Genomic DNA, 57671 nt, shown 5'->3' on the forward strand with positions numbered 1-57671 from the left:
AGCTCCCGCACCGCGTGCCCCACCGGGTCCCAGCGGACCAGTGCCTGCACGGGGCGCAGCGTCGGTTCGGCGACGACCACGACGGTGCCGCCGGCCTCCTGGGGCCTCACGAGGGCGGACGCGGCGATCCAGCGCCGCAGCGCCTCCTCACCCGCCCGCAGATCGGCCCGCCCGAGCATGGCCCACCCGTCGAGCAACAGGGCGGCGGCATAGCCCCCTTCGGCGACGGGCTCGGCGCCCGGCGTGCTGACGACCAGCGCCGGCGCCGCCGACACCGTGTCAAGGACCTGCTCCCGTCCGGACGTCCGCACCGGCACGGCCGCGAACGCCCGGCCCAGCTCCTCGGCGGTGCGCCGCGCCCCGACGACCTGGGCCCGCAGCCGGGTCCCTCCGCACTCGGCGCACTGCCAGGCGGCGTCCTCCCGGCCGCACCACCCGCAGGCCAGCGCGCCATTGCCCTCGCGCGCCTCCAACGGCCCGGCGCACTGCCGACACCGGGCGGGCTCCCGGCACCGCTGGCAGGCGAGCCTGGGCACGTACCCGCGCCGCGGCACCTGCACGAGGACCGGCCCCTCGCGCAGCGCGCCCCGGGCCACCTCCCAAGCGATGCTCGGCAACCGCGCGGCGCGTGCCGCCTCGTCCCGGGCCAGATCCAGGTCCCCCACGGTCCGTACGAGGGGTGCGGCGCGCCGCACCTCTTCCCGCGGAGCGGCGACAGCGGCGGCCCAACCGCTGCGCACCAGCTGCGCGGCCTCGACGGTGCAGCTCCAACTCCCCGCCAGAAAGGCGCACTTGTCCCGGGCGGCCCGCAGCTCCAGCACTTCCCGCACATGCGGGAACGGCGCGTGCTCGTCGCTGTGGTGCGCGTCCCCGTCGTCCCACACGACGACAAGCCCCAGGTCCCGCACGGGCGCGAACATGGCGGCCCGGGTCCCCACCACGGCGCGCACGGCCCCGCGCCGCACGGCGAGCCACTCCGAGTACCGCCGCTGCTGCCCGGCCTCGGCGGTCAGCAGCGCGTGCTGCCCCGCGCCGAGCACCGCCGTCATCGCCTGGTCGACCCGCGCGGCGAGCCGCACCGTCGGTACGACGACCAGGGCCCCGCGCCCCGACGCCAGAGTCGCCTGCACGGCCCGCGCGATCTCCCCGGCCCACTCCGGCCCGGGCAGCGCGGTCCACACGGCGCGGGGCGCACCTCCCGCGGCAAGCGACGCGACGAAATCCGCCCCGCGCTCGTAGCGCTGCCACGACCCGGGCTCGGGGGCCACCGGCGGCGCGGGCGGCGGCGGGAACTCGCGCGCCTCCGCCTTGGCGTGCCGCGGCGGAACCGCCAGCTGCAGCACATCGGCCAGGCTCCCGGCGTACCGGTCGGCGACGGCCCGCGTCAGCCCGAGCAACTCCGCGCCGAGCACCGGCTCCGGCGACACCACTTGCGCGAGCGCGGCCAACGGGCCCTGGTACTCGGCCTCGGCCACCCGCTCGACGAGGAACCCGTCGATCAGCCCGCCGCCCTCGCGCCGCCCGTCCCGCACGTTCTTCGACCCGGCCCCGAACCGCACCCTGACCCGGACCCCGGGCTGCGCCTGGGCATCCAGCTCCTCGGGCACCGCGTACTCGAAGTACCGGTCGAGATGCAGCACCCCTTTGTCCACGAGCACCCGCGCCACCGGCAACTCCTTGGCGAGCGCCGCCCCGCGCCAGGTCCGTGGCTTGGCCTTCGGCGCCTTGGCCCTGCGCACGCTCTCCCGAATCAACGCAAGCTGCTCCGGCTCACCACCGGCGTCCGGCCCAGGGCTGTCGTTCTCGCTGCTCACAGGTGCATTCCTACCAGAGGGGACTGACAAAGGACCGGGCCGCGAACGGCACCGCCCCTAAGCTCGCGGCCATGTCCCGCCGCCAACCCCCGCCATCCGCCCGCGCCTTCCTGCACAGCCTCGCCCCCGGTGCGCTCGTGTCCACGACGGTGATCGGCTTCGACGGCCACGACGTCGTCGTGGACCTCGACGGCGACGCCGGTCACCACGCCCTCGGCCGCATCCCTCGCCACGAACTCTCCTGGCACCACGTCCCCGACCCGGCGGCCTTCGCTCCGGCGGGCCACCGACTCACCGCGGAGATCCGGGGCATCGATCACGACAAGGGCCTGGTGCGCCTGTCGTCGAAGATCTGTGAGGACCCCGAACTGCGCAGCTACCTGGGGCAGGTACGGCCCGGTCGGCGCGTGTCGGGCACCATCACGTCGATCCATCCCTTCGGCGTCTTCGTCCGCCTCGACGGCGAACCCCCGCACCCCGTCCACCCGGCCGTGGGATTCATCCGCATCCCCTACCTGTCCTGGACGCACTTCGACCGGCCCGAGGACGTGGTGCGACCGGGACAGCGGGTCAGGGTCGAGATCGTCGTGGCGGACGATCACAACGGGGAGGTCGTCGTCTCGCTCCGGGACACGCAGGAGGACCCGATGCTCCGGTTCGCCGACCGCGTCGGCGAGACCGTGACGGGGCGCATCACCAACGTCGTGCCCTTCGGGGTGTTCGTTCAGGTGACGAACGACGGAATCATCGGCCTGCTGCACAAAGACGACCTCACCGCCGATGCCGCCGAGGCCCCTGACGTCACCGTGGGCGACATGATGACGGTCCGCGTCGACGAAGTGGACCTGCCACGACGCCGCGTGGCCCTCTCCCTCGTACGCCACCACGCCTGAGAACGCCGATGGGCCCGGCCCTCCCGAAGGAGGACCGGGCCCACGACGAACGACCGGGCGGAGCCTTACACCCCGGCAGCCTTGCGGAGCGCGTCGACGCGGTCCGTCTTCTCCCACGTGAAGTCGGGCAGCGCGCGCCCGAAGTGGCCGTAGGCGGCCGTCTGGGAGTAGATCGGGCGGAGCAGGTCGAGGTCGCGGATGATCGCGGCCGGACGCAGGTCGAAGACCTCGGAGATCGCGGACTCGATCTTGTCCGTGTCCACCGTCGCCGTACCGAAGGTCTCGACGAAGAGACCCACCGGCTCGGCCTTGCCGATCGCGTACGCGACCTGGACCTCGCAGCGCGCGGCGAGACCCGCGGCCACGACGTTCTTCGCGACCCAGCGCATGGCGTACGCGGCGGAGCGGTCGACCTTGGACGGGTCCTTGCCCGAGAAGGCACCGCCGCCGTGGCGGGCGTAGCCGCCGTACGTGTCGATGATGATCTTGCGGCCGGTGAGGCCGGCGTCGCCCATCGGGCCGCCGATCTCGAAGCGGCCGGTCGGGTTGACCAGGAGGCGGTAGCCCTCGGTCTCCAGCTTGATGCCGTCGTCGAGGAGCGCCTTCAGCTCCGGCTCGACGACGAACTCACGGATGTCGGGGGCGAGCAGCGAGTCCAGGTCGATGTCCGACGCGTGCTGCGAGGAGACGACGACCGTGTCGAGGCGGACGGCCTTGTCGCCGTCGTACTCGATGGTGACCTGGGTCTTGCCGTCGGGGCGCAGGTAGGGGATCGTCCCGTTCTTGCGGACCTCGGAGAGGCGGCGCGACAGACGGTGCGCGAGGTGGATCGGGAGCGGCATCAGCTCCGGGGTCTCGTCGCACGCGTAGCCGAACATCAGGCCCTGGTCGCCCGCGCCCTGCTTGTCGAGCTCGTCCTCGTCGCCCTCGACTCGGCTCTCGTACGCCGTGTCGACGCCCTGCGCGATGTCCGGGGACTGCGAGCCGATGGAGACCGAGACGCCGCAGGACGCGCCGTCGAAGCCCTTCTTCGACGAGTCGTAGCCGATCTCGAGGATCTTCTCGCGCACGAGCTGCGCGATCGGCGCGTACGCCTTGGTGGTGACCTCGCCGGCCACGTGCACGAGGCCCGTGGTGATCAGCGTCTCGACGGCGACGCGGGACGTGGGGTCCTCGCGGAGCAGCGCGTCGAGAATGGTGTCGCTGATCTGGTCAGCGATCTTGTCGGGGTGACCCTCGGTCACGGACTCCGAGGTGAACAGGCGACGGGACACAACGCTCCCTGTGGTTGCAGCGGCTGCTGGCTGATCATTGACGGACGGTACGGGGGCTGCGCCCGACACGTCCGGGAACAGTTTATCGGTCGTGCTCGGCCGCCGGACCACGCGTCTCGCCCACTGGGAGCGCTGTGACCTGCGACACCGCATTCTCCGATACGACGATCGGTCTTCGGAAGGGTACCGGGTGCCCGAATTTCCCTTGTTTCCTGGGGTTCGGGAGGGCCAAAGGGGCGAATGTGGAATTTCACTCCCTGTGAGGCGATGCCCACACGGACCCGGATCTCACGGCGCGTTCGACGGCGCCAGACGCGGGACGACCTCGTCCCAGATCCGGTCGGCGAGGGCTTCCTTCGGGCCGTGCGGGACGGGGGTCTCGCCGCCGTCGGCGCCGAGGATGACGGCCTCGTTCTCCTCCGCGCCGAACGTCTTGCGCTCCCCCACCTCGTTGACGACGAGCAGGTCGCAGCCCTTGCGGGCGAGCTTGGCGCGGCCGTTGGCGAGGACGTCGTCGGTCTCGGCGGCGAAGCCGACGACCACCTGGCCGGGGCGCGGCCGGTCGGCGGAGATCTCGGCGAGGATGTCCGGATTGCGGACGAGGGCGACGGGCGCGGGCTCCTCGCCGTCCTTCTTCTTGATCTTGCCGGTGGCGTACGTCTCCGGCCGGAAGTCGGCGACGGCGGCCGCCATGACGACCGCGTCGGCGTCGGCGGCCGCCTTCAGGACCGCCTCGCGCAGCTGCACGGCGGTCCCCACGTGGACGACGTCGACGCCCGCCGGGTCCGGCAGGGCCGCGTTCGCGGACAGCAGCGTGACGCGGGCGCCGCGGGCCGCCGCGGTGCGGGCCAGTGCGTAGCCCTGCTTGCCGGAGGAGCGGTTGCCGAGGAAGCGGACCGGGTCGAGGGGTTCGCGGGTGCCGCCGGCGCTGACGACGACGTGACGTCCGGAGAGATCCGGGGCCTCGGCGCCGCGCGCCAGGACCCGACGTACGTACTCGAAGATCTCCACCGGGTCGGGGAAGCGGCCCTTGCCCGTGTCCACGCCGGTCAGGCGGCCGACCGCGGGCTCGATGACGAGGGCGCCGCGGCGGCGCAGCGTGGCGACGTTCTCCTGGGTCGCGGGGTGCTCCCACATCTCGGTGTGCATGGCGGGCGCGAAGATCACCGGACAGCGGGCGGTGAGCAGGGTGTTCGTGAGGAGGTCGTCGGCGAGGCCGTGGGCGGCCTTCGCCAGCATGTCGGCGGTGGCCGGGGCGACGACCACGACATCGGCGTGCTGGCCGATGCGCACGTGCGGCACCTCGTGGACGGAGTCCCAGACCTCGGTGGAGACCGGGTTGCCGGAGAGTGCCGACCAGGTCGCGGCGCCGACGAAGTGCAGCGCCGAGTCGGTGGGGACGACGCGCACGTCGTGACCGGACTCCGTCAGGCGCCGCAGCAGTTCACACGCCTTGTAGGCGGCGATCCCACCGCTGACCCCCAGCACGACCTTGGGCTTCGACGACACCGGCTCTCCCCTGACTTCGAAAAACGTACGACTCCATGACACACCACAGGCCCGGCAGTCGCGCTGCCGGGCCTGGAGTGACGTGAAAACTGTCGATACAACGCGTGTTACTGCGCCGGGCCCTCGATGGCCTCGGACGTCAGCAGACCCGCGTTGATCTCACGCAGGGCGATCGAGAGCGGCTTCTCGTGGACGTGGGTGTCCACCAGCGGGCCGACGTACTCGAGCAGGCCCTCACCGAGCTGCGAGTAGTACGCGTTGATCTGACGCGCGCGCTTGGCGGCGTAGATGACCAGGCTGTACTTCGAGTCGGTTGCTTCGAGCAGCTCATCAATCGGCGGGTTGATGATGCCCTCGGGCGCGGTGATGGAAGAGGACACTCTCTGCCTTCCGATGGGGGCCGGGACCGAACGTCCCGACAAGGTAAAGATCAAAGAACTTTCATCAAGGCTAGCAGCTCGCGTGCTACGTCCTCGACGGAGGTATTGACAAGGGTCGTGTCGAACTCGGCCTCGGCGGCCAGCTCCACCTTCGCGGCGTCGAGCCGGCGCTCGATGACCTCCGGCGCCTCGGTGCCGCGCCCGGTGAGCCGGCGGACCAGCTCGTCCCAGCTCGGCGGAGCGAGGAAGACGAGCTGCGCCTCGGGCATCGACTCCCTGACCAGGCGAGCACCCTGAAGGTCGATCTCGAGCAGCACCGGCTCGCCCGCCTCCAGGCGGTCGAGGACGGCGCGCCGCGGGGTGCCGTAGCGGTTCCCCGCGAACTCGGCCCACTCGAGGAGCTCGCCGTTGGCGATCAGCTTGTCCATCTCCTCGTCGGTGACGAAGAAGTACTGGACACCGTGCTTCTCGCCGGGGCGCGGCTTGCGGGTCGTCGCCGACACCGAGAGCCAGACCTCGGGGTGTTCCTTGCGCATATGAGCGACGACCGTGCTCTTGCCGACTCCAGAGGGGCCGGAGAGCACGGTCAGCCGCGGACGTTCACTCATGCAGCGATTATTCCAGTTGTTCCGGAGTGCCCGGGACCAGCCTGGCGGGCCGGTCTCGAGACTCAGGCGCCGGTGCTGCCGAACTCGCGCTCCAGGGAGGCGATCTGGTTGGAACCGAGACCGCGCACCCGGCGGGATTCGGAGATCCCGAGACGCTCCATGATCTGCTTGGCGCGGACCTTGCCCACGCCCGGCAGGGACTCGAGCAGGGCGGAGACCTTCATCTTTCCGATGACGTCGTTCTCCTGGCCCTGCTTGATGACCTCGTGAAGGGAGGCGCCGGAGTGCTTGAGTCGATTCTTGACCTCGGCCCGCTCCCGGCGAGCCGCGGCGGCCTTTTCGAGCGCGGCTGCGCGCTGTTCAGGGGTAAGGGGCGGAAGAGCCACGCCTACGTCACCTCGGATGTCGAACTGTCGGATACGGACCGGTGAGGAACCTAGTCGCCCCACACCAGGGGAGCAACGAGCAACGCGCTTGCCTGCGTTCGCCCATTCGCTCTCGACGGAGACTAGCGGCCAAGGCCGTCCGAGTCAGCGAGAACTGAGGAAAAGTCCTGGTCAGCCTTGCCCGAGCCGCGCATTTCCGGCAAAACGACCGCCAAATCGGTCAGGATTCGGACGCGCGGCCCAAGGTCGGCACGGAGTGCCACCCCCGGGCGCACGTCACTTCGCCCCCTCGACCGCCTCGCGCACCTCGTCGGCGAACCGCACGGCGGTGTCGCGCAGCGCCGTGACGGAGGGCCCCGCTTTCAGGACACCCCGGCTCACGTTCGGTACGACGTTGCGCACGGCCGGGCCGAAGACGGCCGGCAGATCGGCCGCCGTGGCACCCTGCGCACCGATGCCGGGCGCGAGGAGCGGGCCGTTGATGTCCAGTGCGTACGAGGACAGGTCGCCCAGGGTCGCCCCGACGACCGCGCCGAAGGAGCCCATGGGTGTCTCCCCCGCGTTCTCGGCGGCGAGGTGCGCCAGCATCGTGGCACCCACGTTCTTCCCGTCGGCGCGGACCGCGTGCTGCACCTCGCCGCCCTCGGGGTTGGAGGTGAGCGCGAGGACGAAGAGACCCGCGCCGGACTCGCGCGCCAGGTCGACGGCCGGCTTCAGCGATCCGTAGCCCAGGTACGGGGAGACCGTCAGGGCGTCCACGAACAGCGGGGAGTCCTTGCGCAGGAAGGTCTCCGCGTACGCGGCCATGGTGGAGCCGATGTCGCCGCGCTTGGCGTCCATGACGACGAGCGTGCCCGCGGCGCGCAGGTCGGCCACGGCCTGCTCCAGGACGGCGATGCCGCGCGAGCCGAACCGCTCGAAGAAGGCGATCTGCGGCTTCACCACGGCGACGCTGTCGGCCAGCGCCTCGACGGTCGTGCGCGTGAAGGACTCCAGGCCCGCGATGTCGTCGCTCAGGCCCCAGGAGGCCAGCAGGGCGGCGTGCGGGTCGATGCCGACGCAGAGCGGGCCGCGCTCGTCCATGACGCGGCGCAGGCGGGCGCCGAAGGGTTCCAGCGGGCTCATGCGGAGGTGTTCTCCTTCACATCGGCGCCGATCGCGTCGGCGAGGGTGGCGTACGGGCTCGTACGGAGGCGGGCGGCGAGGCCCTTGTGGACGGCGCGGGCGTAGAACGGGCCCTCGTAGATGAAGGCGCTGTAGCCCTGCACGAGCGTGGCGCCCGCGAGGATGCGCTGCCAGGCGTCCTCGGCGTTCTCCACGCCGCCGACGCCCACGAGGGTGATCTTGTCGCCCACGCGCGCGTAGAGGCGCCTGAGGACCTCCAGGGAGCGTTCCTTGAGGGGCGCGCCGGACAGGCCGCCGGTCTCGTTCACGACCTCGCCCTCGGTGGCGAGGCCCTCGCGCTTGATGGTGGTGTTCGTGGCGATGATGCCGTCGAGACCGAGTTCGACGGCCAGGTCGGCGACGGCGTCGATGTCCTCGTCGGCGAGGTCGGGCGCGATCTTCACGAGGAGCGGGACGCGGCGCGAGCGCACGGTGCGGTCGGCGGCCTCGCGCACGGCGGTCAGCAGCGGGCGCAGCGCCTGCGTGGCCTGGAGGTTGCGCAGACCCGGCGTGTTCGGCGAGGAGACGTTGACCACGAGGTAGTCGGCGAAGGCGGCGAGGCGCTCGGTCGACTTCACGTAGTCGCCGACGGCTTCGGCCTCGGGGACGACCTTGGTCTTGCCGATGTTCACGCCGACGGTGGTCTTGAACACCGGGTTGCGGGACGCCAGGCGCGCGGCGACGGCCAGCGAGCCCTCGTTGTTGAAGCCCATGCGGTTGATGAGCGCGCGGTCGGCGACGAGCCGGAACAGGCGCTTCTTGGGGTTGCCGGGCTGCGGCTCGCCGGTGACGGTGCCGATCTCGACGTGGTCGAAGCCGAGCATCGCCATGCCGTCGATCGCGACGGCGTTCTTGTCGAAGCCCGCGGCGAGGCCGAAGGGGCCGTGCATCCGAAGGCCGAGGGCTTCGGTGCGCAGCTCTTTGTAGCGCGGCGCCAGGGCGGCCGCCACGAAGGTGCGCAGGACGGGGGTGCGGGCCGCGCCGCGGATCCACCGGAAGGCCAGGTAGTGGGCCTTCTCGGGGTCCATGTGCTTGAAGACGAGGTTGAAGAACAGCTTGTACATGGCTCAGGTCCTAGAAGTGCGCAGGAGGTGGGGGCTCATGAAGAGGGGGACACCGTTTCTCCGGTGTCCCCCTCTTGGGCTGCTAGTCGCGGGCCGCGGTCAGGTGTTCCGCGTGTTCCTGCAGTGAACGGACGCCCACGTCACCGTGGTTGAGGGCGTCGATGCCCTGGACGGCGGCCGCGAGGGCCTGGACCGTCGTCAGGCACGGCACGGAGCGGGCCACGGCCGCCGTGCGGATCTCGTAGCCGTCGAGGCGGCCGCCGGTGCCGTACGGGGTGTTGACGATCAGGTCGACGTCGCCGTCGTGGATGAGCTGGACGATCGTCTTCTCGCCGTTCGGGCCCTCGCCCTCGGACTGCTTGCGCACGACGGTGGCGTTGATGCCGTTGCGCTTGAGGACCTCGGCCGTGCCGGAGGTGGCCATCAGCTCGAAGCCGTGGGCGACCAGCTCGCGCGCCGGGAAGATCATCGAGCGCTTGTCGCGGTTGGCGACCGAGATGAACGCGCGGCCCTTCGTCGGCAGCGGGCCGTAGGCGCCGGCCTGCGACTTGGCGTACGCCGTGCCGAAGACGGAGTCGATGCCCATGACCTCGCCGGTGGAGCGCATCTCCGGGCCGAGGACCGTGTCGACGCCGCGGCCGTGGATGTCGCGGAAGCGCGACCACGGCATGACGGCCTCCTTGACGGAGATCGGCGCGTCGAGCGGCAGGGTGCCGCCGTCGCCGGTCTTCGGGAGCAGGCCCTCGGCGCGCAGCTCGGCAACGGTGGCGCCCAGCGAGATGCGGGCGGCGGCCTTCGCGAGCGGCACCGCGGTCGCCTTCGAGGTGAAGGGGACGGTGCGCGAGGCGCGCGGGTTGGCCTCCAGGACGTAGAGGATGTCCCCGGCCATGGCGAACTGGATGTTGATCAGGCCGCGCACACCGACGCCCTTGGCGATGGCCTCGGTCGAGACGCGCAGGCGCTTGATGTCGTAGCCGCCGAGCGTGATCGGGGGCAGGGCGCACGCCGAGTCGCCGGAGTGGATGCCGGCCTCCTCGATGTGCTCCATGACGCCGCCGAGGTAGAGCTCCTCGCCGTCGTACAGGGCGTCCACGTCGATCTCGATCGCGTCGTCCAGGAAGCGGTCCACCAGGACCGGCCGGGACGGGCTGATCTCGGTCGACTCCTCGATGTACGAGGACAGGCGGGTCTCGTCGTAGACGATCTCCATGCCGCGGCCGCCGAGCACGTAGGACGGGCGGACGAGGACCGGGTAGCCGATCTCGTCGGCGATCGCCTTCGCCTCCGCGAACGTGGTGGCGGTGCCGTGCTTCGGGGCCGGGAGACCGGCCTCGGCGAGCACACGGCCGAAGGCGCCGCGGTCCTCGGCGGCGTGGATCGCCTCCGGGGAGGTGCCGACGACGGGCACGCCGTTGTCCTTGAGCGCCTGGGCGAGGCCCAGCGGGGTCTGGCCGCCGAGCTGGACGACGACGCCCGCGATCGGGCCGGCCAGCGACTCGGCGTGCACGATCTCCAGCACGTCTTCCAGCGTCAGCGGCTCGAAGTACAGGCGGTCGGACGTGTCGTAGTCCGTGGAGACGGTCTCCGGGTTGCAGTTGACCATCACGGTCTCGTAGCCCGCGTCGCTGAGCGCGAAGGAGGCATGGACGCAGGAGTAGTCGAACTCGATGCCCTGGCCGATGCGGTTCGGGCCCGAGCCCAGGATGATCACGGCGGGCTTGGTGCGCTGCGCGACCTCGGACTCCTCGTCGTACGAGGAGTAGAAGTACGGCGTCTTGGCGGCGAACTCGGCGGCGCAGGTGTCGACCGTCTTGTAGACCGGGCGGACGCCGAGCGCGTGCCGGACCTCGCGGACGACGTCCTCGCGCAGGCCGCGGATCTCCGCGATCTGGTGGTCGGAGAAGCCGTGCCGCTTGGCCTCGGCGAGCAGGTCGGCGTCGAGGCGCTCGGCGGCGGCCAGCTCGTCCGCGACCTCCTTGATCAGGAACAGCTGGTCCACGAACCACGGGTCGATCTTCGTGTAGTCGAAGATCTCCTGCGGGGTGGCGCCGGCGCGGATCGCCTCCATGACGGTGTTGATCCGGCCGTCGGTCGGGCGCACGGCCTCTTCGAGGAGGGCGGTCTTGTCACCGGTCTCGCCGACGAAGGTGAACTGCGAGCCCTTCTTCTCCAGGGAGCGCAGCGCCTTCTGGAAGGCCTCCGTGAAGTTGCGGCCGATGGCCATGGCCTCGCCGACCGACTTCATGGTCGTGGTGAGGGTGGAGTCGGCCTGCGGGAACTTCTCGAAGGCGAAGCGCGGGGCCTTCACGACCACGTAGTCGAGCGTCGGCTCGAAGGAGGCCGGCGTCTTCTCGGTGATGTCGTTCGGGATCTCGTCGAGCGTGTAGCCGACGGCCAGCTTGGCGGCGATCTTCGCGATCGGGAAGCCCGTGGCCTTGGAGGCGAGGGCCGAGGAGCGGGAGACGCGCGGGTTCATCTCGATGACGATGATGCGGCCGTCGTCGGGGTTCACCGCGAACTGGATGTTGCAGCCGCCGGTGTCGACGCCGACCTCGCGGATGATCGCGATGCCGATGTCGCGAAGGCGCTGGTACTCGCGGTCGGTGAGCGTCATCGACGGGGCGACGGTGATCGAGTCACCGGTGTGCACGCCCATCGGGTCGAAGTTCTCGATGGAGCAGACGACCACGACGTTGTCGTTCTTGTCGCGCATCAGCTCCAGCTCGTACTCCTTCCAGCCGAGGATGGACTCCTCCAGGAGCACCTCGGTGGTCGGGGAGAGCGTGAGGCCCTGGCCTGCGATGCGGCGCAGCTCCTCCTCGTCGTGGGCGAAGCCGGAACCGGCGCCGCCCATGGTGAAGGAGGGGCGGACGACGACGGGGTAGCCGCCGAGGGTGTCGACGCCCTTGAGGACGTCGTCCATGGAGTGGCAGATGACGGAGCGGGCGGACTCGCCGTGCCCGATCTTCTTGCGGACCTCTTCCACGACGCCCTTGAAGAGGTCGCGGTCCTCGCCCTTGTTGATCGCCTCGACGTTGGCGCCGATGAGCTCGACGCCGTACTTCTCCAGCACACCCTGCTCGTGCATGGAGATCGCGGTGTTGAGCGCGGTCTGGCCACCGAGGGTCGGCAGGAGCGCGTCGGGGCGCTCCTTCGCGATGATCTTCTCGACGAACTCGGGGGTGATCGGCTCGACGTACGTGGCGTCGGCGATCTCCGGGTCGGTCATGATCGTCGCCGGGTTGGAGTTGACGAGGATGACCCGCAGGCCCTCGGCGCGCAGGATGCGGCACGCCTGGGTGCCGGAGTAGTCGAACTCGGCGGCCTGGCCGATGACGATCGGGCCGGAGCCGATGACCAGGACGGACTGGATATCGGAGCGCTTAGGCACGCTGGCCCTCCATGAGAGAAACGAAGCGGTCGAACAGGTAGGCGGCGTCGTGGGGACCGGCCGCCGCCTCCGGGTGGTACTGGACGGAGAAGCCCGGCTGGTCGAGCAGCTGGAGCCCCTCCACGACGTTGTCGTTGAGGCAGACGTGCGAGACCTCGGCGCGGCCGAACTTGGTGTCGCTCACCTTGTCGAGCGGGGCGTCGACGGCGAAGCCGTGGTTGTGCGCGGTGACCTCGACCTTGCCGGTGGTGCGGTCCTGCACCGGCTGGTTGATGCCGCGGTGGCCGTACTTCAGCTTGTACGTGCCGAAGCCGAGGGCGCGGCCGAGGATCTGGTTGCCGAAGCAGATGCCGAACAGCGGCGTCCTGCGCTCCAGGACGGCGGTCATCAGCGCGACCGGGCCCTCGGCGGTGGCCGGGTCGCCCGGGCCGTTGGAGAAGAACACGCCGTCGGGGTTGACGGCGTAGACGTCGTCCGCGGTGGCGGTCGCCGGCAGGACGTGCACCTCGATGCCGCGCTCCGCCATGCGGTGCGGCGTCATGCCCTTGATGCCCAGGTCGATGGCGGCGACGGTGAACTTCTTCGTGCCGATGGCCTCGACGACGTAGGCCTCCTTGGTGGCGACCTCCTCGTACAGGCTGAGGCCCTTCATGGCGGGCTGCGCCTGGACCTTCGCGACGAGCTCGGCGTCGCCCGCGAGCGTCTCGCCGGAGAAGATGCCGGAGCGCATGGAGCCGCGCTCGCGCAGGTGGCGGGTGAGGGCGCGGGTGTCGATGCCGGAGATGCCGACGATGTTCTGCGCGACCAGCTCGTCGTCGAGCGAACGCTTGGCGCGCCAGTTCGACGGGATGCGGGCGGGGTCGCGGACCACGTAGCCGGAGACCCAGATGCGGCTCGACTCGTCGTCCTCGTCGTTCCAGCCCGTGTTGCCGATCTGCGGGGCGGTGGCGACCACGATCTGGCGGTCGTACGACGGGTCGGTGAGGGTCTCCTGGTAGCCGGTCATGCCGGTGGAGAACACTGCCTCGCCGAAGGTCTCCCCCACGGCCCCGTAGGCGCGGCCGCGGAACACGCGGCCGTCCTCCAGGACGAGAACGGCAGGAACCTTGGTTCCCCTGGTGGAGGTGGTCATCGTGCGGCGCCTTCCGTCGTGTTCTTCATGTCGATCATGTGGTTGAGGGTGGTGACCCACTCGGCCTGCTCGGCGGCGTGGTCGGAGCGGAACCCGGAGTCGATCAGCTTGTCGCCGAGGCTCCAGGTGACGATCAGCAGACCGCCCTCCGTGAGGACCTTTCCGGCGATGCCCTTGTCGAGCCGGGCCTCGCGCAGCGCCTCCGTGGGCACGAAGAAGTCGTTCGCTCCGGGGCGGACGACGTCCAGTCCCTCGTCGGTCAGGGTCAGCTCGACGCGGCTGCGGGTGCCCAGGCCGTGCGCCACGATGCGGTCGAGCCACTGCCCTGCCGTGGTGGAGCCGTGGTACCGGCCGCTCAGCTCCAGTTTCGCCGGGCCCCGCTCGCTCGGCGCGCTGGGCAGCTCCGGCACGTCGCCCTGCAGCGTGCCGCGCCACTTCCAGCCCTGGCGCATGAGCCAGTAGACGAGCGTGATGAAGAGCAGCAGTCCGACGATCCAGCCGATCCGGTCGGGCCAGTCGGTCACGTCCGCCGACTTCTGTTCGGCGGCCAGTTGCAGCAGAGGTGTCACGCGAGCTTCCCGTCGGCGAGGGTGGCCTTGCCCCGCAGCCAGGTGTGGGTGACGCGCCCCGGCAGCTCACGACCCTCGTACGGGGTGTTGCGGCTGCGGGAGGCGAAGCCCGCGGGGTCAACGTCTCCACGGTAGTCGGCGTCGACCAGGACGAGGTTCGCGGGCTCACCAGCCGAGACGGGGCGTCCATGACCGGCGGCCCGGCCGATCTCGGCGGGCTTGTGGGACATCCGGTCGGCGACGCCGGCCCAGTCGAGCAGGCCCGTCTCGACCATCGTCTGCTGGACGACGCTCAGCGCGGTCTCCAGGCCCACCATGCCCATGGCGGCCGCGGCCCACTCGCAGTCCTTGTCCTCGTGCGGGTGCGGGGCGTGGTCCGTGGCGACGATGTCGATGGTGCCGTCGGCGAGCGCCTCGCGCAGCGCCATGACGTCCTTCTCGGTGCGCAGCGGCGGGTTCACCTTGTAGACCGGGTTGTACGAGCGCACCAGTTCGTCGGTGAGGAGCAGGTGGTGCGGGGTGACCTCGGCGGTGACGTCGATGCCGCGGGACTTGGCCCAGCGCACGATCTCGACGGAACCTGCGGTCGACAGGTGGCAGATGTGGACGCGGGAGCCGACGTGCTCGGCCAGCAGCACGTCGCGGGCGATGATCGACTCCTCGGCGACGGCGGGCCAGCCGCCGAGGCCGAGCTCGGCGGAGACGGTGCCCTCGTTCATCTGGGCGCCCTCGGTGAGGCGGGGCTCCTGCGCGTGCTGGGCGACGACGCCGCCGAAGGCCTTCACGTACTCCAGGGCGCGGCGCATGATCACGGCGTCGTGGACGCACTTGCCGTCGTCGGAGAAGACGGTGACACCGGCGGCGGACTCGTGCATGGCGCCGAGCTCGGCGAGCTTGCTGCCCTCCAGGCCGACGGTGACGGCGCCGATGGGCTGCACGTCGCAGTAGCCGTGCTCCTGGCCGAGCCGGTAGACCTGCTCGACGACCCCGGCGGTGTCGGCGACGGGGAAGGTGTTGGCCATGGCGAACACGGCCGTGAAGCCACCGGAGGCGGCGGCCCGCGTGCCGGTGAGGACGGTCTCGGAGTCCTCGCGGCCCGGCTCGCGCAGGTGGGTGTGGAGGTCCACGAGGCCCGGCAGGAGGACCTTGCCGTCGGCCTCGACGACCTCGGCGCCCTCGGCGCTGAGACCGGTGCCGACCTCGGCGATGGTCTCGCCGTCGATCAGGACGTCCTGCGGCTCGCCGCCGAGCACCTTCGCACCACGGATCAGGATCTTGCTCATGTTCTTAGTTCCCCTCGGTACGGGTGTGGGTGACGGCGGGCTCGTTGCCGCCCAGAAGCAGATAGAGGACGGCCATGCGGGTGTGGACACCGTTGGCGACCTGCTCGACGACCGTGCAGCGGTCGGAGTCGGCGACCTCGGCGGTGATCTCCATGCCGCGGACCATCGGTCCGGGGTGCATCACGATGGCGTGCTCGGGCATCTTCGCCATGCGCTCGCCGTCGAGGCCGTAGCGGCGCGAGTACTCGCGCTCGGTCGGGAAGAAGGCCGCGTTCATGCGCTCCCGCTGCACCCGCAGCATCATCACGGCGTCGGACTTGGGCAGCGTCGAGTCGAGGTCGTACGAGACCTCGCAGGGCCAGGTCTCGACGCCGACCGGCAGCAGGGTGGGCGGCGCGACGAGGGTGACCTCGGCGCCGAGGGTGTGCAGCAGGTCGACGTTCGAGCGGGCGACGCGGCTGTGCAGGACGTCGCCGACGAGCGTGACGCGCTTGCCGTCGAGGCCCTTGCCGAGCCCGGCGTCGGGGCCGACCAGGCGGCGGCGCATGGTGAAGGCGTCGAGCAGCGCCTGCGTGGGGTGCTGGTGGGTGCCGTCGCCTGCGTTGATGACGGGCGCGTCGATCCAACCGGAGGTCGCGAGGCGGTACGGGGCGCCGGACGCGCTGTGCCGGATGACGACGGCGTCGACGCCCATCGCCTCCAGCGTCTGCGCGGTGTCCTTCAGGGACTCGCCCTTGGAGACGCTGGAGCCCTTGGCGGCGAAGTTGATGACGTCGGCGGACAGGCGCTTCTCGGCGGCCTCGAAGGAGATCCGGGTCCGGGTCGAGTCCTCGAAGAAGAGGTTGCAGATGGTCCGGCCGCGCAGCGCGGGCAGCTTCTTGATGGGCCGGTCGGCGACGCGGGCCATCTCCTCGGCGGTGTCGAGGACGAGAACGGCGTCGTCGCGGGAGAGGTCGGCGGCCGAGATGAGGTGTCGCATCATCGGGGGTGCTCCGTAAGGAAGTTCAGGACGTTTCGGGGCATACGGGCGCGCGCGGGCGCACCTGTCTCGCCGTACGTGGCACACGTACGGCAGGAGAGGTGGCTACTGCTCGGCCGCCTTGGTGTCCGGCTTGGCACCGAGCAGCACGGCGTCGCGGCCGTCCTCCTCGGCGAGCTGGACCTTGACCGTCTCCCGCAGCGACGTGGGGAGGTTCTTGCCGACGTAGTCGGCGCGGATCGGGAGTTCGCGGTGGCCGCGGTCGACGAGGACCGCGAGCTGCACGGCGCGCGGGCGCCCGATGTCGTTCAGGGCGTCGAGGGCGGCGCGGATGGTGCGGCCGGAGAAGAGGACGTCGTCGACGAGGACGACGAGACGGCCGTCGATGCCTTCGCCCGGGATGTCGGTGCGGGCCAACGCGCGCGGCGGGTGCATGCGCAGGTCGTCGCGGTACATCGTGATGTCGAGCGAGCCGACGGGGACGGTGCGGCCGGTGACCTCGGCGAGCTTGTCGGCCAGTCGGCGGGCGAGGAAGACGCCCCGCGTGGGAATGCCCAGGAGAACCACGTCCTCGGCGCCCTTCGCGCGCTCGACGATCTCGTGGGCGATACGGGTCAGTACCCGCGCGATGTCAGGGCCTTCGAGAACGGACCGGGCATCGGAATTCTGCGTGTCCATAAGAAACGGACCCCCTTCTCCGCCTCACGGGACGGACCTTAAAGGACGTCGGATTTGCGCCACCCAGCCTACCAGCCCCTCAACATCGCTGATCACCCGCCTTGAGGTGCGAGGACGGCGGTTCTGGGAGAAGGTCGGTACGGACCATTCGGCTTGACGCGGCCAAGTAACGCTGCGTAACCTCACAGTGAGTTACCAGCCACGCGGCGCAGCCGCTAAGTGATGCAGTGTCCGGGGAGCTATATGTCCAGCGAATACGCCAAGCAGCTCGGGGCGAAGCTCCGCGCGATCCGTACCCAGCAGGGCCTTTCCCTCCACGGTGTCGAGGAGAAGTCCCAGGGCCGCTGGAAGGCGGTCGTGGTCGGGTCGTACGAGCGCGGCGACCGTGCCGTGACCGTGCAGCGCCTCGCCGAGCTGGCGGACTTCTACGGCGTGCCGGTGCAGGAGCTGCTGCCGGGGACCACCCCGGGCGGCGCCGCCGAGCCGCCGCCGAAGCTGGTGCTGGACCTGGAGCGCCTGGCCCACGTGCCGCCGGAGAAGGCAGGCCCCCTGCAGCGCTACGCGGCGACGATCCAGTCGCAGCGCGGTGACTACAACGGCAAGGTGCTCTCGATCCGCCAGGACGACCTGCGTACCCTCGCGGTCATCTACGATCAGTCGCCCTCGGTCCTGACCGAGCAGCTGATCAGCTGGGGCGTCCTCGACGCGGACGCGCGGCGTGCGGTGGCGCACGACGAGGCCTGATCCGGAGCACGACAGCAGGCCGGAACAGCAGAAACGTCACATCCCGAGGGGCGGAGCCGCGAGGCTCCGCCCCTCGGGCGTTCTCAGCCGACCCCGATGCCGTCGGTGTCGCCGATGTCGCCGATGTCGCCGATGTCGTAGAGCCGCCCGATGACCTCGGGCAGCAGCCGCTCGCTCAGCTTCGGCGGCAGCGCCTGCAGGACCGCGAGCACGGGCGCCATCCGCTCCGGCAGCTTGCCGCCCTCCCCGACGCCCGCGAGGGCGAGCGCGATCTGGACCTCCTCCGGGCTCAGGGCGTCCGGATCGAGGGTCCCGGCCGCCTCGACGATCGCGGGGTCGATCCGCACGGGCCCGACCGCGCGCGCCCGGTCCACCGCCTTGGCCAGCTCGTCGAGCAGCAGCCGCACGGTCTCCTCCCCCGCGACCGCCGCGGTCACCGTCAGATGCAGATTGGACGGCGACGCCCCGAAGGCCGGCTGCGGCTGCAGATACCAGCCGCTCCCCCGCATCTCGTCGGCCACGACGAACACGTCGACGTCCGGGTCGTCGGAGGCGACCGCGATCAGGGACGCCTCGGGCCGGGCGAGCAGTCGCACTCCGTCGATCCCGTCGATCCCTTCGGTGAGTGCGCGGGTCGCCCGGTGTACGCGCGTCGACAGCGCGGTGTAACCATCGGTCCCCACGCGCTGGGTCACCGCCCAGGCCGCCGCGAGGGGTCCGGCCGACTTGGTGCCCTGGAGCGTGGAGTTGACGACGGGGTAGCCGGGCCAGGAGGCGTGCGCGAACCATCCGTGGCGGCGCAGTTCGGCGTCCTCGAAGAGCAGCAGTGAGGCGCCCTTCGCCGCGTACCCGTACTTGTGCAGGTCGACGGAGAGGGAGGTCACGCCGGGGACCGTGAGCCCGAAGTCGGGGATGTGCGGGGCGTCCTCGGCACGCTTGAGGTGCCCGAGGTACCAGCCGCCGATGCAGGCGTCGACATGGCAGAGCACGCCGCGCCGCGCCGCCTGCGCCGCCACTTCGGCGACCGGGTCGATGACACCGTGCGCGTACGAGGGCGCGGAGACGACGACCAGCGCGGTGCGGTCGGTGATCGCGGCGGCGACGTCGGCCGGGCGCACCTTGAAGGTGTCGGGGTCGACGGGCACGGTGACCACGGTGAGCCCGAACATCTCGGCGGCCTTGTGGAACGCGGCGTGCGCCGTGTCGGGCAGGACGATCTCGGGGTCCGTCACGCCGCGCACCCGGCGGGCGTGCTGACGTGCCGTCAGGACGGCCAGGAGGCAGCTCTCGGTGCCGCCGCTGGTGAAGGTGCCCGCTCCCCCGCCGAGCAGCTCGGTGGCCCTGCGCACCAGGTCGTTCTCCAGCTCGACGACGCTCGGGAAGGCCGTCATGTCGAGCCCGTTGACCCCGGCGAAGGCGGCCTGCGCGGCGTTCGCCAGCTCTTCGAGCCCGTCGAGCCCGGAGTCGTAGACGTACGCCATCGTGCGTCCGCCGCGGACGGGCAGATCGCCTGCGCGCAGCTCGGCGAGACGCTCCAGGATCGCGTCGTGGTCGGTGGTCATACGGACACTCCTCGTCGTACGGGATGGTTCATGCGTGGGAACGGGCGTCGGCCGCGTCCCGCAGGCGGGTCAGTTCGGTCTCGGTGAGCCGGTAGCGGGTCAGCAGCGGCAGGCTCAGCAGCAACAGGACGGCGGGCAGCACGCCGAAGCCGACGACGATCGCGGTGAGCGCCGAGTCGGGCTGGGCGACGCGGTGGTCGGCGTCGGAGGAGACGAAGCCGCCGAGGGAGAGCACGAGCCCGAACAGGCCGGGCCCCAGGGCGAGCCCGAGCGTCTCGCCCGCGGTCCACAGCCCGGTGAAGACACCCGCCCGGCGTCGCCCGCTCAGATACGCGTCGGCGGCGATCGCGTCCCCGAGCATGGCGAGCGGCAGCATCTGCATGCCCGCGTACCCGACACCGGCCAGGGCCACGGCGACATAGATCAGGACGGACGGCAGCTCGCGGCCCGCCGCCGCGCCCACCGCGCCGACCAGGAAGCAGAGCGAGGCGCCGATGGCCGCGTCGCGCTTGCCCGCGCGCCGCCCGACGGTCAGCCACAGCGGCATGGCGAGCAGTGACGGCACGATGAGACAGGCGAACAGGACCGTCGTGGCACTCGGCCTGTCGAGGATGTACGTGGCGAAGTACTGGGTGCCGGCGAGCATCAGGCCGGTGGCGGCCGCCTGGACCACGAAGGCGGCGAGCAGCCAGGCGAAGGGGGCGTTGCCGCGGGCGGCGCGCAACTGGGCGCGGAGGCTGGGCTCGCTCGTCGTACGCATGACGGTCCTGGTCCCGGCCGTCGCGGCCACCGCCGCGAGCATGCCGAGCGCGAGCACCGCGCCGATCACGATCCCCATCAGCCGGTAGCCGCCCGCGCTGCCCCGGTCGTCGGCCGTGGACCCGGCGAGCATCGGCGCGACGGCGCCCGACAGCAGGATCGCGACGGCCAGGAAGGCGACGCGCCAGGACATGACGCGGGCCCGCTCGTCGGGGTCCTCGGTGAGCTCCGCGGGCAGCGCGACGTAGGGCACCTGGAAGCAGGCGTACGCGGAGGCGGTGAGCAGGAAGAGCACGGCCACGTAGGCCGCCGCCGGTCCGCCTTCGAGGCCGCCGGGCGCCGCGAACATGGCGGCGAAGCAGACCGGCATGGTGACGGCGCCGAGCAGCATCCAAGAGCGGCGGGGGCCGAACCGGGAGCGGGTGCTGCGGTCGGAGAGGCTGCCGATCCACGGGTTGAGCAGCACGTCCCACGCCTTGGGCAGGAACACCAGGAGTCCGGCCAGGCCCGCGCCGACGCCGAGGACGTCGGTCAGGTAGTAGAGGAGGAGCAGCCCGGGGACGGTGCCGAAGGTGCCGGTGGCGAAGGAGCCGAGGCCGTAGCCGACGCGGACCTTCGCGGGGAGGCCTGAGGGGGACATGGCCCGAACCTAATGAAGATCCCCCGGAACGCACCAGGCCCGAAGCAGAACAATGTTCAAGTTCTGCTTCGGGCCTGCGTGGTTGCTGAGCGAGTGCGGCTTTTATGCCTCGTCGCGGCGCAGCGACGGCTTCAGGTCCTTGAAGCGGGCCAGAAGACCGTTGATGAACGCCGGGGAGTCGTCCGTGGAGAACTCCTTGGCCAGCGAGACGGCTTCGTCGAGGACGACGGCGTCCGGAGTCCCGTCGACCCAGATCAGCTCGTAGGCGCCGAGCCGCAGGATGTTGCGGTCGACGACGGGCATCCGGTCGAGGGTCCAGTCGACGGCGTACTGCGAGATCAGCTCGTCGATGCGGCGGGCCTTGGGGGCGTACCCCTCGACCAGCTCCATCGTGTACTCGCTGACGGGCGGCTGCTGCGGGTCGCTGTGCGAGTTCCTGACCCAGTCCGCGAGAACCGTCACGACGTCGGCGCCGCGCTGGTCGGCCTCGAAGAGGATCTGGAAGGCGCGCTTGCGGGCCGTGTTACGGGCAGCCACGGTTAGCTGTTCACCCGGCCGAGGTAGCTGCTGTCACGGGTGTCGACCTTGATCTTCTCACCGGTGGTGATGAAGAGCGGGACCTGGATCTGGTGGTCGGTCTCCAGCGTGGCGGGCTTGGTGCCACCGGTGGAGCGGTCGCCCTGGACACCGGGCTCCGTCTCCTTGACGACGAGCTCGACGGCGGCCGGCAGCTCGACGAAGAGCACCTCGCCCTCGTGCTGCGCCACGGTGGCGGTGAAGCCCTCGATCAGGAAGTTGGCGGCGTCGCCGACGGCCTTGCGGTCGACGTGCAGCTGGTCGTAGGTCTCCATGTCCATGAAGACGAAGTAGTCGCCGTCCATGTACGAGAACTGCATGTCGCGCTTGTCGATCGTGGCCGTCTCGACCTTGACGCCGGCGTTGAACGTCTTGTCGACGACCTTGCCGGAGAGCACGTTCTTCAGCTTGGTGCGCACGAAGGCCGGGCCCTTGCCGGGCTTGACGTGCTGGAACTCGACGACGGACCAGAGCTGGCCCCCGTCGAGCTTGAGCACCAGGCCGTTCTTGAGGTCGTTCGTGGAAGCCACGGTTGCGGAATCTCCTGGACTGACGTGGACGACCCCGGGGCACAGCGCGTAGCCGGTGGCTACAGCGCGAGCAGCTCCTTGGTCGTGATGGTGAGTAGCTCGGGTCCGCCGTCCGCCTCGGGGCGGACGACGAGCGTGTCATCGATCCGGACGCCGCCCCGGCCCGGGAGGTGGACCCCCGGTTCGACGGTGACCGGCACACAAGCGTCCAGTTTACCCATGGCGGCGGGGGCCAACTGCGGGTCCTCGTCGATTTCGAGTCCTACCCCGTGTCCGGTCAGTTGCGCAAGCCCGTCACCATACCCTCCGGCGTCCAGTACGTGCCGGGCGGCCCGGTCCACCTCACGGCACTCGACCCCGGGCGCGAGGCTCTCGCGTCCGGCCCGCTGCGCGGCGAAGACCAGGTCGTACAGCTCGATCTGCCAGTCGGCGGGTGCGGTCCCGATGACGAAGGTGCGGCCCAGCTCGCAGCGGTAGCCGCGGTAGGTGGCGCCCAGGCACACGGAGAGGAAGTCGCCCTCCTCGACGCGGCGGTCGCTGGGCCGGTGGCCGCCGCGTCCCGAGTTCGGGCCCGTTCCGACGGAGGTGGGGAAGGCGGGCCCGTCGGCGCCGTGGTCGACAAGTCGACGTTCCAGTTCCAGGGCGAGGTGCCGCTCGGTGCGCCCGACGAGGATGGACTCCAGGAGCTCACCGAGCGCCTGGTCGGCGATCTCGGCGGCGATCCGCAGGCAGGAGATCTCCTCCTCGTCCTTGACGAGGCGGAGCTGTTCGACGCCTTTGTGGAGGTCGGCGAGGCGCAGCCGGGGCGCGACGGAGGCGAGCGCCCGGTGCCGGGCCACCGTCAGGTGGTGCTCCTCGACGGCGAGCGAGTCGATGCCCTGGGCCGTGGCGACGCCGGCCGCCGCGACGACCGGGTCACCGGCGGGCGCGGGCAGCACCTGCACCCGCAGCGCCTCGTCGGCCCGGCCCTCGGCGGGCTGCCCGCTGGGCGGCCGCGCGCACAGCAGTACGTCGCCGCCACCGCCGGTGTCCCGGCCGAGCAGGAGCACCGCGCCGTGCGGCGCCGCTCCGGCGAGATAACGCACATTGGCGGGTCGCGAGACGAGGGCGGCCGCACTGCCGCCCGCCGTCGCACGCTCTCTGAGCCGGTCCCGTCGGGCCGCGTACACCTCTGACATGAGGCCGAGCGTACGAGCGCGCGGGCGACCCGGCCGGTTCAGCGCGTCCGGACGGGCGGCGGCACGTGCGTTCTCAGGGGTGTCACCGTGGCTCAGGGGTGACGATTCACCACTGGGGCGGGCTCGCGATGGCCCGGGCGAGCACCTCGTCCAGGACCTGGGCCGTGCCGGGCACGTCCAGCTGCGAGTTGTCGATGATGGGCAGGCCCGAGCCGTACCAGCCGGCCATGCGGCCGTGGATGCGGGCGACTTCCTCGTCGGTGAGCCGGCGGTTTCCGCTGCGCTGGGAGTTCCGCTCCAGGACGATCTCCAGGCCGGGCAGCAGGACGACGGGCAGCAGCCCGGGTCCCACGTGCCGCTTCCAGCCACCTAGGCCGACGACGGGCCGGTCGGGGAAGACGGCGTCGTCGAGGATGCAGGAGATCCCGTTCGCCAGAAAGTTCCGCGCGGCGAAGCCGCAGGTGCGGCGGGCGAGGCGGTACTGCGCCTCACTGTGGTCGTTCCACCCCGACTGCGGGTCGGCGAATCCGGAGCGCACCCATTCCCGTACGTCGTCCAGGCTGATGTGGGCCGTGGGGACGCGGCGGCACTCCGCCCAGTACTTGGCGACGCTGGTCTTGCCCGCACCGGCGGGGCCGATGAGCAGCACCGCGAGCGTGGTGGCGGTCGGGTCGGCGGGCGCCTGCGCGGGCGGCGGGCTCGGCACGGCGACGGGACCGCCGGGCGGAAGCTGCACATGGCCCGTGGTCTCGCGGTGCGGCGGGACCGGCGGCTGCTGCGCCTGGGGGTGCGGCGGCGCCGGCGGGTGCTGCGGAGCGCCGGTGAAGCCGGGCGGCTGCTGCGCCTGGTTCCAGGCAGGCGAGGGTGCCGGTCCGTGCCCGGGCCGATGGGGCGGTGGCAGCGGAGACCCCACTGCGTGCTGCATCCGGTGCCACTCCGTCTCGTACAACCGTCATTGGGGCGCCGGCGAACGGGCGCTACCGAAAGGTACCGTCCCCGGCCGCCGTTGTGTGAACGGCCGGGGACGTCACAAAGTGCCCGTACCTCAACGAGCAGCGCTATTCGGCCACTTCGCCGTAGGCGGCGAGGAGGACGGCCGGGTCGGGGCCCTCCAGAACGGTGGGCTTGCCGAGGCCGTCGAGGACGATGAAGCGCAGCAGGTCGCCCCGCGACTTCTTGTCGACCTTCATGGTCTCCAGGAGCTTGGGCCACTGGTCGTAGCGGTACGACAGCGGCAGGCCCACGGACTCCAGGACGGCGCGGTGCCGGTCGGCGGTCGCGTCGTCCAACCGCCCGGCGAGACGGCCCAGTTCGGCGGCGAAGTGCATGCCCACCGAGACGGCGGCGCCGTGCCGCCACTCATAACGCTCGTTCTTCTCGATGGCGTGCGCGAGGGTGTGCCCGTAGTTGAGGATCTCGCGCAGGCCGGCCTCCTTGAGGTCGGAGGAGACGACCTCGGCCTTGACCTTGATCGCGCGCTCGATCAGCTCCGAGGTGTGCGGGCCCGTGGGCGTACGCGCCGCCTGCGGGTCCTCCTCCACGAGTTCCAGGATCCGCTCGTCGGCGATGAAACCGGCCTTGATGACCTCGGCGAGCCCGGACACGTAGTCGTTCACCGGCAGCGAGTCCAGGGCGGCCAGGTCGCACAGCACGCCGGCCGGCGGGTGGAAGGCGCCCACCAGGTTCTTGCCCTCGGCGGTGTTGATGCCGGTCTTGCCGCCGACCGCCGCGTCCACCATGGCGAGGACCGTCGTCGGGATCGCGATCCAGCGCACGCCGCGCAACCAGGTCGCCGCCACGAACCCGGCCAGGTCCGTGGTCGCGCCGCCGCCGACGCCCACGATCACGTCGGAACGGGTGAAGTTCGACTGGCCGAGCGCCTTCCAGCAGTAGGCGGCGACCTCGGCGGTCTTGGCCTCCTCCGCGTTCGGCACCTGGATGGCGATCGCCTCGAAGCCCTGCTCGGCGAGGTCCGTGCGCAGCGCCTCACCGGTCTCGGCCAGCGCCTCGGGGTGCACGATCGCGACCCGCTTCACCCGCTCGCCGATCAACTGACCCAGCTCGCCCAGGAGTTGGCGCCCGACCAGCACCTCGTACGGGTCGGTGCCGGCCGTGCCGCCGACCTGGATCCGGGTGATCTGCTCGCTCATGCCTGCTTCAACTCCAGTGCGTCGAGGACGCCTTGGGCGACTTCCTCGGGTGTACGGCCGTCGGTGGCCACGACCACCGAGGCGACCTCGGTGTACAGATGACGCCGCGCCTCCATCAACTCCCGCCACTGCTTGCGCGGGTTGACCGCGAGCAGCGGGCGGGCCGCGTTCAGCCCGGTGCGCTTCACGGCCTCCTCGACGTCCATCGAGAGATAGACGACGGGGTGCCCGGCGAGCAGCTCACGGGTGTCGGCGTCGAGGATCGCGCCGCCGCCGAGCGCGAGGACACCCTCGTGCTCGGCCAGCGCCGCGGCGACGGCCGCCTTCTCGAGAGCCCGGAAGTCCGCCTCGCCCTCGTCGACGAAGATGTCCGCGATGGTGCGGCCCTGCGCGGCCACGATGTCGGCGTCGGTGTCTCGGTAGGCACAGCCGAGATGCTCGGCGACCATGACCCCGACGGTCGACTTGCCCACGCCCATCGGACCGACGAGGACGACCCTCGGCCCGCTCACCGGATCTGCAGGTTGTCGAGGTACGAGGTCACGTTGCGCCGGGTCTCCGGCACGCTGTCGCCGCCGAACTTCTCCGCCACCGCGTCCGCGAGGACGAGCGCGACCATGGCCTCGGCCACGATCCCGGCCGCCGGCACCGCGGAGACGTCGGAGCGCTGGTGGTGCGCCTGCGCCGCCTCGCCGGTGGTGACGTCCACGGTCTTCAGGGCGCGCGGCACGGTCGCGATCGGCTTCATCGCGGCCCGCACGCGCAGCAGCTCACCGGTGGTCAGGCCGCCCTCGGTGCCGCCCGCGCGCCCGGAGACCCGGCGGATGCCCTCGGCGGTGTTCACGATCTCGTCGTGCGCCTGCGAACCCGGCACCCGCGCCAGCTCGAAGCCGTCACCGATCTCGACGCCCTTGATGGCCTGGATGCCCATGAGCGCACCGGCCAGGCGCGCGTCCAGCTTGCGGTCCCAGTGCACGTGCGAGCCGAGCCCGACCGGCACTCCGTAGGCCAGCACCTCGACCACACCGCCCAGGGTGTCGCCGTCCTTGTGCGCCTGGTCCACCTCGGCCACCATCTGCTTCGACGCGACGGCGTCCAGGCAGCGCAGCGGGTCGGCGTCCAGCTTCTCCACGTCGGCCGGCGTCGGGTACACGTTCTGCGGCGCCTTGACGGAGCACAGTTCGACGACGTGCGAGACGATCTCGATCCCGGCGGTCTCCTTCAGGTACGACCGCGCGATCGCACCGAGGGCCACCCGGGCCGCGGTCTCCCGGGCGGAGGCACGCTCCAGGACCGGGCGGGCCTCGTCGAAGCCGTACTTCTGCATGCCCGCCAGGTCGGCGTGGCCCGGCCGCGGCCGGGTCAGCGGTGCGTTGCGGGCGAGGCCGTCCAGGATCTCGGGGTCGACGGGGTCGGCCGACATGACCTGCTCCCACTTCGGCCACTCGGTGTTGCCCACCATCACCGCGACCGGGGAACCCATGGTCAGGCCGTGCCGGACACCGCCCAGGAAGGTGACCTGGTCCTGCTCGAACTTCATCCGCGCCCCGCGGCCATAACCGAGGCGCCGCCGTGCCAGGTGGTCCGCCACCATCTCCGTGGTGATCGGAACGCCGGCGGGAAGTCCCTCCAGCGTCGCGACAAGTGCGGGTCCGTGCGACTCCCCCGCGGTCAGCCAGCGCAACCTGCTCAACGGTGCTCCTCATGCTCGCGCTCTGCGTAACGGCTCAGCGGGCGGCACCGGGCGGCGCGGCCCGGCCCACCATGTATCCCCTGATCCTCCCACGCCCGGCCCGGCGCGCGTCCCGCTGTCCGCCTTGCGGACGGAGGGTGAGACGGGGAACACGAAGAGCGGGGCCGCACGGACCCGGTCCGTACGGCCCCGCCGCGCATCGTGAGGATCAGCCGAGCGACTTCAGGGCCGCCTCGCGCATCGCCGCGAGGACCGGCCGGGTGTCCCCGGTGAACTGCTCGAACTGGAAGACGGCCTGGTGCACCAGCAGGTCGAGGCCGCTGAGCACGGGTCCGCCGCGCTGCTGCCAGGCCGCGGCGAGAGGGGTCGGCCACGGGTCGTAGACGACGTCGAAGAGCGTGCCCACGCGCTCGGGCACCTCGCGGACCAGGTGGTCCGTGCCGCCCTTGGGGGTCGTCGATATCACCAGCGGCGCCTCGAAGGCCCGGGCCGCGTCGGTCCAGGCGGCCGTGCGCACGGTGACGCCGAGCCGCTCGCCCCAGCCGCGCATCTCGTCGGCGCGCTGCTGACTGCGTACGTAGACGACGACCTCGCCCGCGCAGATCCGGGCGAGCGCGGCGAGCGCCGAGGACGCGGTGGCGCCCGCGCCGAGGATCGCGGCGGACTCGACCTTCTCCACGCCCTGCTCGTGCAGCGCGGCGACCAGCCCGGGGATGTCGGTGTTGTCGCCGGTCCTGCGCCCGTCGGCGTGGAAGACCACGGTGTTCACGGCCTCGACCGACGCGGCGGTGTCGGTGATCCCGTCGAGCAGCGGTATGACGGCCCGCTTGAGCGGCATCGTCAGCGACAGACCGGCCCACTCGCCGGCGCCGAGCGACGAGAAGAAGCCGGGCAGCGCCTGCTCGTCGACGTCGAACCGGTCGTACGTCCACTCGCTCAGGCCGAGGGCCCGGTACGCCGCGTTGTGCAGCTGCGGCGAGAGCGAGTGGGCGATGGGAGAACCGAGAACTGCCGCCCGGTGCGCGTCAGTTGCCCTGCTGGCTGGCATTGAACTTGTCCTTCAACTTCTCGAACTCGGCGTTGGTCTTGGCGAACTCGGTCTTGTGCATGCCGTCCGTCGCCACGAAGTACAGCCAGCCGTCGCTCGTCGGGTTGAACGTCGCGGCCAGCGCCTCGTCACCGGGGTTGCCGATCGGGCCGGGCGGGAGGCCCTTGTGGTAGTAGGTGTTGTACGGGTCCGGGTCGCTGTTGATCTCGGACTCGCCGATGTTGATGTTGCTCTGCTTCTTGGCGTAGTTGTACGTCGAGTCGAACTGGAGCTTGCCGACCGTCTCCATGTTTCCGGGCTTGAGCCGGTTGTAGACGACCTCGGCCATCTTGCGGAAGTCCTCGTGGGTCTTGCCCTCGGCCTGCACGAGGCTGGCGACGGTGAGCACCTGCCACGGGCCGTCGAGACCGCGCTTCTTGGCCTCGGCGTCCAGATGGAGGCTGTCGTACTTCTCGCTCGCCCGCTCGACCATCTGCTTGAGGACGTCCTCGGGCTTCATGCCCTTGGCGACCGCGTAGCTCGACGGGTAGAGGAACCCTTCCAGCGGGTCCTTCACGTTCTTGTGGTTCAGCGCCCAGTCGGGCAGACCGAGGTCCTTGTAGTCCGACTTGGCGACCTTGGCCGTCGTCCCCTCGGCGACCTTCAGCTTCTCGTCGATGAGCTTGTAGATCTTGGCGTTGCGCCAGCCCTCGGGGATGGCCATGTTGGCGTGGCTCTTCGGGCTGAGCATCAGATCGACCGCGCTGGCCCCCGACATCTCCTTCTCCAGCACGTACGCGCCCGCCTGGATCGTCTTGCCCTGCGGGTTCGCGGACTGCGCGGCCACGAACGCGTCGACGCTCTGGACGACGCCCGCCGCCTTCAGCCGCTGGCCGATGGTGTAGCCGTCGGAGCCCTTGTCGATGACGACGCTGACCGTCTCGCCGTTGCCGTCGCCGGAGTAGTCCGGGGACGACCCGAACCGGTCCTGGTAGAACTGGTAGCCGAAATAGCCGACACCGCCGACACCTGCCGCGAAGATCGCGGTGAGGACCAGACAGGCACAGCCGCTGCGGCGCTTCTTCGGTTTCCGGCCACGACGCGGCTCGCCGTCGTCGTCCCCTTCGTCGTCACCGCCGCCGTTGAAGAACGCGTTCTCGCCCTGGTCGGGGCCCGCGTCCCACTCCGTCTGCGGCTCGGGCGCGCGGCGCCGACCCGGCGGCTCGGGCGGCGGGTAGGCCTCGGGGGTGCTGTAGTAGTCCGGCTGATCGCCGCCGTTGTACGCGGCGTTGTGGCCGGTGTTGTACGGGTCCGAGGGGTCGACGCCGTACGGGACCTGGCCCTGACCGCCGGTCTCCCAACCACCCTGGTCCTGGCCCTGACCTTGGCCGTGACCTTGGCCGTGACCTTGCTGCCCGCCGTAGGCCTGCTGGCCGTAGCCGGCGTCCTGACCGTAACCGGCGTCCTGGGGGTAGCCGCCGTTCTGGCCGTAACCGGGGTCCTGGGGGTAGCCGTAACCGTTCTGCTGCCCCTGGCCCCAGTCACCGCCGTACGCCTGCTGCGGCTGGTGCGGGTCGTACTGACCCTGGCCGCCGTAGGCAGCCTGACCGTGCCCGGCCTGCTGCTCCCATCCCTGCTCCCCGTACAGCGGGTCCGCGGGATGCCACGGTTCGGAGCCTTGGCCCCGGCCATACTCAGTCATCGGTCCCCTACAAGCCGCGAGGCGGGAAGAAGCCCGATTCCGGTCAGGAGGGCAACCGTTCCGCCTCTTGATGCTGTGCGGCAGCTGTTCGAACGCCGCCGGTCGCGCGGAACGTTACCGTATCGCGATCAGACAACCACTTCGACGCCCTCGCCCGGCGCACTTCCTGACGCCCGTTCGGACTCCAATGCCTGCTGAAGGATGACGACGGCGGCCGCCTGGTCGATGACAGACCTGCCCTTTTTGGACTTTACGCCGCTGGCGCGCAGGCCCTGACTGGCCGTCACTGTGGTCATCCTCTCGTCGAGGAGCCTCACCGGAACGGGTGCGATGCCACGCGCCAGCTCCTGGGCGAAGCCGCGGACCTTGACGGCCGCCGGGCCCTCGCCCCCCTTGAGGGAGCGAGGGAGACCGACGACGACCTCGATCGGCTCGTACTCCTCGACCAACTGCTTCAACCGCCGGTGGGCGGCCGGGACGTCGCGCCCCGGCACGGTCTCCACCGGGGTCGCGAGGATCCCGTCGGGGTCGCAGGACGCGACCCCGATCCGGGCGTCCCCCACGTCGATCGCCAGCCGGCGGCCTCTGCGCATCAGTTCGCGGTCTCCCCGACGAGGCGCTCGACGGCGTCGATGGCGTCGCCGATGGCGGCCGGGTTCTGGCCGCCGCCCTGCGCGACGTCCGGCTTGCCGCCGCCACCGCCGCCGAGGGTCTTCGCGGCGGTGCGGACCAGGTCACCGGCCTTGAGGCCGCGGTCGCGGGCCGCGTCGTTGGTGGCGATGACCGTGAGCGGCTTGCCGTTGGCCGTCGTGAAGAGCGCGACGACCGCGGGGCGGCCGCCCTGGATACGGCCGCGGACGTCGAGGACCAGCTTGCGCAGGTCGTCGGCGCTCGTGCCGTCCGGCACCTGACCGGTGACGACGGCGACGCCGCGGACGTCCTTGGCGGAGTCGGCGAGACCGGCGGCGGCCTGGAGGACCTTCTCCGCGCGGAACTTCTCGATCTCCTTCTCGGCGTCCTTGAGCTTGCCGAGCATCGCCGAGATCTTCTCGGGCAGCTCTTCGCTGCGGCCCTTGACCAGCTCCTGGAGCTGGGCGACGACCGTGTGCTCCTTGGCGAGGAAGTTGTACGCGTCGACGCCGACCAGGGCCTCGATGCGGCGCACGCCGGAGCCGATGGAGGACTCGCCGAGCAGCTTCACCAGGCCGAGCTGGGCGGTGTTGTGCACGTGCGTGCCGCCGCACAGCTCCTTGGAGAAGTCGCCGATGGTGACGACGCGGACGCGCTCGCCGTACTTCTCGCCGAACTCGGCGATGGCGCCCTGCTTCTTGGCCTCGTCGATCGACATGACCTCGGCCTGGACGTCCAGCTCGCGCGAGAGGACCTCGTTGATCTTCTGCTCGACGTCCGTCATCACGGCCGTGGGCACGGCGGACGGCGAACCGAAGTCGAAGCGGAAGCGGCCCGGCTGGTTCTCGGAGCCGGCCTGGGCGGCCGTCGGGCCGAGCGCGTCACGCAGCGCCTGGTGGGTCAGGTGCGTGGCGGAGTGGGCGCGGGCGATGGCCCGGCGGCGGGTCACGTCGATGATCGCCTGGGCCGGGGCACCGACGGTCACCTCGCCGACCTGCACGACGCCCTTGTGGACGTAGACGCCCGGGACCGGCTTCTGGCAGTCGCGGACCTCGACGACCGCGCCGTTGTCCAGCTTGATGCGGCCGGTGTCACCGATCTGGCCGCCGCCCTCCGCGTAGAAGGGGGTGCGGTCGAGGACGACCTCGACCTCGTCGCCCTCGGTGGCGGCCGGCGAGGAGACGCCGTTGACCAGCAGACCGACGACGGTGGACTCGCCCGAGGTCGCCGCGTAGCCGATGAAGTCCGTGGCACCGGCGGCGTCCGCGATCTCGCGGTAGGCGCCGACGTTGGCGTGACCGGTCTTCTTGGCCTGGGCGTCCGCCTTGGCGCGCTCCCGCTGCTCCTTCATGAGGCGGCGGAAGCCGTCCTCGTCCACGGAGAGGCCCTGCTCGGCGGCCATCTCCAGGGTGAGGTCGATCGGGAAGCCCCACGTGTCGTGGAGCAGGAACGCCTTGTCGCCGGCCAGGACCGTGGAGCCCGCGGCCTTCGTCTCGGTGACGGCGGTGTCGAGGATGTTCGTGCCGCCCTTGAGGGCCTTGAGGAACGCGGCCTCCTCGGCGAGCGCGACCTGCTCGATGCGCTTGCGGTCGGTGATCAGCTCCGGGTACTGCTCGCCCATCGTGTCGATCACGACGTCGAGCAGTTCCTGCACGACCGGACCGGTGGCGCCGAGGATGCGCATGTTGCGGATGGCGCGGCGCATGATGCGGCGCAGCACGTAGCCACGGCCCTCGTTGCCCGGCGTGACGCCGTCGCCGATGAGCATCGTCGACGTACGCATGTGGTCGGCGACCACGCGCAGCGAGACGTCCGACTCGTGCTGGGCGCCGTAGGCGACACCGGTCAGCTCGGTGGCCTTGTCGATGACGACACGCAGGGTGTCCGTCTCGTACATGTTCTGTACGCCCTGCAGGATCATGGCGAGGCGCTCGAGGCCGAGACCCGTGTCGATGTTCTGCGACGGCAGGTCACCGAGGATCTCGAAGTCCTCCTTGCCGATGCCCTGGCCGCGCTCGTACTGCATGAAGACCAGGTTCCAGATCTCCACGTACCGCTCGTCGTTGACGATCGGGCCGCCCTCTTCGCCGAACTCCGGGCCGCGGTCGTAGTTGATCTCGGAGCACGGGCCGCAGGGGCCCGGGACGCCCATGGACCAGAAGTTGTCCTTCTTGCCCAGGCGCTGGATGCGCTCCTTGGGGACGCCGACGACCTCGTGCCAGATGCGCTCGGCCTCGTCGTCGTCGAGGTAGACGGTGATCCAGAGCTTCTCCGGCTCCAGGCCGTAACCACCCTTGTCCTGGGGGCTGGTGAGCAGCTCCCAGGCGTACTTGATGGCGCCTTCCTTGAAGTAGTCGCCGAAGGAGAAGTTGCCGCACATCTGGAAGAACGTGCCGTGGCGGGTCGTCTTGCCGACCTCTTCGATGTCCGGCGTGCGCACGCACTTCTGCACCGAAGTGGCGCGCGGCGCGGGCGGCTTGACCTCGCCGAGGAAGTACGGCTTGAACGGGACCATGCCCGCGGGGACGAGCAGCAGAGTCGGGTCGTCCGCGATGAGCGACGCCGAGGGCACGACCTTGTGGCCACGCTCCTCGAAGAAGCTCAGCCAGCGGCGACGGATTTCAGCCGACTCCATCAGTGGTCCTCATTCCGGTTGTTGTACGCGTTGTACGCGTTGTGCTCGATGGTCTTGGGTTGCTTGGTGCTGAAGGTGTTCTCGACGATCGCGAGGCGGCGCTGCGCGGGCAGTGCCTCGTGCTCTGCGTCCGGCGAGGCGTTCAGGCCCAGCGCGTCGCCGAGTTCGGCCTCGCGCTCGGCCATGTTGTGGCGGACGTCGAGAGCGAAGTCCTTGAGCTTGTGGCCCGCTTCGACCGCCTTGTTGGCGGCCTGCGCGGCGAGGCTCTCCGGAGTCAGCTGCTTGATCTTGCGATTGACCTTGGTGGTGGCCCACACGCCGGCGGCTGCGCCCGCGGTGAACCAGAAGGTGCGGCGGAACATCGGTGGGTCAGTCCCTCTTCTTCCGGTCGGCCCGCTTGGCACGGCGCGCCTCGGGGACCGGACGGCCCACGATCACGGTACGACGGGTCTGCTTGGCGGGCACGTCCTTGCCGCGGCCGATCGCCCGGCGCACCCCGTAGCCGAACGCGGCCACCTTGACCAGCGGGCCGCCGAAGGTGGAGGCCACGGTGGAGGAGAGCGCCGACGCGTTCGACGTGACTTCCTGGACGTCCGAGGCGATCGCGTCGACCCGGTCGATCTGGGTCTGCGCGGAGCGCACCGCCTCGGAGGCGTCGGCCAGGAGCGGAACGGCCTGCTCGGTCACGTCCGCGACCAGCTTGGTGGTCGCCCTGAGCGTCTGGGCCAGCCTCGCGAGCGCCACCGCGAGGAAGGAGACCAGGATCGCCCAGAAGACAGCCACCAGGATCCCGGCCACCTCACCACCGGACACTTGGCACCGCTCCCTAGCCGAATCGCCACTGCTGAACATCGAAAAGTCGTCACCCGAGCCTATCGCGCCCGGCTCCGCGCTCCGTACCGCATTCCCCCGCGGCACCGGCCCACTTCGATCGAACCGATTGTACGGAGCGCGTACGGATGAGTACGCTCCGTACCCCATGCGACGCACTCCGCGCCCCGAAGACCCCTGTGCCGGTCCCCCGCACCCCGGCAACCTCCCCCACGAACTGAACCGATTCCTCGGCCGCGACGCCGAACTCGCCGCCCTGCGGGGCATCGTGGAGTCGGCGCGCCTGGTCACGGTCACCGGGATCGGCGGGGTGGGCAAGTCCCGGTTCGCCGCGCACGCCGCCGCCGGCACGCCGCGGGAGCTGTGCCGGGACGGGGTGTGGCGGGTGGAGCTCGCGGCGGTCCGGCAGCCGGAGCTCGTCGAGTACACCCTCGCGGAGACGCTCGGGCTCACCGACCACACCGCACGCCCGTCGCGTCAGGTGCTGCTCGACCACCTCGCCGAGCGCCGGCTCGTGCTCGTGCTGGACGGGTTCGAGCACCTGATCGACGCGTGTGCCTCGCTCGTACGGGATCTGCTGCGCACGGCGCCGGGCCTGCGGGTGATCGCGGTGGGGCGCAGGCCGCTCGCGCTCGACGGCGAGCGGCTCTTCCCGCTGACCCCGCTGGCGGCGGCGGACGCGGCGGAGCTGCTCGCCGACCGGACCGCGGCGCTGCTGCCCGACTTCGCCCTGCACGACGGCAACCGTGCCGACGTCCTGGAGGTGTGCCGGCGCCTGGACTGCCTGCCGCTCGCGGTGGAGCTGGCGGCGGGACGGCTTCGGGCACTGTCGCCGGCGCAGTTGCTGGAGCGGCTCGACGACCGGTTCCGGCTGCTGACCGGCGGCGGCCGCGACGTGCTGCCGCGCCACCAGACGCTGCGGACGACGATCGGCTGGAGCCACGAGCTGTGCACGGCGCAGGAGCGGCTGCTGTGGGCGCGGCTCTCGGTGTTCTCCGGCTCGTTCGACCTGGAGGCCGCCGAGTACATCTGCAGCGGCGACGGCCTGCACGCGGACGCGGTCCTCGACGTGCTGCACGAACTGCTGGCCCAGTCCGTCGTGTTCCGCGAGGACTCGTCCACCGGGGTGCGCTACCGGATGCTGGACACGGTCCGCGCGTACGGCGCCGAGTGGCTGGACGGCATCGCCGACACCGCCCGGATGCGGCGCAGGCACCGCGACTGGTACATGGGCCTGGCGACCTGGTGCGAGCTGGACTGGTTCTCGCCGCGGCAGGGCGAGGTGGCCGCCCGCATCGATGCGGAGCTGCCGAATCTTCGGGCGGCGCTGGAGTTCTGCCTGACCGAGCCGGGCGAGACGCATCTGGGCCAGCATCTGGCAGGCACCCTGTGGTTCTACTGGGCCGGCTGCGGGCGGCTCGCCGAGGGCCGGCACTGGCTGCGGCGCAGCGTGGAGCTCGACGCCGAGAACCCCGAGGGCGACGAGCAGTACGGGGCCTCGCGGCTCAAGGTGCTGTGGGTGCTCGGCTACGTGGCGATCCTGCAGGGCGACACGGTGCCCGCCCTCGCGGCGCTGCAGGAGTGCCGCGACGAGGCGGAGCGCACCGGCAACGAGACGGCGCTGGCCTACGCCGTGCACCGCACCGGCTGCCTGGCCCTGGTCACGGACGACATGCCGCGCGCCGAGCAGTTGCTGCGCGACGCGCTGGCCCGCTACCGCGAGATCGGCGAGCTCAACAGCAATGTGCTGATGGGCCAGGTCGAGCTGGCGATGGCGGCGGCGTTCCAGGGCGAGATGGCGCAGGCCGTGGCGCTGTGCGAGGACGTGCGGCAGGTCTGCGAGGACCACGGGGAGCGGTGGACCAGGGCGTACGCGCTCTATGTGCTGGCGTACGCACACTGGAGCGGGGGCGAACTGGCCCGGGCCCGGCAGCTCCTCGGGGAGTGCCTCGCCATCGACCACGAGTTCAACGATCTGCTCGGCACGGTGCTGGCGGTGGAGCTGCTCGCGCTGGTCACGGCCGCGGAGGGGGACGCGTCGGAGGCGGCGGTGCTGCAGGGCGCGGCGGCCCGGATCTGGCTGTCGGTGGGCCTGCCGCTGTTCGGTTCGGCGTACTACAACGTGCCGCACGAGCTGTGCGAGCGGCGGGCCCGCGAGGCGCTGGGCGACGCCCGTTTCGCGGAACTGGCGCGCGTGGGCGAGCAGTTGGGGCACGACGAGGTGGTGGCGCGGGCGCTCGGCAGCGATGCGCGTGCCCGCTCGGCCACGGTGCCGCGGCCCGCTCGCGCGCCCGCCCCGGAAACGCGGAAACCCGCCGCCTCCCCCACCGCGAACGGCGGGGAGACGACGGGCTGAAACGCAGGTGAGACTACGTCCGCTGGTCGGTCAGCGGGCGTAGTACTCGACGACGAGCTGCTCGTCGCAGATCACGGGGATCTCCTTGCGGTTCGGGTCACGGTCCAGGCGGAAGGCCAGGGCCTTCAGGTTGACCTGGAGGTAACGCGGGGTCTCGCCCTCGGGGGCGAAGCCACCCTCACGCGCGACCTGGAACAGCGGCTTCTCGCGGCTGCGCTCGCGGACCATCACGACGTCGTCGGGACGGACGCGGAACGAGGGCTTGTCGACCTTCTGGCCGTTGACCTCGATGTGGCCGTGGACGACCATCTGGCGCGACTGGTAGATCGTGCGGGCGATGCCCGAACGCAGCAGCAGCGCGTCGAGACGACGCTCCAGCTCGATGACCAGGGCCTCGCCGGTCTTGCCTTCGGCCTTCTTGGCGCGGTCGTAGGCGCGGGCCATCTGCTTCTCGCTGATGTCGTACTGCGCGCGCAGACGCTGCTTCTCGAGCAGACGGACCTTGTAGTCCGAGTTCTGCTTGCGGCCGCGGCCGTGCTCACCCGGCGGGTAGGGGCGGGCCTCGAAGTACTTGACGGCCTTCGGGGTCAGCGCGATGCCGAGGGCACGCGACTTCTTGACCTTGGGGCGGGACTGGTTCGCCATGAACCAAACACCTCATGTTTCTGATGCGAATACGGCTTCACCAGGGTTTGGGGAGGTCGCATCCGCAGCCCGGGAAATAACCCGCCCCTCGCTCTGTCGAGCCAGGGATGGGCAGCCGCTCCCGGATCTGGGCACATACGTGCAGCACGCGAGTGGCCCACCGACCGCCATCTCTGGGGTGGTGGGCTGCCCGCGACACCTTCGAAGGTGCGCGACGCTCCTGGATCCTCTGTGCCTCACGGTTCTGAGGATCCGGCTGGATGTCCCGCTCTGGTGATGCCGGTCTCCCTTTCGGGACACCTGGCGCGGGACGCAGCACTTCGGGGAAGTCTACCGGATCAGTCAGGGGCAGGTCGCCAGCAGGTCCTGGAGGGCCAGCTTCTCCGGCGCGGTGACCGTGAGCCGGTACTTGTGCTTGATCCCGGTCCAGCGGCGCCCGTACTCGCACCAGAAGCTCTTGTTCTGCGGCTTCCACTTGTCGGGGGTCTTGCTGCTCTTCTCGTAGTTGGCCGTCTTGTCGGCGGCGAGCAGCACGTCGAGGTCGTTGGCGTAGGTGAGCCGCTTCTGCGCGGTCCAGGCCCAGGCCCCGGCCCGCCAGGCGGCGCCGAGCGCGACGACGTGGTCGGTCTGGATCTGGGAGGCGCGGCGGTAGTAGTAGGGCAGCTTCTTGCCCGTGTACGGGTCGTGCAGTGTGCCCGAGATCACCACGCAGGGGTTCCGGTCGCCCTCCCGCATGTCCGTGAGGTCGCGGCGCAGGACGTCGTCCCGGGTGTCACAGCCGTTGCGCCCGCCGGGGGCGTCGACGTCGTCGCTCCATCCGTCGCCGAACTCGGTCCTCCTGTACGTCTGCCAGTTCTCGCCCCAGGCGACCTTCAGCCCCGCCAGCTGGGTCTTGGCGGTGGCCGCGGTGGGCGGGAAGCCGGTGCTCGCGAGGTACTGCGGTGACGGAAGGGTGGCAGGCTCGTCGGCCGCCTGCGCACAGCCCGCGACGCCGGCGAGGAGGAGGGTGGCGGCGACGGTGCGGTGGCGTGCCTTGCGCATGGGGTGAGCCTAGGTGGGGCGGGACGGGGGTGCCTGTCGGGCGGGCCCGTCTGCCGGGTCGCTGTGCGTTGCCGGGTGCGGGGTGCGTCGTGGCTGGTCGCGCCGTTCCCGCGCCCCTGAAGGCATGCGCTGCGCGCAGCTTCCCTGGGGCGAGCGAAGCTCGCTTCCAGGGGCGCGGGGAACCGCGCGAAGCAGGACCACCGGGTCGCAGTCGCCCACGAAACGGCAACCCGGCAGACGCGAAGGCTGCAAGGGGCGCGGGGAACGGCGCGACCAGCCACGACGAGCGCCGCACCCGGCGACGAAACATGAACGCCGCAGACGCTCAGCCGCCCGAATCCCCCTGCAGCCGCTCCCTGACTCGCTCGACCACATCGGCGTACCGCGCCTCGGCCCCATAGCGAGTCGGCTGGTAATAGCGCCGCCCGGCGATCGCGTCCGGCGCGTACTGCTGCGCCGCGATCCCTCCGGGCACGTCATGCGGATACACGTACCCCTGCGCATGCCCCAGCTTGGCCGCGCCCTTGTAGTGGCCGTCCCGGAGGTGCGGCGGCACCGGTCCGGCCAGGCCGCCCCGCACGTCCTCCATGGCGGCGCCGATCGCCGTCGTCGCCGCGTTCGACTTCGGGGCGAGGGCGAGAGCGATCGTGGCGTGGCTCAGGGTCAGCGCGGCCTCCGGGAAGCCGATCATGGCGACGGCCTGGGCCGCGGCGACCGCCGTGGGCAGGGCCGTCGGGTCGGCGAGGCCGATGTCCTCGCTGGCGGAGATCATCAGGCGGCGGGCGATGAAGCGCGGGTCCTCGCCGGCCTCGATCATGCGGGCCAGATAGTGCAGCGCCGCGTCCACGTCCGAGCCGCGGATGGACTTGATCAGGGCGCTGGCCACGTCGTAGTGCTGGTCCCCGTCACGGTCGTACTTCACCGCCACGCGGTTGACCGTCTCCTCGACGCTTTCGAGGGTGATGGACGCCTCGCCCTTGGCCATGGCCGCGCCGGCCGCCGCCTCCAGGGCCGTGAGCGCCCGGCGCGCGTCACCGCCCGCGACCCGCAGCAGATGTTCCTCGGCGTCCGCGTCGAGCACGACGGCGTCGTCCAGGCCCCGCTCCTCGGTCAGCGCCCTGGCCATCAGGCCGCGCAGATCGTCGTCGGTCAGCGGCTCCAGGGTGAGGAGCAGTGAGCGGGACAGGAGCGGGGAGATCACCGAGAAGTACGGGTTCTCGGTGGTGGCCGCGATCAGCGTCACCCAGCGGTTCTCCACCGCGGGCAGCAGCGAGTCCTGCTGGGCCTTGCTGAAGCGGTGGATCTCGTCGAGGAAGAGGACGGTCTCCTTGCCGTGCCCGCCCATCGCGCGCCGCGCGCCCTCGATGACGGCCCGCACTTCCTTCACGCCCGCGGTGATCGCGGACAGCTCCACGAACCGCTTGTCGGTCGCCTTCGAGACCACGTACGCCAAGGTCGTCTTGCCGATGCCGGGCGGGCCCCAGAGGATCACCGACGAGGCGCCGGCCGACCCTCCCCCGCCCTCCCCGACCAGGCGGCGCAGCGGCGAGCCCTGCTTCAGCAGGTGTCGCTGGCCGACTACTTCGTCGAGGGTGCGCGGGCGCATCCGGACGGCCAGCGGACTCGCGGACGGGTCCTTCTCCTGGCGTTCCTCGGCTGCGGCGGTGAAGAGGTCGGGTTCCACGACCAAAACCCTAAGTCACACCACTGACAACCCCACCGGCGCCGGTCAGGCCCAGAGCTTGTCGCCCCAGCGCGTGAAGATCAGGACGGCGATGATGCCGATGTGCAGGACGGGCAGCGCCCACGTGAAGTCCTCGAAGAAGGACTTCAGCCAGCGGGGCGTCGGCAGGAAGTCGTTGCGGACGTTGAACGACGTGACGTACCAGAACATCAGGATCGTGGCGACCCACGCCAGGCAGCACCACAGGCACAGCGCGTTGATCCGGTACAGGGACTGGAACTGCAGCCAGGTCACGAACCCGACGCCGAACAGGCAGCCCGCGTTGAACGTCAGCCAGTACCAGCGCGGGTAGGTCGCCCGGGCCAGCAGGCTCATGCCGACGCAGATCACGACCGCGTAGGCGGCGAGGCCCAGCATCGGGTTCGGGAAGCCGAAGGCCGACGCCTGGTCGCTCTCCATGATCGAGCCGCAGGACAGGATCGGGTTGATGGAGCAGCCCGGCGTGAAGGTGGTCCCCGCGACCTTCGCCTCGAGGATCTTGAACTTGTCGATCGTGATGACCCACGCCGCGAGCAGGCCCGCCGCTCCGGTGATCACCAGGAGCAGGCCGAAGGCACGGCTCCCGCCGACCGAACGCGGACCGCCTCCGCTGTCGATGTCGCGGGAGACGCTGTCGCTGTCGCTTGCTGTGGTCGTCTTGCTCATCACGCCGATCCGTAAGTGAGATGTGTGGCCTGCGGGCACGCTCATTCTGCCGTACCGGCCCGGGTGTCCACCGTTCGATGGACATAAGGATGTACGCCCGGAGGTCCCGGAGCGTTCGCTCCGGCGCGACGCTCCTGCCATGACCACAGACACGGCAGAACTCGCGGTGGACGTACGGGGGCTGCGCAAGCGGTACGGCGACGTGACCGCCGTCGACGGCCTCGACCTGAGGATCCGTACGGGGGAGGTCTTCGGACTGCTCGGGCCCAACGGCGCGGGCAAGTCCACGACGGTGGAGATCCTCCAGGGCAACCGGGCCAGGGACGGCGGCGACGTGACCGTGCTCGGCGCGGACCCGGGCAGCGCGGGGCGCGGCCGGCGCTCCCGTGTCGGCATCGTGTGGCAGGACGAGTCGGCGCCCGCGGAGCTGACGGTGCGCGAGACCGTGCGGCACTTCGCCGGCTACTACCCGACACCGCGCGACCCCGACCGGGTCATCGAACTGGTCGGCCTGGAGAAGAAGGCGAACGCCCGGATCAAGAGTCTGTCGGGCGGCCAGCGGCGCCGTCTGGACGTCGCGCTCGGCGTCATCGGCGACCCGGAGCTGCTGCTCCTGGACGAGCCGACGACCGGGTTCGACCCGGCGGCCCGGCGCCGGTTCTGGGAGCTGATCCGGATGCTCGCCGACGAGGGCACGACGATCCTGCTCACCACCCACTACCTGGAGGAGGCGGAGGCGCTCGCGCGGCGGCTCGCGGTGATCGCGTCGGGCCGGGTCGTCGCCGAGGGCACCCCCGCGGAGCTGCGCGCCCGCTACGGCACCCGGGCCACCGTCGAGTGGACCGAGGCCGACGGCACCCCGCGCAGCGAGCGCACCGACACCCCCACCCGCGCGGTCGCCGAGCTGACGTACCGCTTCGACGGCGAGATCCCCGGGCTGAGGATCAGCCGCCCGACCCTCGAGGACGTGTACCTGCGCCTCACCGGACAGGACCGCCAGGACCGACACTCGCAGGAGACGCAGCGATGACGACCGCGACGCGCGCCAAGAAGGACGCACGAACCGCTCAACGCCTGCCCGGTGCCTGGCAGTTGGGGCTGCGGCGCGGCGCCCTCGAGATCAAGCAGTTCTTCCGGATGCGGGAACAGGTGGTCTTCACCTTCGCCTTCCCGGTCGTCTTCCTCTTCCTCTTCGCGTCGATCTTCAGCGACGACGTGCAGGGCGCGGGCATCAACGCCTCGCAGCTGTACGTGCCCGCGATGACGGCGGCGGGCATCATGTCGACAAGTTTCCAGTCGCTCGGCATCTCGATCGCCATCGAGCGGGACGAGAAGGTGCTGCGCCGGCTGAGCGGTACGCCGATGCCTCCGGCCTCGTACTTCCTCGGGAAGGTGTGGCTCGTGCTCGTCACGGGTCTCATGGAGACGGCGATCCTGCTCGCCGTGGGCACCACCCTCTACGACGTCGACCTGCCGTCGAGCGCGGGCAAGTGGTTCACGTTCGCCTGGCTGTTCCTGCTCGGCATCACGGCATGCGCGCTGCTCGGCATCGCGATCAGCTCCGTGCCGAAGTCAGGCAAGAGCGCGACCTCCGTCGTCGTTCTTCCCTTCCTGGTCCTGCAGTTCATCTCCGGTGTCTACATCGCGATCGACACCATCCCGGACTGGATGCTGAACATCGGGGCCGTCTTCCCTCTGAAGTGGCTGTGCCAGGGCCTGCGCGGGGTCTTCCTGCCGGACTCGGCGCATGTCCTGGAGCAGGCGGGCGGCTGGGAGTTCGGGAAGGCTGCTCTGGTGCTGGGGGCCTGGTGCGTCGGAGGATTGGTGCTGTGCCTGCTGACTTTCCGGTGGAAGAACCGGCGCGACGGGTGACCCCCGTGAACCCACGGACCGCTCCGCGCGGGGTGGACGTCTGGGCCCGCACCTTCCGGCTCTGGGACACCTACTTCGCGATCGTGTGGCTGGCCACGCTGATGTTCGTGCTCGGCACGGCACAACCGGCGTGGCCGGTCCGCGTGGCGGCCGGATGCCCCCTCGCGCTGCTCGTCCCCTGGTACGTGGTGTACGGGCGGCCGGTGCTGATGACCGAGGGCACGGCCGAGCGGCGCGCGGTGACGTACATCGCGGGGGCCGTGGCCGTGTATCTGATGCCGGGCGTGCTGGTCGGCGAGACGCGGCTGATGGCCTTCGCGCTCGTACCGCAGTGCTTCATCGCGCTGCGCTACCGGCGGGCGATGGTCGCGGTCACCGTCATCAACCTCGCGCCGGTGGCGGGCTGGGCGCTGCTCTGGGACGTCGGCGGCCAGGACCTCTTCTTCAACTCGGTGTTCGCCGTGGTGACCCTCGTGTTCTCGGCGGCGTTCGGCGGCTGGACGATTCGGATCATGGACCAGAGCCAGGAACGGGCCGAGCTGATCGCGGAGCTGGACGCCAGCCGCGAGGAGGTGGCCCAGCTCTCCGCGGACCGCGGCGCCCTCGCCGAGCGCGAGCGGATGTCCCGGGAGATCCACGACACGCTCGCCCAGGGCTTCACCAGCGTCCTGATGCTCGTCCAGGCCGTCGACGCCGAGCTGACGGACGATGTCCCGCAGGCCCGGCGCCACTTGCGGCTGATGGCGGACACCGCGCGGCAGAACCTCGCGGAGGCGCGGGCGCTCGTCGCGGGCGGCGCCCCGGCCGACCTGGACGGCGCGTCCCTGCCCGACGCGCTGCGCCGGCTCGCGTCCCGGCACGACGCGAAGGTTCACGTCAGCGGCGCGGCGGGGCCGTTGGCGCCCGGCCTGGAAGTGGTGGCCCTGCGCGGCTGCCAGGAAGCCCTCGCCAACGTACGCAAGCACGCGGCGCCCGACACCGCGGTGCACATCGAACTCACCTACACAGCAGGTGAGTTGAGTATCTCCATTCGTGACTCGGGGCCCGGTTTCGACCCGGGTGCCACCACCGACGGGTTCGGGCTGCGCGGCCTTCGGGCGCGTGCCGCGGAGGTCGGCGGCACCGCCACCGTCGACAGTTCCCCCGGCGCGGGCACCACCGTCACCGTCCGGCTCCCGGTACCCGAGAGGACCCTTTCGTGATCCGCATCCTGCTCGCCGACGACCACCCCGTCGTCCGCGAGGGCCTGCGCGCCATGCTCGACGCCGAACCGGACCTGGAGGTCGTCGCGGAGGCGTCGAACGGCCCGCGGGCCGAGGCGCTCGCCGCCGAACTCGCCCCGGACATCGTCCTGATGGACCTGCGGATGCCGGGCGGCGACGGCGTCGAGTCGATCGTGCGGATGTCCGCGGCCGGGCTGCCGTGCCGGATGATCGTCCTGACGACGTACGAGACGGACCGCGACATCCTGCGGGCCGTGGAGGCGGGCGCGGCCGGCTATCTGCTCAAGGACATGGCCCGGGCCGAACTCGCGGGCGCGGTGCGCGCCGCCGCGCGGGGCGAGACGGTGCTGGCCCCCTCGGTCGCGGCGCGGCTCGTGGACCAGCTCAGGACGAACCCGGAGCGTCCGCGGCTCTCCGAGCGGGAGACGGCGGTGCTGCGGCTGGTCGCCGACGGGTGCACGAACGCGGAGATCGGGCGGCGCCTGCATGTCGCCGAGTCGACGGTGAAGACGCATTTGCTGCGCGTGTTCGGCAAGTTGGGGGTGGACGACCGCACGGCCGCTGTCACCAGTGCGATGCGCTTCGGGTTGCTGGAGTAGGCATCAGTCGCGGCTGCGGGCCGGTGGGCGGCTGGTCGCGCAGTTCCCCGCGCCCCTGAAGCGAGCTTCGCTCGCCCAGGGGGAACTGCGTGACCAGCCGAACGTCAGCCCAGCTTGGCCCGGAGTACCTCGACGACCTGGTCCACCGCGACCGCGGACTGCTCGCCGGACTCCATGTTCTTGAGCTGCACGACTCCCTCGGCGAGATCCCGCTCCCCGGCGACGAGCGTGAACCGCGCACCGCTGCGGTTGGCGTTCTTCATCGCGCCCTTGAGGCCCTTGCCGCCGAACGAGAAGTCCGCCGAGATCCCGGCCTTGCGCAGCTCCGTCACCTTGGCGAACAGCACGCGCCGCGCCTCGTCGCCGAGCGGAACGGCGAACACGCTGGTCGTGGGCGGGAGTTCCAGCTCCACGCCCTCGGCCTCCAGCGCGAGCACCGTACGGTCGACGCCGAGCGCCCAGCCCACCGACGGCAGCGACGGGCCGCCGATCATCTCGGACAGACCGTCGTAGCGACCACCGCCGCCCACCGCGGACTGCGAGCCCAGACCGTCGTGGACGAACTCGAAGGTCGTACGGGTGTAGTAGTCCAGGCCGCGGACCAGCTTCTCATCGTCCTCGAAGGCGACGCCCTCGGCGATCAGCAGCTCACGCACCTGCTCGTGGTACGCCTTGCACGCGTCGCACAGGTAGTCGCGCAGCGAGGGCGCGCCGACGAGCTGCTTCTGCACGTCGGCCCGCTTGTCGTCGAGGACGCGCAGCGGGTTGATCTCGGCGCGACGCAGCGTCTCCTCGTCCAGGTCGAGGCCGCGCAGGAAGTCCTGCAGGGCGGCCCGGTAGACGGGGCGGCACTCCTTGTCGCCCAGCGAGTTCAGCAGGATGCGGAAGTCGCTGAGGCCGAGGGAGCGGTACGCCTGGTCGGCCAGCACGATCAGCTCGGCGTCGAGGGCCGGGTCCTCCGCACCGATCGCCTCGGCGCCGACCTGCGAGAAGTGCCGGTAGCGGCCCTTCTGCGGGCGCTCGTAGCGGTAGTACGAGCCCGAGTACCAGAGCTTGACGGGGAGGTTGCCCGCCTTGTGGAGGTTGGCCTCCAGCGCGGCGCGCAGCACGGAGGCCGTGCCCTCGGGACGCAGTGCGAGCTTGTCGCCGCCCTTGGTCTCGAAGGCGTACATCTCCTTGGTCACGATGTCGGTGGACTCGCCGACACCGCGCGCGAACAGCTCCACATTCTCAAAACCGGGTGTCTCGACATAGCCGTAGCCGGAGTTGCGCAGCGGCGTGGAGATCGCCTCGCGGACCGCCAGGTACTTCGCGGAGTCCGGCGGCAGCAGGTCGTACGTGCCCTTGGGGGCCTGAAAGGTACTCACGGGAGGTCTTCTCGTCACATTCCTCGTCGGGGAGCCTCGGTCGAGGGTCCCTGGCCGGCGGCCACCTGCCGCAGATACGGGTTGGTGGCGCGCTCCTGGCCGATGGTCGTCTGGGGGCCGTGTCCGGAGAGCACCACGGTCGAGTCGTCGAGCGGCAGGCACACGCGGGCCAGCGATTCGAGCATGTCGTCCATGGAGCCACCGGGAAGGTCGGTGCGTCCGATGGAGCCGGCGAAGAGCAGGTCACCCGAGAAGAACACCGACGGGACGTCCGTGGTCTCGGGCATCTGGAAGCTCACCGACCCCTTGGTATGGCCGGGTGCGTGCGCCACGCTGAAGTCGAGTCCGGCGAGCTTCAGCCGGGCGCCGTCGGACAGCGTCCGTACGTCGTCGGGCTCGCCCACGGTGATCTCGCCCATGAGCGGCATCCCGATGGCGCGACCGATGCCCTTCTCCGGGTCGCTCATCATGTAGCGGTCCTCGGGGTGGATCCAGGCCGGCACGTCGTGCGCCCCGCACACCGGGACGACCGAGGCGACATGGTCGATGTGCCCGTGCGTGAGGACGACCGCGACCGGCTTGAGCCGGTGCTTCTTGAGCGCTTCCTCGACTCCTTCGGTGGCCTCGTGGCCCGGGTCGATGATCACGCACTCCTCACCCGCGGCGGGGGCAACCAGGTAACAGTTGGTGCCCCAGGCCCCGGCGGGGAACCCGGCAATCAGCACGATCGTCCTTCATCTGTCGACGGAATGCGGCAATGCGGCAGATCAGAGCCTACCGGCGCTGCCGATTCCACAGCGAACCCATATACGGTACGGGGCACAATCAAGGGCCCAGTCATCGCCATACACACGTACGAGGAGAAGACCCGGTGGTCACCAAGGATCAGCGGCAGCGTCAGCTCGCCCGGGAGAAGTTCCTGCGCCAGCAGCAGCGGCGCGAGGCCGCGCGACGCAAGGCCCGCACCCGCAACACCGTGATCGCCGCCGTGCTCGCGGTGGTCGTCCTCGGCACGGGCGGCGCCTACGCCGCCGGGGCCTTCAAGAGCGACGACAAGAAGGACACCGCGGGCGCCGAGGCGAGCCCGAGCCCGAGCGCTTCCTCCACGGAGAAGCCCGAGCCGAAGATGGCCGTCGACAAGAAGGCCACGTACACGATGGCGATGAAGACGAGCCAGGGCGACATCGGCATCGCCATGGAGGCAGCCAAGACGCCGCACACCGTCAACTCGTTCAAGTACCTCGCCGACAAGGAGTTCTTCAACAACACGAAGTGCCACCGGCTCACCACCGACGGCATCTTCGTGCTGCAGTGCGGTGACCCCGAGGGCACCGGCGCGGGCGGCCCCGGGTACACGATCCCGGACGAGAACCTGACGGGTCTCGGCAAGGCGGGCAAGGACGGCACGGTCACGTACCCTGCCGGAACCGTCGCGATGGCCAACACCGGTCAGGCGCACACCGGCGGCAGCCAGTTCTTCCTCGTCTACAAGGACAGCAAGCTCCCTCCGTCGTACACGCCGTTCGGCAAGATGGACGCGGACGGACTGAAGGTCGTGCAGGGCGTCGCCAAGGGCGGTGTGGCCTCCGGAGGCCAGAGCGCGACCGATGGTGCTCCGAAGAAGACCGTCAAGGTCGAGACCGTGACGGTGAAGAAGAACTGACCTGTCGGTCACCAAATTTCGGTCGCGCGGGATGCGGACAGCATCCCCGCCGGTCGCCTATGTTGGCCGTGACGAAACTGTGGACGATGCCCGGGGGCCCACGAGTTCCCCGCAGGCATCATGTGGAGGAGGCGCTGTGAGCAGCGACCCGTGGGGCCGCGTCGACGAGACGGGGACCGTGTACGTGCGTTCGGCCGACGGCACTGAGCGTGAGGTCGGTTCGTGGAAGGCCGGTTCTCCTGACGAGGCCCTTGCCTACTTCAAGCGCAAGTACGAAGGTCTGGTCGTCGAGATCGGGCTCCTCGAGCGCCGGGTGCAGACGACCGATCTGTCGGCCAAGGACGCCATGACGGCGATCGAGCACCTGCGGGAGCAGGTCACCGACGCGCACGCGGTCGGTGACCTGGACGCGCTCGGCAAGCGGCTCGACAAGCTGGTCGAGTCCGTGGAGTCGCGTCGCGAGGAGCGCAAGGCCCAGAAGGCCAAGCAGTCCGACGAGGCACGGCACTCCAAGGAGGCGCTGGTCACCGAGGCGGAGGAGCTGGCCCAGTCCGAGCAGTGGCGGGCGGCCGGCGAGCGGCTGCGGGCGCTGGTCGACACCTGGAAGGGTCTGCCGCGTCTGGACCGCAAGTCGGACGACGAGCTGTGGCACCGCTTCTCGCACGCCCGCTCGGCGTTCTCCAAGCGCCGCAAGGCCCACTTCGCCTCGCTGGACGCGCAGCGCGAGGACGCCCGCAAGGCGAAGGAGAAGCTGGTCGCCGAGGCGGAGTCGCTGTCGAACTCGCAGGACTGGGGCGTGACCGCGGCCCGTTACCGCGAGTTGATGACGGACTGGAAGGCCGCGGGGCGGGCGCAGCGCGAGCACGAGGACGACCTGTGGAACCGCTTCCGCGGTGCCCAGGACGTGTTCTTCGCGGCGCGCAGCTCGGTGTTCGCGGAGCGCGACGCCGAGCAGGGCGAGAACCTCAAGCTCAAGGAGGAGCTGGCCGACGAGGCCGAGAAGCTGCTCCCGATCGGGGACCTGAAGTCGGCCCGCGCCGCGTTCCGCTCGATCAACGAGCGCTGGGAGGCCATCGGCCACGTCCCGCGCGACGCCCGCCCGAAGGTCGAGGGCCGGATGCACGCCGTCGAGCGCGCTCTCCAGGAGTCCGAGGAGGCCGAGTGGCGTCGTACGAACCCGGAGGCGCGGGCGCGGGCGGCGGGTCTCACGGGTCAGCTGCAGGCCGCGGTCGACAAGCTCACGGGCCAGATCGAGCAGGCCCGTTCGCAGGGCAACAACGCCAAGGCGGACAAGCTCCAGAAGGAGCTCGACGGCCGTCAGGCGCTGCTGGACTCGGCGCTGAAGGGGCTCGAGGAGTTCGGCGGCTGACGCTCCGCTGACAGCAGGATGTGAAGCGGCCCCGGGTTCTTCGGAACCCGGGGCCGTTCTGCATACAGAGCCTCGGGCACCCTTCCGCCGAGGGCGGCAGGGTGGGCAAGGCGGCACCCCGGCGCGGGGCGGGCGCTTCAAGGGGCGGTCACCTCAGCGCCGTCGGCGGCAATCCGCCCGGTGGGGCTTCTCGTGCCGTTCCCCGCGCCCCTTTCAGGGGCGCCTGGCCGACGTCACCCGGTACACGTCGTACACGCCCTCGACTCCCCTTACGGCCTTGAGGACGTGGCCCAGGTGCTTCGGGTCGCCCATCTCGAACGTGAATCGGGACGTGGCCACCCGGTCGCGGGACGTCTGCACGGCCGCGGACAGGATGTTCACGTGCTGGTCGGACAGGACGCGGGTGACGTCCGACAGCAGGCGCGAGCGGTCCAGAGCCTCGACCTGGATGGCGACCAGGAAGACCGAGGACTGGGTGGGCGCCCATTCGACCTCGAGGATGCGCTCGGGCTCGCGGGAGAGCGAGTCCACGTTCACGCAGTCGCTGCGGTGAACCGATACGCCGCTGCCGCGCGTGACGAAGCCGATGATCGGGTCACCGGGCACGGGCGTGCAGCACCGGGCCAGCTTCACCCAGACGTCGTCCACGCCCTTGACCACGACGCCCGGATCGGCGCTCGACCGGCGCTTGGAGCGGCCGCGGGCGGGCGGTGCGCTCTCGGCGATGTCCTCGTTGGCCGCCTCCTCGCCGCCGAGCGCCTGGACGAGCTTCTGCACGACGGACTGCGCCGTGACGTGCCCCTCGCCGATGGCCGCGTACAGGGACGAGATGTCGGGGTAGCGCATCTCGTGCGCGAGCGTGACGAGCGAGTCGCCCGTCAGGATCCGCTGGATCGGCAGGTTCTGCTTGCGCATGGCGCGGACGATGGCGTCCTTGCCCTGCTCGATCGCCTCGTCGCGGCGCTCCTTGGAGAACCAGGCGCGGATCTTGTTGCGGGCGCGCGGCGACTTGACGAAGCCGAGCCAGTCCCGGGACGGTCCCGCGCCCTCGGCCTTGGAGGTGAAGACCTCCACCAAGTCGCCGTTGTCCAGGGTGGATTCAAGGGGCACGAGGCGTCCGTTGACGCGTGCTCCTATGGTCCGGTGGCCGACCTCCGTGTGCACCGCGTACGAGAAGTCGACCGGGGTCGCTCCCGCCGGAAGCGCTATGACGTCGCCCTTCGGCGTGAAGACGAAGACCTCGTTGCGCGACAGGTCGAAGCGCAGGGACTCCAGGAACTCGCCCGGGTCCTCGGTCTCCTTCTGCCAGTCGAGCAACTGGCGCAGCCACGCCATGTCGTTGAGGTGGTCGTCCTTGCCGGTGGTCCGCGGCTGGTCGGAGCGCACCTTGGAGGCTCCGGCGACGGCCTCCTGCTTGTACTTCCAGTGCGCGGCGATGCCGTACTCGGCGCGGCGGTGCATGTCGAACGTACGGATCTGGAGCTCGACCGGCTTGCCGTTGGGGCCGATCACCGTCGTGTGCAGCGACTGGTACATGTTGAACTTGGGCATCGCGATGTAGTCCTTGAACCGCCCCGGAACCGGGTTCCAGCGGGCGTGGACGGTGCCCAGTGCCGCGTAGCAGTCGCGGACCGTGTCGACGAGGACGCGGATGCCCACCAGGTCGTAGATCTCCGCGAAGTCACGACCACGGACGATCATCTTCTGGTAGACGCTGTAGTAGTGCTTCGGGCGTCCCGTGACCGTCGCCTTGATGCGGGCGGCGCGCAGGTCGGCCTGCACCTCGTCGGTCACTATGGCCAGGTACTCGTCACGCTTGGGCGCGCGCTCGGCCACGAGCCGCACGATCTCGTCGTACATCTTGGGGTAGAGGATCGCGAACGCGAGGTCCTCCAGCTCCCACTTGATGGTGTTCATGCCCAGGCGGTGGGCGAGCGGCGCGTAGATCTCCAGGGTCTCGCGCGCCTTCTTCTCCTGCTTCTCGCGCTTGAGGTACCGCATGGTGCGCATGTTGTGCAGGCGGTCGGCGAGCTTGATGACCAGGACGCGGGGGTCCTTGGCCATGGCGACGACCATCTTGCGGACGGTCTCGGCCTGCGCGGCCTCGCCGAACTTGACCTTGTCGAGCTTGGTGACGCCGTCGACGAGCAGCGCGACCTGGTCGCCGAAGTCGCGCTTGAGCGTGTCCAGGCCGTACTCGGTGTCCTCCACGGTGTCGTGCAGGAGACCGGCCATCAGCGTCGCCGGGTCCATGCCCAGCTCGGCCAGGATGGTCGTGACGGCCAGCGGGTGCGTGATGTACGGGTCGCCGCTCTTGCGCTTCTGGCCGCGGTGCCAGCGCTCGGCGACCTGGTAGGCGCGCTCGATCTGGCGCAGCGTCGACGTCTCGATCTTCGAGTCGTTGCTGCGCACTATCCGCAGCAGCGGCTCGAGGACCGGGTTGTACGGGTTCGAGCGCTGGACGCCGAGGCGGGCCAGGCGGGCCCGGACGCGGTTGGAGGACCCGGAGCGTGCCGCGGGCTGGTTCGCGGCCGCGCGGATCACGGGCGGCGGTGTGGCGCGCTGCTGCTCGGCAGGAGGCTTGGGACGTGCCGGCTCGACCGCCTTGCCGCCGGTCGGCGGTGCGGGCTCGGCGCCTTTCGCGGGCGTGCCGGAAGGAGCCGCGCCCGGGGCAGCCTGCTGGTCGTTCGTGGCGGCGGTGAGTGGCTTGGCCTCGTCTGGCAACGGCGCTCCTCGTGCGCGACGGGTCCCCCGTTCAGGTCCCGGAGAGCCCATGGTATCGATCCGACGCCCACCGAACGTATTCGGCCGGTGGTTCGGCTTTGTACTGGAGCAACAGCAGAGGCGGGCGCCGGATTCCTCCGGGCCCGCCTGCAAGGCTGTGAGCTGGTGTCTTTCCCGGCTCTTTACACGACGAGCAGGGCGTCGAGCGGAGCCCCCCGAAGGGCGGGGTTCAGCCGCTCGCGGCCGGGCAGGAAGCCCAGTTCCATGAGGACCGCGACGCCCGCGACCTCGGCGCCCGCACTGCGGATCAGGTGCAGGGCGGCCTCGGCGGTGCCGCCGGTGGCCAGCACGTCGTCGATGACCATGACGCGGTCGTCGGCGGACAGGTCCTCGGCGTGCACCTCGATCTCGGCGGACCCGTACTCGAGGTCGTAGCACTGCTTCAGCGTCGCGCCGGGGAGCTTGCCCGCCTTGCGTACGGGGATGAAGCCGAGGCCCGCGCGGATCGCGACCGGGGCGCCGAGGATGAAGCCGCGGGCCTCCAGGCCGACGACCTTGGTCGCGCCGTGTCGCACGCACAGTTCGGCGAGCGCGTCGGTGAGGGCGGTGAACGCCGCCGGGTCGGCGAGGAGCGGGGTGATGTCCTTGAAGAGGACGCCCGGCTCCGGATAGTCCTGCACATCACGGATGCGGCTGAGGAGCAGCTCCTTGATGTCGGTCATTTCTGCACCTCAGCGAGTCTGTGATGGGGTTGTGCCGCGCCTTTTCGGCGGGTCTGCGCGGTCGTCAACCCTAGCAGTCGCACCTGTCCGGAAACGACGTGGGCGCCAGGAGCGTCGCAGCTCCTGGCGCCCATGCGCGTACGGGACCGAACCGGTCAGCGGCGCTTGCCCGAGGGGCGTCCGCGGCCGCGGTTGCGGGCCGGCTGGTTGCGCGGACCCGCGCCCGCCGCGGCGTCCTGCGGCTCGTCGTCCTCGTCCTGCGGCGATCCGGCCGCCTGGTGGCCCACCACGGCCGTCTCGGGCTGGGCCGCGGCGGCGGCCCGCTTGGCGAGCACCCGCTTCTTGAGCGCCTTCATCTTCGGCTCGCGCTCCTTGAGGTCGGCGACCAGCGGAGTGGCGATGAAGATCGAGGAGTACGCACCGGCGGCCAGGCCGACGAAGAGCGACAGCGAGATGTCGTTCAGCATGCCGGCGCCGAGGAAGCCGCCCCCGATGAACAGCAGGCCCGCGACCGGGAGCAACGCCACGACCGTGGTGTTGATCGAGCGGACCAGGGTGCTGTTGATCGAGCGGTTGGCGATGTCGCTGTAGGTCCAGCGGGTCTGCTTCTCGATGCCCTTCGTCTGCTCCTTGAGGGAGTCGAAGACGACGACCGTGTCGTAGAGCGAGTAACCGAGGATCGTGAGCAGACCGATCACCGTACCCGGCGTGACCTCGAAGCCCACGAGGGCATAGATCCCGACGGTGATGGTGATGTCGTGGATGAGCGCGACGAGCGCCGCCACCGCCATCCGCCACTCGAAGGCGATCGCCAGATAGATCACGACCAGGACCATGAAGATGGCCAGGCCCTGCCATGCCTTGTTGGCGATCGTCTCACCCCAACTGGGGCCCACGAGGTCGGCGTTGATCTTGTCGGCGGGGATGCCCATCTCCTTGGAGAGGTCCGCCTTGATGTCGTCCGACTTGCCCGTGTCGATGCCCGCGATCTGGATGCGCAGGCCGCCCGTGCCGAGCTCCTGCACGATCGCGTCGTGACCCGAGGCGTCCTCCGCGTACTTCTCCGCCTGGGAGGCGGAGACGGAGGTCTTCGGCGTGGTGAAGACCGCGCCGCCCTCGAACTCGATGCCCATGTTCAGGCCGCGCACCGCGAGGCCCAGGATCGCCGTGATGGTGATCAGGATCGAGACGCCGTACCAGATCTTGCGCTTGCCGATGAAGTCGTAGCCGACCTCACCGCGGTAGAGCTTGGCGCCGAGATTGCCGAGCTTCGACATCTCACGCCTCCTTCGGGTCGACAGGACGGGCGGCGCGGCGCGTGCGGCGCAGCGGGGGCTGGACGCCGAGGCGCTTGGGGTCGAGGCCGGACCACTTGTGCCCGCTGGTGAAGAACTTGGTGCGGGCCAGGATCGTCATCAGCGGCTTCGTGAAGAGGAAGACCACGACCACGTCGAGCAGGGTGGTCAGGCCGAGCGTGAACGCGAAGCCCTGCACCTTGCCGACGGTCACGATGTAGAGCACCGCGGCCGCGAGGAACGACACGAAGTCGGAGACCAGGATGGTGCGCCGGGCGCGCGGCCAGGCGCGCTCGACCGCGGGCCGCACGGAGCGGCCTTCCCTGACCTCGTCACGGATGCGTTCGAAGAACACGATGAACGAGTCCGCGGTGATACCGATGGCCACGATGGCACCGCACACCGCCGGCAGGTTCAGCGCGAAGCCGATGGCCGGGCCGAGCAGCGTCATGAGCGTGTACGTCAGGATGCCCGAGGTCAGCAGCGAGGCGAGAGCGATGATCGACAGGCCCCGGTAGTAGACGACCAGGTAGATGACGACCAGGGCGAGACCGATGGCACCGGCGATCAGACCGGCGTGCAGCTGCTCGCCACCGAGCGCGGCGGTCACCGAGGTGACGCTCTGCTCCTGGAAGGTCAGCGGCAGGGCGCCGTAGGACAGCACGTTGGCCAGGTCCTGGGCGGACTGCTGGTTGAAGCTGCCGGAGATCTCGGCGGAGCCGCTCAGCGTGGAGGAGACGCTCGGGGCCGAGACCACGTCACCGTCGAGGACGATGGCGAACTGGTTCATCGGCTGCTGCTGGTCCTTGAGCTTGCTGGTCGTCGCGGCGAACTTCTTCGAGCCGGAGCCCGTGAAGTCCATGTTGACGACCCACTGCGCGGACTGCTGGTTGATCGTCGCCTGGGCCTTCTTGACGTCCTTGCCGTTCACCTCGGACGGGCCGAGGATGTACTTCGCCCAGGTGCCGGACGAGTCCTTGCCGCACGCGACGATCGTGTCGGTCGCCTTGGCGCCCTCGTTGGCCTTCGTCCGGGCGGCCGAGTCGGAGCAGTCGAGGTCCGTGAACTTCTTCTGCAGCGCGGTCGTCGCCGGGTCGGCCGAGGCGCTGGCGCTCGCGGACGGGGACGCCTTGTCGGAGGCCTTGTCGTCGGCGCTGCCGCTCGCGCTCGCGGAGGAGCTGGGCGTGGCGTCGGCCTTGAGGCCGTCGGTGACGGGGCGGCCCTGGGAGGTGGCGGAGGCGGACGGCGACGCGGAGGACGAGGCCTTGTCCGTGGCCTTGTCCGTGGCCTTGTCGGTCGCCTTGCCGCTCGAGGAGGCGCTCGGCGACGGGCTGGCGGAGGAGTCGGCCGTGGGGGAGCCGGCAGCCATCGTGAGCACGGGGCGGAAGTACAGCTGCGCGGTCGTACCGACCTGCTCGCGCGCCTGCTTCTCGTTCGTGCCCTTGGGGATGTTGACGATGATGTTGTTGTTGCCCTGCGTCTGGACCTCGGCCTCGGACACACCCAAGCCGTTGACACGGCGGTTGATGATGTCCGCCGCGGTGTCCATGTTGGTCTTGTTGATCGCGTTGGGCTTGCCCGGCTCGTTCTTGGCCTGCAGCGTGATGCTGGTGCCGCCCGCGAGGTCGATGCCGAGGCGCGGGGTGAGCGTGCCGGCGAGGAACATCCCCCCGATGAGCGCGACCATGACGATCACGATCAGGCTCAGGGCACGGCCCGGCTTGCTCTGGGCACCTGCCCCTCGGCTCTTTTTAGGTGTGGCCACCTTCTCGTACTCCCTCTCCATCCGTCCGGCATCGGGGATGCGTGCCCCGGGCTGCTCAGACGGCCATGAAATGGTCGAGAATCCGCGCGCGTCACGCACGAACAGGAACCGCGGGGACGCAAGCGGTACGTCCCCCGGCTCCGGTCGTGACTACTTCGCGTCGGACTCGCCGTCGGTCTTCTTCGCCTCGGCGTCGCCGGTCTTGGCGGCCTCGGCGGGCTCGTCGGCCTCGGCGGCCTCGTCCTTCTTGCCGAGGTCGATGCGCGAGTCGTCAGCGGCGGTCTCGTCGGTCTCGGTGAGGGAGGACGCGTCGTCCGGCACGACGGCGTCGTCGGTCAGCTCGTCCGTGTCGGCCTCCGGGCCGTGGACGATGCGGTTGTACTCGTCATCGGAGAGCACGGCGCCGATCGCGTTCTTCGCGAACATGAGGTGGACGCCGGGGCCTGCGTCGAGGAGGACCGTGTCCTCGTTGACCTCCTTGACCGTGGCGTACATGCCCCCGATCGTGCGGACGCCGGAACCGGGCTGCATCTCATTGCGCATGCTCGCGGCCTGCTGCTGCTTCTTCTTGGCAGACCGGGTCATCAGGAACATGGCCCCGATGAGCACGATGAACGGGAGGAGGGTCACGAGACTCACGGGTGGGAACTTCCTTCATACGACCGCGGCGGACAGCGGCCTTGTCGGGGTTTGGGGGTCGGCCGTCGTCCATCAACCTTAAGGGCGACGTCGGCGGAGTCTAAGCGAGTCCGCCATGTGGGAACAACGCTCAGCATGGCACCGGGGTTCCAGCCGCCGCGAGTACCCGCGCCGTCACGCCCCGAAGAGGCCCTGTTGTCCGCTTGCGCCCGGCTTTCCCTGGGGCGGAGTCAGTCCGAGGTGGGCCCACGCGGCAGGTGTGGCGACCCGGCCGCGCGGGGTTCGGGCCAGCAGTCCCTCGCGTACGAGGAAGGGCTCGGCGACCTCCTCGACGGTCTCGCGCTCCTCCCCCACGGCGACCGCGAGTGTCGAAAGTCCCACAGGTCCGCCGCCGAACAGTTTGAGCAGGGCCTCCAGGACGGCGCGGTCAAGGCGGTCGAGGCCGCGGCCGTCCACCTCGTAGACGCCGAGCGCCGCGCCGGCGATGTCCTGGGTGATGTGTCCGTCGGCCTTGACCTGCGCGTAGTCGCGGACGCGGCGCAGGAGGCGGTTGGCGATGCGCGGGGTGCCGCGGGAGCGGCCGGCGATCTCGGCCGCTCCCGCCGGGTCGATCTCCACGTCGAGGAGTCCTGCCGAGCGATGGATCACCCGCTCCAGCTCGTGCGGCTCGTAGAACTCCATGTGCGCGGTGAAGCCGAAGCGGTCGCGCAGCGGGGGCGGCAGCAGGCCCGCGCGCGTGGTGGCGCCGACCAGCGTGAACGGCGGAAGTTCGAGCGGGATGGCGGTGGCGCCGGGGCCCTTGCCGACGATGACGTCGACGCGGAAGTCCTCCATCGCCATGTAGAGCATCTCCTCGGCGGGCCGCGACATCCGGTGGATCTCGTCGAGGAAGAGGACCTCGCCCTCCTGGAGGGAGGAGAGGATCGCGGCCAGGTCGCCCGCGTGCTGGATGGCGGGGCCCGAGGTGATGCGGATGGGGGCGCCCATCTCCGCCGCGATGATCATGGAGAGGGTCGTCTTGCCGAGGCCCGGGGCGCCGGAGAGCAGGACGTGGTCGGCCGTGGCGCCGCGCGCGCGGGCGGCGCGCAGCACCAGGTCGAGCTGCTCCCTGACCTTCTCCTGGCCGATGAACTCGCCCAGGTCCTTGGGGCGCAGGGCCGCCTCGACGGCCTGGTCCTCGCCGTCGGCGACAGATCCGACCAGCCGCTCCGCGGCGGGCCCGACGAGCCGGTCGGCTGCCTGCGGGGCGGCTTCGTCGGTCGTCTCGTCCCAGTTCATGTGGTGTGCCTCGCGTTACGTGAGCTGCGGGATCAGGAGGATCAGTACAAGGGGTCCGCGGTCGGCTAGCGGGTGCGGTTGAGGGTCTGCAGGGCCGCCTTGAGGAGCTGGCCCACCTGCGGGCTCTCCACCGCCTCGGCCTGCGGGGTGACCGCGGCGACCGCCTCGTCGGCCTCACGGCTCGCGTAGCCGAGACCGATCAGGGCGGCGTGCAGCTGGTCGCGCCAGCCGCTGGTGACGGCCGTGCCGATGGCGGGGCCGCCGGTGCCGAGCGGCTCGCCGAGCCGGTCCTTGAGCTCCAGCAGGAGCTTCTGGGCGCCCTTCTTGCCGATGCCGGGGACGGCGGTGAGCGCCTTCTCGTCGCCGGTGGAGACCGCTCGGCGCAGGGCGTCCGGGCTGTGCACGGCGAGCATGGCCTGGGCGAGCCGGGGGCCGACGCCGCTCGCGGTCTGCAGGAGCTCGAAGGTCTGCTTCTCGTCGTCGTCCGCGAAGCCGTACAGGGTGAGCGAGTCCTCCCGGACGACGAGGGAGGTGGCGAGCTTGGTCTGCTGGCCGATGCGGAGCCCGGACAGGGTGTTCGGCGTGCACTGGAGGGCCATGCCGATGCCTCCGACTTCCACCACCGCGGCGTCGGGGGCGAGGGCGGCGACGGGGCCGCTGACGAAGGCGATCATGCGGTACGGCCTTTCGATGCTCGAGCCGTGTGCAGGGCCACGGCTTGCTGGAGTCTGTTCTGCGCGGGGGCGCGCCAGATGTGGCAGATGGCGAGGGCGAGGGCGTCGGCGGCGTCGGCCGGCTTGGGCGGGGCGTCGAGCCGCAGCAGCCGGGTCACCATGGCGCCCACCTGTGCCTTGTCGGCGCGGCCGCTGCCGGTGACGGCGGCCTTGACCTCGCTGGGCGTGTGCAGGGCGACGGGGATGCCGCGGCGCGAGGCGCACAGCAT

At 70.7% G+C, this 57671-nt stretch carries 52 protein-coding genes (2 of these 52 only partly in view); 9 read left to right on the top strand and 43 right to left on the bottom strand.

Features of this window, described 5'->3' with window-relative positions:
• A protein-coding gene (locus B072_RS0135945) for a primosomal protein N' (protein ID WP_018534828.1) crosses the window boundary here: on the bottom strand, nucleotides 1–1814 show its 5' portion. Its footprint begins 334 nt before the window's first position; only the first 1814 of its 2148 coding nucleotides appear in the window; its start codon is at nucleotides 1812–1814; the stop codon falls past the left edge of the window.
• Between the two features lie 71 nt (nucleotides 1815–1885).
• Between B072_RS0135945 and B072_RS0135950 the strand changes: the two genes are divergently transcribed.
• On the top strand, nucleotides 1886–2707 hold the full coding sequence (locus tag B072_RS0135950; protein ID WP_018534829.1) for a S1 RNA-binding domain-containing protein: 822 nt from the start codon (nucleotides 1886–1888) through the stop codon (nucleotides 2705–2707).
• Nucleotides 2708–2772: 65 nt separating this feature from the next.
• On the opposite strand, the gene metK is transcribed toward B072_RS0135950, so the two are convergent.
• The 13 genes from metK to pyrR all read right to left on the bottom strand — a co-directional run bounded on the left by metK (nucleotide 2773) and on the right by pyrR (nucleotide 17124).
• Nucleotides 2773–3981 carry a methionine adenosyltransferase gene (metK, locus tag B072_RS0135955; RefSeq protein WP_018534830.1) on the bottom strand — a complete coding sequence of 403 codons (1209 nt, stop codon included), beginning with the start codon at nucleotides 3979–3981 and terminating at the stop codon, nucleotides 2773–2775.
• A 288-nt stretch (nucleotides 3982–4269) separates the two neighbouring features.
• Nucleotides 4270–5490 (bottom strand): bifunctional phosphopantothenoylcysteine decarboxylase/phosphopantothenate--cysteine ligase CoaBC, encoded by a 1221-nt coding sequence (coaBC, locus tag B072_RS0135960; RefSeq protein ID WP_018534831.1) that lies wholly within the window; start codon nucleotides 5488–5490, stop codon nucleotides 4270–4272.
• Between the two features lie 107 nt (nucleotides 5491–5597).
• Nucleotides 5598–5870 carry a DNA-directed RNA polymerase subunit omega gene (gene rpoZ, locus B072_RS0135965; RefSeq protein WP_005319902.1) on the bottom strand — a complete coding sequence of 91 codons (273 nt, stop codon included), beginning with the start codon at nucleotides 5868–5870 and terminating at the stop codon, nucleotides 5598–5600.
• A 50-nt stretch (nucleotides 5871–5920) separates the two neighbouring features.
• Entirely contained in the window at nucleotides 5921–6478 is a 558-nt protein-coding gene (gene gmk, locus B072_RS0135970) for a guanylate kinase (RefSeq protein WP_078506699.1), read from the bottom strand.
• Between the two features lie 62 nt (nucleotides 6479–6540).
• Complete coding sequence (locus tag B072_RS0135975) at nucleotides 6541–6864, bottom strand: integration host factor (protein WP_026246651.1); 324 nt, start codon at nucleotides 6862–6864, stop codon at nucleotides 6541–6543.
• Nucleotides 6865–7140: 276 nt separating this feature from the next.
• Complete coding sequence (gene pyrF, locus B072_RS0135980; protein ID WP_018534835.1) at nucleotides 7141–7989, bottom strand: orotidine-5'-phosphate decarboxylase; 849 nt, start codon at nucleotides 7987–7989, stop codon at nucleotides 7141–7143.
• Complete coding sequence (locus B072_RS0135985; protein WP_018534836.1) at nucleotides 7986–9092, bottom strand: quinone-dependent dihydroorotate dehydrogenase; 1107 nt, start codon at nucleotides 9090–9092, stop codon at nucleotides 7986–7988. The genes pyrF and B072_RS0135985 overlap by 4 nt, the downstream gene beginning before the upstream one ends.
• A gap of 82 nt (nucleotides 9093–9174) precedes the next feature.
• The gene (carB, locus tag B072_RS0135990; RefSeq protein ID WP_018534837.1) at nucleotides 9175–12483 is read right to left on the bottom strand and encodes a carbamoyl-phosphate synthase large subunit; all 3309 of its coding nucleotides are present in this window, start codon (nucleotides 12481–12483) and stop codon (nucleotides 9175–9177) included.
• Entirely contained in the window at nucleotides 12476–13615 is a 1140-nt protein-coding gene (carA, locus tag B072_RS0135995; protein WP_018534838.1) for a glutamine-hydrolyzing carbamoyl-phosphate synthase small subunit, read from the bottom strand. The genes carB and carA overlap by 8 nt, the downstream gene beginning before the upstream one ends.
• A complete protein-coding gene (locus tag B072_RS0136000) occupies nucleotides 13612–14184 on the bottom strand; it encodes a hypothetical protein (protein WP_018534839.1) in 573 nt (190 codons plus the stop codon). Before B072_RS0136000 ends, carA begins: the two co-directional genes overlap by 4 nt.
• The gene (locus B072_RS0136005) at nucleotides 14181–15467 is read right to left on the bottom strand and encodes a dihydroorotase (RefSeq protein ID WP_018534840.1); all 1287 of its coding nucleotides are present in this window, start codon (nucleotides 15465–15467) and stop codon (nucleotides 14181–14183) included. Before B072_RS0136005 ends, B072_RS0136000 begins: the two co-directional genes overlap by 4 nt.
• Before the next feature lie 4 nt (nucleotides 15468–15471).
• Complete coding sequence (locus B072_RS0136010) at nucleotides 15472–16449, bottom strand: aspartate carbamoyltransferase catalytic subunit (protein WP_018534841.1); 978 nt, start codon at nucleotides 16447–16449, stop codon at nucleotides 15472–15474.
• Nucleotides 16450–16551: 102 nt separating this feature from the next.
• Nucleotides 16552–17124 carry a bifunctional pyr operon transcriptional regulator/uracil phosphoribosyltransferase PyrR gene (gene pyrR / locus B072_RS0136015; RefSeq protein ID WP_018534842.1) on the bottom strand — a complete coding sequence of 191 codons (573 nt, stop codon included), beginning with the start codon at nucleotides 17122–17124 and terminating at the stop codon, nucleotides 16552–16554.
• A 243-nt stretch (nucleotides 17125–17367) separates the two neighbouring features.
• On the opposite strand from pyrR, the gene bldD reads away from it, so the two are divergent.
• A complete protein-coding gene (gene bldD / locus B072_RS0136020; protein WP_018534843.1) occupies nucleotides 17368–17868 on the top strand; it encodes a transcriptional regulator BldD in 501 nt (166 codons plus the stop codon).
• Nucleotides 17869–17951: 83 nt separating this feature from the next.
• Here the strand turns inward: bldD and B072_RS0136025 are convergent, their stop codons facing one another.
• The 15 genes from B072_RS0136025 to B072_RS0136095 form a co-directional block, all read right to left on the bottom strand.
• Nucleotides 17952–19430 carry a pyridoxal phosphate-dependent decarboxylase family protein gene (locus tag B072_RS0136025; RefSeq protein WP_018534844.1) on the bottom strand — a complete coding sequence of 493 codons (1479 nt, stop codon included), beginning with the start codon at nucleotides 19428–19430 and terminating at the stop codon, nucleotides 17952–17954.
• A gap of 28 nt (nucleotides 19431–19458) precedes the next feature.
• Nucleotides 19459–20829, bottom strand: a complete 1371-nt coding sequence (locus B072_RS0136030; protein ID WP_018534845.1) for an MFS transporter — start codon at nucleotides 20827–20829, stop codon at nucleotides 19459–19461.
• 102 nt (nucleotides 20830–20931) lie between these two features.
• Nucleotides 20932–21366: a transcription antitermination factor NusB gene (gene nusB, locus B072_RS0136035; RefSeq protein WP_018534846.1), complete on the bottom strand. Its 435-nt coding sequence runs from the start codon at nucleotides 21364–21366 to the stop codon at nucleotides 20932–20934.
• Between the two features lie 2 nt (nucleotides 21367–21368).
• Nucleotides 21369–21935 (bottom strand): elongation factor P, encoded by a 567-nt coding sequence (gene efp, locus B072_RS0136040; RefSeq protein ID WP_018534847.1) that lies wholly within the window; start codon nucleotides 21933–21935, stop codon nucleotides 21369–21371.
• A 59-nt stretch (nucleotides 21936–21994) separates the two neighbouring features.
• Nucleotides 21995–23113, bottom strand: a complete 1119-nt coding sequence (locus B072_RS0136045) for an aminopeptidase P family protein (protein WP_026246652.1) — start codon at nucleotides 23111–23113, stop codon at nucleotides 21995–21997.
• 106 nt (nucleotides 23114–23219) lie between these two features.
• Nucleotides 23220–24038 (bottom strand): Pro-rich N-terminal domain-containing protein, encoded by an 819-nt coding sequence (locus B072_RS0136050; RefSeq protein WP_078506708.1) that lies wholly within the window; start codon nucleotides 24036–24038, stop codon nucleotides 23220–23222.
• Nucleotides 24039–24171: 133 nt separating this feature from the next.
• A complete protein-coding gene (aroB, locus tag B072_RS0136055; RefSeq protein WP_018534850.1) occupies nucleotides 24172–25263 on the bottom strand; it encodes a 3-dehydroquinate synthase in 1092 nt (363 codons plus the stop codon).
• A complete protein-coding gene (locus B072_RS0136060) occupies nucleotides 25260–25775 on the bottom strand; it encodes a shikimate kinase (protein WP_026246653.1) in 516 nt (171 codons plus the stop codon). Before B072_RS0136060 ends, aroB begins: the two co-directional genes overlap by 4 nt.
• Nucleotides 25772–26956, bottom strand: a complete 1185-nt coding sequence (aroC, locus tag B072_RS0136065; RefSeq protein ID WP_026246654.1) for a chorismate synthase — start codon at nucleotides 26954–26956, stop codon at nucleotides 25772–25774. The genes B072_RS0136060 and aroC overlap by 4 nt, the downstream gene beginning before the upstream one ends.
• Before the next feature lie 208 nt (nucleotides 26957–27164).
• A complete protein-coding gene (locus B072_RS0136070) occupies nucleotides 27165–28004 on the bottom strand; it encodes a shikimate dehydrogenase (protein ID WP_018534853.1) in 840 nt (279 codons plus the stop codon).
• On the bottom strand, nucleotides 27982–29685 hold the full coding sequence (mltG, locus tag B072_RS0136075) for an endolytic transglycosylase MltG (RefSeq protein WP_018534854.1): 1704 nt from the start codon (nucleotides 29683–29685) through the stop codon (nucleotides 27982–27984). Before mltG ends, B072_RS0136070 begins: the two co-directional genes overlap by 23 nt.
• 128 nt (nucleotides 29686–29813) lie before the next feature.
• On the bottom strand, nucleotides 29814–30278 hold the full coding sequence (gene ruvX / locus B072_RS0136080) for a Holliday junction resolvase RuvX (protein WP_018534855.1): 465 nt from the start codon (nucleotides 30276–30278) through the stop codon (nucleotides 29814–29816).
• Entirely contained in the window at nucleotides 30278–32950 is a 2673-nt protein-coding gene (alaS, locus tag B072_RS0136085) for an alanine--tRNA ligase (protein WP_018534856.1), read from the bottom strand. Before alaS ends, ruvX begins: the two co-directional genes overlap by 1 nt.
• The gene (locus tag B072_RS0136090; protein ID WP_018534857.1) at nucleotides 32950–33312 is read right to left on the bottom strand and encodes a DUF6167 family protein; all 363 of its coding nucleotides are present in this window, start codon (nucleotides 33310–33312) and stop codon (nucleotides 32950–32952) included. Before B072_RS0136090 ends, alaS begins: the two co-directional genes overlap by 1 nt.
• Before the next feature lie 7 nt (nucleotides 33313–33319).
• Nucleotides 33320–33763 (bottom strand): DUF948 domain-containing protein, encoded by a 444-nt coding sequence (locus B072_RS0136095; RefSeq protein ID WP_018534858.1) that lies wholly within the window; start codon nucleotides 33761–33763, stop codon nucleotides 33320–33322.
• A 166-nt stretch (nucleotides 33764–33929) separates the two neighbouring features.
• Between B072_RS0136095 and B072_RS0136100 the strand changes: the two genes are divergently transcribed.
• Nucleotides 33930–36137, top strand: coding sequence for an ATP-binding protein (locus B072_RS0136100; protein WP_018534859.1), 2208 nt, complete (start codon nucleotides 33930–33932; stop codon nucleotides 36135–36137).
• Nucleotides 36138–36167: 30 nt separating this feature from the next.
• Here the strand turns inward: B072_RS0136100 and rpsD are convergent, their stop codons facing one another.
• The 4 genes from rpsD to B072_RS0136120 form a co-directional block, all read right to left on the bottom strand.
• Nucleotides 36168–36782 carry a 30S ribosomal protein S4 gene (gene rpsD, locus B072_RS0136105; protein ID WP_018534860.1) on the bottom strand — a complete coding sequence of 205 codons (615 nt, stop codon included), beginning with the start codon at nucleotides 36780–36782 and terminating at the stop codon, nucleotides 36168–36170.
• A 342-nt stretch (nucleotides 36783–37124) separates the two neighbouring features.
• Nucleotides 37125–37823, bottom strand: coding sequence for an HNH endonuclease family protein (locus B072_RS0136110; protein ID WP_018534861.1), 699 nt, complete (start codon nucleotides 37821–37823; stop codon nucleotides 37125–37127).
• 325 nt (nucleotides 37824–38148) lie between these two features.
• Nucleotides 38149–39507, bottom strand: coding sequence for a replication-associated recombination protein A (locus tag B072_RS0136115; protein WP_026246655.1), 1359 nt, complete (start codon nucleotides 39505–39507; stop codon nucleotides 38149–38151).
• A 45-nt stretch (nucleotides 39508–39552) separates the two neighbouring features.
• Nucleotides 39553–40212, bottom strand: coding sequence for a vitamin K epoxide reductase family protein (locus B072_RS0136120; protein ID WP_018534863.1), 660 nt, complete (start codon nucleotides 40210–40212; stop codon nucleotides 39553–39555).
• A gap of 139 nt (nucleotides 40213–40351) precedes the next feature.
• On the opposite strand from B072_RS0136120, the gene B072_RS0136125 reads away from it, so the two are divergent.
• Genes B072_RS0136125 through B072_RS0136140 form a run of 4 tightly spaced genes read left to right on the top strand, consistent with a single transcriptional unit; the run spans nucleotide 40352 to nucleotide 43906 of the window.
• Nucleotides 40352–41242, top strand: coding sequence for an ABC transporter ATP-binding protein (locus B072_RS0136125; RefSeq protein WP_018534864.1), 891 nt, complete (start codon nucleotides 40352–40354; stop codon nucleotides 41240–41242).
• Nucleotides 41239–42084, top strand: coding sequence for an ABC transporter permease (locus B072_RS0136130; protein ID WP_018534865.1), 846 nt, complete (start codon nucleotides 41239–41241; stop codon nucleotides 42082–42084). The genes B072_RS0136125 and B072_RS0136130 overlap by 4 nt, the downstream gene beginning before the upstream one ends.
• Before the next feature lie 5 nt (nucleotides 42085–42089).
• A complete protein-coding gene (locus tag B072_RS0136135) occupies nucleotides 42090–43286 on the top strand; it encodes a sensor histidine kinase (protein ID WP_051127381.1) in 1197 nt (398 codons plus the stop codon).
• Nucleotides 43283–43906 carry a response regulator gene (locus B072_RS0136140; protein ID WP_018534867.1) on the top strand — a complete coding sequence of 208 codons (624 nt, stop codon included), beginning with the start codon at nucleotides 43283–43285 and terminating at the stop codon, nucleotides 43904–43906. Before B072_RS0136135 ends, B072_RS0136140 begins: the two co-directional genes overlap by 4 nt.
• 104 nt (nucleotides 43907–44010) lie before the next feature.
• On the opposite strand, the gene hisS is transcribed toward B072_RS0136140, so the two are convergent.
• Nucleotides 44011–45273 carry a histidine--tRNA ligase gene (hisS, locus tag B072_RS0136145; RefSeq protein WP_018534868.1) on the bottom strand — a complete coding sequence of 421 codons (1263 nt, stop codon included), beginning with the start codon at nucleotides 45271–45273 and terminating at the stop codon, nucleotides 44011–44013.
• 14 nt (nucleotides 45274–45287) lie between these two features.
• Nucleotides 45288–45998 (bottom strand): MBL fold metallo-hydrolase, encoded by a 711-nt coding sequence (locus tag B072_RS0136150; protein ID WP_018534869.1) that lies wholly within the window; start codon nucleotides 45996–45998, stop codon nucleotides 45288–45290.
• Between the two features lie 146 nt (nucleotides 45999–46144).
• Between B072_RS0136150 and B072_RS0136155 the strand changes: the two genes are divergently transcribed.
• Together B072_RS0136155 and B072_RS0136160 are read left to right on the top strand one after the other, a co-directional pair.
• Nucleotides 46145–46936, top strand: coding sequence for a peptidylprolyl isomerase (locus B072_RS0136155; protein ID WP_018534870.1), 792 nt, complete (start codon nucleotides 46145–46147; stop codon nucleotides 46934–46936).
• Nucleotides 46937–47072: 136 nt separating this feature from the next.
• Complete coding sequence (locus tag B072_RS0136160; protein WP_018534871.1) at nucleotides 47073–48305, top strand: DUF349 domain-containing protein; 1233 nt, start codon at nucleotides 47073–47075, stop codon at nucleotides 48303–48305.
• Nucleotides 48306–48518: 213 nt separating this feature from the next.
• On the opposite strand, the gene B072_RS0136165 is transcribed toward B072_RS0136160, so the two are convergent.
• The 8 genes from B072_RS0136165 to ruvC form a co-directional block, all read right to left on the bottom strand.
• On the bottom strand, nucleotides 48519–51029 hold the full coding sequence (locus tag B072_RS0136165; RefSeq protein ID WP_018534872.1) for a RelA/SpoT family protein: 2511 nt from the start codon (nucleotides 51027–51029) through the stop codon (nucleotides 48519–48521).
• A 182-nt stretch (nucleotides 51030–51211) separates the two neighbouring features.
• Nucleotides 51212–51751, bottom strand: a complete 540-nt coding sequence (locus tag B072_RS0136170; RefSeq protein WP_018534873.1) for an adenine phosphoribosyltransferase — start codon at nucleotides 51749–51751, stop codon at nucleotides 51212–51214.
• A 155-nt stretch (nucleotides 51752–51906) separates the two neighbouring features.
• Nucleotides 51907–53028: a protein translocase subunit SecF gene (secF, locus tag B072_RS0136175; protein ID WP_018534874.1), complete on the bottom strand. Its 1122-nt coding sequence runs from the start codon at nucleotides 53026–53028 to the stop codon at nucleotides 51907–51909.
• Between the two features lies 1 nt (nucleotide 53029).
• Complete coding sequence (gene secD / locus B072_RS0136180) at nucleotides 53030–54811, bottom strand: protein translocase subunit SecD (RefSeq protein ID WP_063746490.1); 1782 nt, start codon at nucleotides 54809–54811, stop codon at nucleotides 53030–53032.
• Nucleotides 54812–54961: 150 nt separating this feature from the next.
• Nucleotides 54962–55450 (bottom strand): preprotein translocase subunit YajC, encoded by a 489-nt coding sequence (yajC, locus tag B072_RS0136185; protein WP_018534876.1) that lies wholly within the window; start codon nucleotides 55448–55450, stop codon nucleotides 54962–54964.
• 174 nt (nucleotides 55451–55624) lie between these two features.
• On the bottom strand, nucleotides 55625–56728 hold the full coding sequence (ruvB, locus tag B072_RS0136190) for a Holliday junction branch migration DNA helicase RuvB (RefSeq protein WP_018534877.1): 1104 nt from the start codon (nucleotides 56726–56728) through the stop codon (nucleotides 55625–55627).
• 65 nt (nucleotides 56729–56793) lie between these two features.
• Nucleotides 56794–57402, bottom strand: a complete 609-nt coding sequence (gene ruvA / locus B072_RS0136195; RefSeq protein WP_018534878.1) for a Holliday junction branch migration protein RuvA — start codon at nucleotides 57400–57402, stop codon at nucleotides 56794–56796.
• A protein-coding gene (gene ruvC, locus B072_RS0136200) for a crossover junction endodeoxyribonuclease RuvC (protein ID WP_026246657.1) crosses the window boundary here: on the bottom strand, nucleotides 57399–57671 show its 3' portion. 267 nt of this gene lie beyond the right edge of the window; only the last 273 of its 540 coding nucleotides appear in the window; its start codon lies off the right edge, out of view; the stop codon is at nucleotides 57399–57401. Before ruvC ends, ruvA begins: the two co-directional genes overlap by 4 nt.

The organism is Streptomyces sp. HmicA12, from assembly GCF_000373565.1.
Lineage (GTDB): Bacteria > Actinomycetota > Actinomycetes > Streptomycetales > Streptomycetaceae > Streptomyces.

Coding starts and splice junctions, on each gene's coding strand:
- ruvA (WP_018534878.1), bottom strand. CDS start 57,402: ATGATCGCCTTCGTCAGCGGCCCCGTCGCCGCCCTCGCCCCCGACGCC.
- pyrR (WP_018534842.1), bottom strand. CDS start 17,124: ATGGACACGCAGAATTCCGATGCCCGGTCCGTTCTCGAAGGCCCTGAC.
- rpsD (WP_018534860.1), bottom strand. CDS start 36,782: ATGGCGAACCAGTCCCGCCCCAAGGTCAAGAAGTCGCGTGCCCTCGGC.
- B072_RS0136050 (WP_078506708.1), bottom strand. CDS start 24,038: ATGCAGCACGCAGTGGGGTCTCCGCTGCCACCGCCCCATCGGCCCGGG.
- pyrF (WP_018534835.1), bottom strand. CDS start 7,989: ATGAGCCCGCTGGAACCCTTCGGCGCCCGCCTGCGCCGCGTCATGGAC.
- B072_RS0136110 (WP_018534861.1), bottom strand. CDS start 37,823: ATGCGCAAGGCACGCCACCGCACCGTCGCCGCCACCCTCCTCCTCGCC.
- B072_RS0136120 (WP_018534863.1), bottom strand. CDS start 40,212: ATGAGCAAGACGACCACAGCAAGCGACAGCGACAGCGTCTCCCGCGAC.
- ruvB (WP_018534877.1), bottom strand. CDS start 56,728: ATGAACTGGGACGAGACGACCGACGAAGCCGCCCCGCAGGCAGCCGAC.
- carA (WP_018534838.1), bottom strand. CDS start 13,615: ATGACCACCTCCACCAGGGGAACCAAGGTTCCTGCCGTTCTCGTCCTG.
- B072_RS0136170 (WP_018534873.1), bottom strand. CDS start 51,751: ATGACCGACATCAAGGAGCTGCTCCTCAGCCGCATCCGTGATGTGCAG.
- B072_RS0136090 (WP_018534857.1), bottom strand. CDS start 33,312: ATGTTCCGCCGCACCTTCTGGTTCACCGCGGGCGCAGCCGCCGGCGTG.
- B072_RS0136045 (WP_026246652.1), bottom strand. CDS start 23,113: ATGTCAGAGGTGTACGCGGCCCGACGGGACCGGCTCAGAGAGCGTGCG.
- gmk (WP_078506699.1), bottom strand. CDS start 6,478: ATGAGTGAACGTCCGCGGCTGACCGTGCTCTCCGGCCCCTCTGGAGTC.
- ruvX (WP_018534855.1), bottom strand. CDS start 30,278: ATGCGCAGAGGCCGCCGGCTGGCGATCGACGTGGGGGACGCCCGGATC.
- B072_RS0136125 (WP_018534864.1), top strand. CDS start 40,352: ATGACCACAGACACGGCAGAACTCGCGGTGGACGTACGGGGGCTGCGC.
- B072_RS0136070 (WP_018534853.1), bottom strand. CDS start 28,004: ATGCCAGCCAGCAGGGCAACTGACGCGCACCGGGCGGCAGTTCTCGGT.
- B072_RS0136030 (WP_018534845.1), bottom strand. CDS start 20,829: ATGTCCCCCTCAGGCCTCCCCGCGAAGGTCCGCGTCGGCTACGGCCTC.
- B072_RS0135985 (WP_018534836.1), bottom strand. CDS start 9,092: ATGTACAAGCTGTTCTTCAACCTCGTCTTCAAGCACATGGACCCCGAG.
- B072_RS0136010 (WP_018534841.1), bottom strand. CDS start 16,449: ATGATGCGACACCTCATCTCGGCCGCCGACCTCTCCCGCGACGACGCC.
- alaS (WP_018534856.1), bottom strand. CDS start 32,950: ATGGAGTCGGCTGAAATCCGTCGCCGCTGGCTGAGCTTCTTCGAGGAG.
- secF (WP_018534874.1), bottom strand. CDS start 53,028: ATGTCGAAGCTCGGCAATCTCGGCGCCAAGCTCTACCGCGGTGAGGTC.
- B072_RS0136025 (WP_018534844.1), bottom strand. CDS start 19,430: ATGACCACCGACCACGACGCGATCCTGGAGCGTCTCGCCGAGCTGCGC.
- B072_RS0136130 (WP_018534865.1), top strand. CDS start 41,239: ATGACGACCGCGACGCGCGCCAAGAAGGACGCACGAACCGCTCAACGC.
- mltG (WP_018534854.1), bottom strand. CDS start 29,685: ATGACTGAGTATGGCCGGGGCCAAGGCTCCGAACCGTGGCATCCCGCG.
- B072_RS0136100 (WP_018534859.1), top strand. CDS start 33,930: ATGCGACGCACTCCGCGCCCCGAAGACCCCTGTGCCGGTCCCCCGCAC.
- aroB (WP_018534850.1), bottom strand. CDS start 25,263: ATGAGCGAGCAGATCACCCGGATCCAGGTCGGCGGCACGGCCGGCACC.
- bldD (WP_018534843.1), top strand. CDS start 17,368: ATGTCCAGCGAATACGCCAAGCAGCTCGGGGCGAAGCTCCGCGCGATC.
- B072_RS0136005 (WP_018534840.1), bottom strand. CDS start 15,467: ATGAGCAAGATCCTGATCCGTGGTGCGAAGGTGCTCGGCGGCGAGCCG.
- B072_RS0135950 (WP_018534829.1), top strand. CDS start 1,886: ATGTCCCGCCGCCAACCCCCGCCATCCGCCCGCGCCTTCCTGCACAGC.